Annotated in this window: 40 protein-coding genes and 1 tRNA gene; 31 read left to right on the forward strand and 10 right to left on the reverse strand. The window is 45.9% G+C overall.

Annotation, left to right across the window (positions count from 1 at the left end):
• The first annotated feature begins 193 nt into the window (after positions 1-193).
• Positions 194-448 (forward strand): hypothetical protein, encoded by a 255-nt coding sequence (locus H8S52_RS13055; protein WP_117985621.1) that lies wholly within the window; start codon positions 194-196, stop codon positions 446-448.
• 27 nt (positions 449-475) lie between these two features.
• Here H8S52_RS13055 and H8S52_RS13060 read toward each other — a convergent pair whose 3' ends face one another.
• The gene (locus H8S52_RS13060; RefSeq protein WP_016660955.1) at positions 476-1,336 is read right to left on the reverse strand and encodes a DNA/RNA non-specific endonuclease; all 861 of its coding nucleotides are present in this window, start codon (positions 1,334-1,336) and stop codon (positions 476-478) included.
• A gap of 55 nt (positions 1,337-1,391) precedes the next feature.
• Entirely contained in the window at positions 1,392-3,071 is a 1,680-nt protein-coding gene (locus tag H8S52_RS13065; protein ID WP_117667031.1) for a SulP family inorganic anion transporter, read from the reverse strand.
• 576 nt (positions 3,072-3,647) lie between these two features.
• Between H8S52_RS13065 and rbr the strand changes: the two genes are divergently transcribed.
• The gene (gene rbr, locus H8S52_RS13070; protein WP_016660952.1) at positions 3,648-4,226 is read left to right on the forward strand and encodes a rubrerythrin; all 579 of its coding nucleotides are present in this window, start codon (positions 3,648-3,650) and stop codon (positions 4,224-4,226) included.
• A 163-nt stretch (positions 4,227-4,389) separates the two neighbouring features.
• Here rbr and H8S52_RS13075 read toward each other — a convergent pair whose 3' ends face one another.
• From H8S52_RS13075 to nadB, 4 genes are all read right to left on the reverse strand, one after another.
• On the reverse strand, positions 4,390-6,591 hold the full coding sequence (locus tag H8S52_RS13075) for a DUF3857 domain-containing protein (protein ID WP_118939742.1): 2,202 nt from the start codon (positions 6,589-6,591) through the stop codon (positions 4,390-4,392).
• Between the two features lie 2 nt (positions 6,592-6,593).
• Positions 6,594-8,303 (reverse strand): transglutaminase family protein, encoded by a 1,710-nt coding sequence (locus H8S52_RS13080; protein WP_117907106.1) that lies wholly within the window; start codon positions 8,301-8,303, stop codon positions 6,594-6,596.
• Positions 8,304-8,539: 236 nt separating this feature from the next.
• On the reverse strand, positions 8,540-9,109 hold the full coding sequence (locus H8S52_RS13085) for a Crp/Fnr family transcriptional regulator (protein ID WP_186909958.1): 570 nt from the start codon (positions 9,107-9,109) through the stop codon (positions 8,540-8,542).
• Between the two features lie 5 nt (positions 9,110-9,114).
• On the reverse strand, positions 9,115-10,686 hold the full coding sequence (gene nadB, locus H8S52_RS13090) for an L-aspartate oxidase (RefSeq protein ID WP_117907096.1): 1,572 nt from the start codon (positions 10,684-10,686) through the stop codon (positions 9,115-9,117).
• A 108-nt stretch (positions 10,687-10,794) separates the two neighbouring features.
• Here nadB and H8S52_RS13095 point away from each other — a divergent pair, with 108 nt between their 5' ends.
• The 3 genes from H8S52_RS13095 (at position 10,795) to dacB (ending at position 14,199) form a co-directional block, all read left to right on the forward strand.
• A complete protein-coding gene (locus tag H8S52_RS13095; protein ID WP_117985231.1) occupies positions 10,795-11,190 on the forward strand; it encodes a PH domain-containing protein in 396 nt (131 codons plus the stop codon).
• Between the two features lie 84 nt (positions 11,191-11,274).
• Positions 11,275-12,636, forward strand: a complete 1,362-nt coding sequence (lpdA, locus tag H8S52_RS13100) for a dihydrolipoyl dehydrogenase (RefSeq protein ID WP_117985229.1) — start codon at positions 11,275-11,277, stop codon at positions 12,634-12,636.
• 114 nt (positions 12,637-12,750) lie between these two features.
• Positions 12,751-14,199, forward strand: coding sequence for a D-alanyl-D-alanine carboxypeptidase/D-alanyl-D-alanine-endopeptidase (dacB, locus tag H8S52_RS13105; RefSeq protein WP_117985227.1), 1,449 nt, complete (start codon positions 12,751-12,753; stop codon positions 14,197-14,199).
• A gap of 146 nt (positions 14,200-14,345) precedes the next feature.
• Here the strand turns inward: dacB and H8S52_RS13110 are convergent, their stop codons facing one another.
• Together H8S52_RS13110 and H8S52_RS13115 are read right to left on the reverse strand one after the other, a co-directional pair.
• Positions 14,346-15,842 carry an acetyl-CoA hydrolase/transferase family protein gene (locus tag H8S52_RS13110; protein WP_022103387.1) on the reverse strand — a complete coding sequence of 499 codons (1,497 nt, stop codon included), beginning with the start codon at positions 15,840-15,842 and terminating at the stop codon, positions 14,346-14,348.
• A gap of 51 nt (positions 15,843-15,893) precedes the next feature.
• Positions 15,894-16,274 carry a hypothetical protein gene (locus H8S52_RS13115; protein ID WP_117985226.1) on the reverse strand — a complete coding sequence of 127 codons (381 nt, stop codon included), beginning with the start codon at positions 16,272-16,274 and terminating at the stop codon, positions 15,894-15,896.
• Between the two features lie 331 nt (positions 16,275-16,605).
• Between H8S52_RS13115 and miaB the strand changes: the two genes are divergently transcribed.
• From miaB to H8S52_RS13145, 6 genes are all read left to right on the forward strand, one after another.
• On the forward strand, positions 16,606-17,973 hold the full coding sequence (gene miaB / locus H8S52_RS13120; protein WP_186909959.1) for a tRNA (N6-isopentenyl adenosine(37)-C2)-methylthiotransferase MiaB: 1,368 nt from the start codon (positions 16,606-16,608) through the stop codon (positions 17,971-17,973).
• 677 nt (positions 17,974-18,650) lie between these two features.
• Positions 18,651-20,288 carry a fimbrillin family protein gene (locus tag H8S52_RS13125; protein ID WP_186909960.1) on the forward strand — a complete coding sequence of 546 codons (1,638 nt, stop codon included), beginning with the start codon at positions 18,651-18,653 and terminating at the stop codon, positions 20,286-20,288.
• 67 nt (positions 20,289-20,355) lie between these two features.
• Positions 20,356-22,284 (forward strand): fimbrillin family protein, encoded by a 1,929-nt coding sequence (locus H8S52_RS13130; protein ID WP_186909961.1) that lies wholly within the window; start codon positions 20,356-20,358, stop codon positions 22,282-22,284.
• A 293-nt stretch (positions 22,285-22,577) separates the two neighbouring features.
• On the forward strand, positions 22,578-25,298 hold the full coding sequence (locus tag H8S52_RS13135; RefSeq protein WP_186909962.1) for a TonB-dependent receptor: 2,721 nt from the start codon (positions 22,578-22,580) through the stop codon (positions 25,296-25,298).
• A gap of 33 nt (positions 25,299-25,331) precedes the next feature.
• Positions 25,332-26,717 carry a DUF5689 domain-containing protein gene (locus H8S52_RS13140; RefSeq protein WP_186909963.1) on the forward strand — a complete coding sequence of 462 codons (1,386 nt, stop codon included), beginning with the start codon at positions 25,332-25,334 and terminating at the stop codon, positions 26,715-26,717.
• 13 nt (positions 26,718-26,730) lie between these two features.
• On the forward strand, positions 26,731-27,765 hold the full coding sequence (locus H8S52_RS13145) for an endonuclease/exonuclease/phosphatase family protein (protein WP_117907094.1): 1,035 nt from the start codon (positions 26,731-26,733) through the stop codon (positions 27,763-27,765).
• A gap of 78 nt (positions 27,766-27,843) precedes the next feature.
• Here the strand turns inward: H8S52_RS13145 and H8S52_RS13150 are convergent, their stop codons facing one another.
• Positions 27,844-28,299: a DUF3836 domain-containing protein gene (locus tag H8S52_RS13150; protein ID WP_186909964.1), complete on the reverse strand. Its 456-nt coding sequence runs from the start codon at positions 28,297-28,299 to the stop codon at positions 27,844-27,846.
• Positions 28,300-28,728: 429 nt separating this feature from the next.
• Here H8S52_RS13150 and H8S52_RS13155 point away from each other — a divergent pair, with 429 nt between their 5' ends.
• The 20 genes from H8S52_RS13155 to H8S52_RS13250 all read left to right on the forward strand — a co-directional run bounded on the left by H8S52_RS13155 (position 28,729) and on the right by H8S52_RS13250 (position 48,849).
• Positions 28,729-29,646 (forward strand): class I SAM-dependent methyltransferase, encoded by a 918-nt coding sequence (locus H8S52_RS13155; protein WP_016660943.1) that lies wholly within the window; start codon positions 28,729-28,731, stop codon positions 29,644-29,646.
• A 23-nt stretch (positions 29,647-29,669) separates the two neighbouring features.
• Entirely contained in the window at positions 29,670-30,551 is an 882-nt protein-coding gene (locus H8S52_RS13160) for an ABC transporter permease (protein ID WP_186909965.1), read from the forward strand.
• Positions 30,552-30,616: 65 nt separating this feature from the next.
• Complete coding sequence (locus H8S52_RS13165) at positions 30,617-30,859, forward strand: DUF3098 domain-containing protein (protein ID WP_005655705.1); 243 nt, start codon at positions 30,617-30,619, stop codon at positions 30,857-30,859.
• Between the two features lie 2 nt (positions 30,860-30,861).
• Positions 30,862-31,716: an undecaprenyl-diphosphate phosphatase gene (locus H8S52_RS13170; RefSeq protein ID WP_022104240.1), complete on the forward strand. Its 855-nt coding sequence runs from the start codon at positions 30,862-30,864 to the stop codon at positions 31,714-31,716.
• Positions 31,716-32,426 carry a tRNA pseudouridine(55) synthase TruB gene (gene truB / locus H8S52_RS13175; protein ID WP_005655702.1) on the forward strand — a complete coding sequence of 237 codons (711 nt, stop codon included), beginning with the start codon at positions 31,716-31,718 and terminating at the stop codon, positions 32,424-32,426. The genes H8S52_RS13170 and truB overlap by 1 nt, the downstream gene beginning before the upstream one ends.
• A 102-nt stretch (positions 32,427-32,528) precedes the next feature.
• Complete coding sequence (gene queA / locus H8S52_RS13180; protein WP_005655700.1) at positions 32,529-33,587, forward strand: tRNA preQ1(34) S-adenosylmethionine ribosyltransferase-isomerase QueA; 1,059 nt, start codon at positions 32,529-32,531, stop codon at positions 33,585-33,587.
• Positions 33,588-33,706: 119 nt separating this feature from the next.
• A complete protein-coding gene (gene folK, locus H8S52_RS13185) occupies positions 33,707-34,156 on the forward strand; it encodes a 2-amino-4-hydroxy-6-hydroxymethyldihydropteridine diphosphokinase (protein ID WP_060386045.1) in 450 nt (149 codons plus the stop codon).
• A gap of 40 nt (positions 34,157-34,196) precedes the next feature.
• Positions 34,197-35,813, forward strand: a complete 1,617-nt coding sequence (locus tag H8S52_RS13190; RefSeq protein WP_005655697.1) for a DUF6377 domain-containing protein — start codon at positions 34,197-34,199, stop codon at positions 35,811-35,813.
• A 209-nt stretch (positions 35,814-36,022) separates the two neighbouring features.
• A complete protein-coding gene (locus H8S52_RS13195) occupies positions 36,023-38,998 on the forward strand; it encodes a TonB-dependent receptor (RefSeq protein WP_186909966.1) in 2,976 nt (991 codons plus the stop codon).
• Between the two features lie 19 nt (positions 38,999-39,017).
• Complete coding sequence (locus H8S52_RS13200; RefSeq protein WP_186909967.1) at positions 39,018-40,715, forward strand: RagB/SusD family nutrient uptake outer membrane protein; 1,698 nt, start codon at positions 39,018-39,020, stop codon at positions 40,713-40,715.
• Positions 40,716-40,719: 4 nt separating this feature from the next.
• On the forward strand, positions 40,720-41,994 hold the full coding sequence (locus tag H8S52_RS13205; protein WP_005655692.1) for a histidine-type phosphatase: 1,275 nt from the start codon (positions 40,720-40,722) through the stop codon (positions 41,992-41,994).
• Positions 41,995-42,323: 329 nt separating this feature from the next.
• Entirely contained in the window at positions 42,324-43,616 is a 1,293-nt protein-coding gene (gene metK, locus H8S52_RS13210; protein WP_186909968.1) for a methionine adenosyltransferase, read from the forward strand.
• 177 nt (positions 43,617-43,793) lie between these two features.
• On the forward strand, positions 43,794-44,381 hold the full coding sequence (locus H8S52_RS13215; protein ID WP_117954388.1) for a TIGR00730 family Rossman fold protein: 588 nt from the start codon (positions 43,794-43,796) through the stop codon (positions 44,379-44,381).
• Positions 44,378-45,109 carry a DUF4271 domain-containing protein gene (locus tag H8S52_RS13220; protein ID WP_005655681.1) on the forward strand — a complete coding sequence of 244 codons (732 nt, stop codon included), beginning with the start codon at positions 44,378-44,380 and terminating at the stop codon, positions 45,107-45,109. Before H8S52_RS13215 ends, H8S52_RS13220 begins: the two co-directional genes overlap by 4 nt.
• Positions 45,110-45,113: 4 nt before the next feature.
• Entirely contained in the window at positions 45,114-45,866 is a 753-nt protein-coding gene (locus H8S52_RS13225; protein WP_005655679.1) for a uroporphyrinogen-III synthase, read from the forward strand.
• A gap of 164 nt (positions 45,867-46,030) precedes the next feature.
• Positions 46,031-46,453 (forward strand): ribonuclease P protein component, encoded by a 423-nt coding sequence (rnpA, locus tag H8S52_RS13230; protein ID WP_117907089.1) that lies wholly within the window; start codon positions 46,031-46,033, stop codon positions 46,451-46,453.
• Positions 46,450-46,671 (forward strand): membrane protein insertion efficiency factor YidD, encoded by a 222-nt coding sequence (gene yidD, locus H8S52_RS13235; protein ID WP_005655675.1) that lies wholly within the window; start codon positions 46,450-46,452, stop codon positions 46,669-46,671. The genes rnpA and yidD overlap by 4 nt, the downstream gene beginning before the upstream one ends.
• On the forward strand, positions 46,668-47,315 hold the full coding sequence (locus H8S52_RS13240) for a TatD family hydrolase (protein ID WP_117907088.1): 648 nt from the start codon (positions 46,668-46,670) through the stop codon (positions 47,313-47,315). Before yidD ends, H8S52_RS13240 begins: the two co-directional genes overlap by 4 nt.
• 78 nt (positions 47,316-47,393) lie before the next feature.
• The gene (gene tyrS, locus H8S52_RS13245; protein WP_005655672.1) at positions 47,394-48,686 is read left to right on the forward strand and encodes a tyrosine--tRNA ligase; all 1,293 of its coding nucleotides are present in this window, start codon (positions 47,394-47,396) and stop codon (positions 48,684-48,686) included.
• Between the two features lie 92 nt (positions 48,687-48,778).
• Positions 48,779-48,849: transfer RNA gene (locus H8S52_RS13250), tRNA-Gln, on the forward strand.
• A gap of 118 nt (positions 48,850-48,967) precedes the next feature.
• Here H8S52_RS13250 and H8S52_RS13255 read toward each other — a convergent pair.
• On the reverse strand, positions 48,968-49,193 hold a 226-nt coding region (locus tag H8S52_RS13255), incomplete at its 5' end, for a transposase (RefSeq protein ID WP_186909969.1).

Consider the following 49,193-nt stretch of genomic DNA (forward strand, 5'->3'; position numbering starts at 1 on the left):
TTTGGCCGTCAAACCTTGTTTTCGGGGGAATACCTAAAGATACAAAAAAGCCAACTAATTCGCAATAATTTGTGTATGAATTAGTTGGCTAATTTTGTAATATTTAATGAATGTCCCTATTTTAAGAGAAGAACTGTTAAAGTTTAACAATGTTTAGAGGGCATGTCTGTGAAGGCATAGCCCTTTTTTAGTAATGGAAGGAACTAATTGGAACACTGAAGAAAGATTTATCACGCATCCGGCACAGTTCCCGGTGCGCCTTTTCCTTATAGGTTTGCAGGTTTCTGATTTAGTTATGCAATCGGTTATTTTCTTCTTGTATACGTTGGAGTTCCTTTTTCTGTTCTTCTGGCTGGCTTTCTACCTTGCCTTCCGTTGGCGTAAGGTACTATATGCCGTCATTATGTATGAAAGTGAATCGTGCATTACGACACACCTTCATGTTTAAATCCGTAGGGTTAAAAAAGGTTAACAGTTAGCGAAAGCTCCATAAATTTAAATCTTGCATGGCTTCAACCTTTTTCTCAACATCATCCGGCAGAGCAGGAAAAAAGTCGATGCCAGTGATGCGTTCCACTTCATCCACGCTGTTGACATAGTTTTTTAACGGATGATTTCCTGATAAATTTTTAAAGATAAAGCCAATGGCCTTAGGATGCCCGTTGCGGGTACTGAGTATGACTTTGAAGAAAGCTTCAGGCACGGTAACTTTGTGTTTCCTGCCTATGGTACGGTGTTTTTGCCGGTAAAGGACAGGACCGCATACGATGTATAGCTTTCCTTCTTTTTTTGTCCACAGGCGGCAGGCATCTTCCAGTTCTTTCCAGTCGCCCCGGTTCAGATTGTGGTTTTGAGGGCAGATGTTGGTCATGTAGAAACTTTCCTGCATGGCTTTCCAGTGCCAGCGGTTGTCGCCGGCGGGGCACATGTGTCCGCGGTCCATGCCGGAGCGTTTATAGTCGTCGGTAGTCACAGCCTGGTTTTCGGGCAGGTCGGGGTCGGGCAGGAATTTGTCGGTACGGCTTTCCCGCTCTATCAGTTTTTCGGGTGTCAGTTCCCATGCCACCCAGTTGGGTATCTTGTGTTCGCGGTTGTACGAAGTGATATAGCCCTTGCGGTGCAATATCTGTTCGGGCACGTTTTTCAGGGGGGCGGGAAGCAGAGGGCTTCCGGTGATGGCGGGTGTTGCTTTTTGCGTTATCCTCTCTTTAATTACAGGAAGCTTGTCTTGCAGCGCATGGGCTATCGGTTCACGGCAGATGAGTGCCAGACATGCCAGCACTATCAGGTAAATCACTCCTTGAGATTGCTTCTTGCTGTTTTTTCTTTTTGCCATGACGATACGATTGTCTTTTCCTGTAATTAAAGAGAGGCGGTTTGCAATTGCCGGGTCATTCAACCAATTTGTGTGCCCGTTCCAGTGCCACGTTGATGTTGGGGCAGATATTCTCTTTGCCTAAAAGCGTGTAGAAATCCGCCTTTTCCAATACCTGATGCACCTTTGTGTTTACGCCGGAGAGCACGACGGTTATCTTTTCTTTCTGCGACATTTTACAAAGGCTTTCCAGGTTATGGATACCTGTGGAGTCGATGAAAGGAACCTTGCGCATACGGATGATGCGTACTTTGGGGCGGTCGCCGAGCTGTGCCATCACTTCCTCGAACTTCGTTGCAATGCCGAAGAAGTAAGGGCCGTTGATTTCGTACACCTCTACGCCTTTCGGGATGATAAGATGCTCTTCATTCGTTGTGATGTCCGTTTCGGCGTTCGGGTCTATTTCATCCTTGATAACCGAAATTTCGGTCGTCTCCATCACACGGCGCATGAAGAGCACGCAGGCGATGACCAGACCCACTTCGATGGCAACTGTCAGGTCGAAGATAACTGTCAGGAAGAAGGTTATCAGTAACACGGTAACGTCCGATTTCGGATTCTTCAACAATGCCTTGAACACGCGCCAGCCGCTCATATTATAGGACACAACCACCAGTACGCCTGCCAGGCAGCCCATCGGAATGTATTGCGCCAGCGGCATCAGCAGCAGAAGAATCAGGAGCAGCACCACCGCATGTACTATACCGGCCACGGGCGATTTGCCGCCGTTGTTGATATTCGCCATTGTGCGGGCAATGGCGCCCGTAGCGGGGATACCGCCGAAAAGGGGAGTAGCCATATTGGCAACGCCCTGAGCTATCAGTTCGGTATTGGAGTCGTGTTTGTCACCGATAACACCGTCGGCTACGGTGGCGGACAGCAAGGACTCTATCGCTCCCAGTACGGCAATCGTGATGGCAACGGGAAACAGGTTTTTAATCGCTTCCCAGTCCAGCGCGGGCATTACGGCATCGGGCAGTTCGGCTTTGATGCTGAAACGGTCGCCGATAGTGTCGATGCAGTCGATGCCGCCATACATCTTCATCAGGTACACGGCTACGGTCACTACGATAATGGCGATGAGCGAGCCTGGAATTTTCTTCGAAAATTTCGGAGTGATGGCAATGATAACGATGCTGGCGATGCTGACAACCGTATTCCACCAGTTGACGGTATCGAAATGACGGAAATAAACCAGCCATTTCCCGATGAAGTCTCCCGGAACTTTCTCTCCGCCGAAATTCAATCCGAATACATCCGCAATCTGGGTGGTGAAGATAGTAACGGCGATACCGCTTGTAAAGCCTACGATAATAGGATAGGGGATAAACTTAATGACTGCCCCCAGTTTGAATACTCCCAGAAGAATGAGGATGACACCCGCCATCAGTGTGGCGACAATCAGCCCGGCCTCTCCGTATTGCTGGATAATGCCGTAGATAATGACGATGAACGCACCGGTAGGGCCGCCGATCTGAACTTTACTTCCTCCTAACAGGGAGATGATAAAACCGGCGATGATTGCCGTGATAATACCTTTCTCGGGCGATACGCCTGATGCAATACCGAACGCAATGGCAAGCGGCAAGGCAACGATACCCACAATGATACCGGCCATCAGGTCTGCCATGAAGAGTTCTTTCGAGTAATTTTTTAAAGCCGTGTATAGCTTTGGCTTGAATTCGAACGCTTTCATTGTATTTTAGAAACTTTGTTTTTACCTGTGAGGGTGTGTCCATCCGATTTGTCGGTGCACCCTCTTTTTGAAAAGAGATTGCAAAATTAGGTAAAATAATGCAAATGACTATAAGAGCCTGTTTAAATTTTCTCCAAAAAGTATTTTTTCAGCTTCTTTTGAGTTCCTTTCCGGTCTGTTCTTCTCTTTTTATCCGCTACGTAGCCTGCTATATTCCTTATAAACCGGAAAACGGTCTGAGAAAGAGCCTTCGGAAGAATGATATTTAAGCAGGTGCCGCGTATTCCGCTCTTTTTGCCGATAACCTGTTTCGGGTATGGCAGATGATTGTTTTACGGATGCCCGAACATAAATATGCCGTTTTTTGTTATTACTATCGGATTACTTGTTATGGGTTGGACATTAAAAAACAGCCTCGTCGGATTTATGAAACGAAATAGACGCTGTCTGTTGAGTGATAGATAAATCCGATGAGGCAAAATGGGGATTATTAAAACTAAATTTGTATTTTTGTACTGTAAATAAAGCAAATACGAACAATCTATACGTAATTATATTAACTAATAAAAAAGAATTATGAGCAAGAGTATCAAAGGAACTCAGACAGAAAAGAACCTGCTGACTTCATTCGCCGGCGAGTCACAAGCAAGAATGCGCTACACTTATTTTGCAAGTGTGGCAAAGAAAGAGGGTTACGAGCAAATCTCCGCTATCTTTACCGAAACGGCCGATCAGGAGAAAGAACATGCAAAACGTATGTTTAAGTTTTTAGAAGGCGGTATGGTAGAAATCACCGCATCTTATCCCGCAGGAGTTATCGGCACTACATTGGAGAATTTGCAGGCTGCCGCTGCAGGCGAGCATGAAGAGTGGTCGTTGGACTATCCTCACTTTGCCGATGTGGCCGAGCAGGAAGGCTTCCCCGAAATAGCCGCCATGTACCGTAATATTTCCATTGCTGAAAAAGGACACGAAGAACGCTACCGTGCTTTTATCCAAAACATCGAAACCGCTTCTGTTTTCGCCAAGGAAGGCGAAGTGGTATGGCAGTGCCGTAACTGCGGTTTCATCTACACAGGCAAGGAAGCTCCTCAGGTGTGTCCGGCTTGTTTGCATCCGCAGGCTTACTTCGAGGTGAAGAAGGAAAACTATTGATAACCGGTACATCTGCCCGAATACCGGATTCAGGCGCGGATTATACGAAAGCATACGGCATATTTTGTCCGTTTCGTATAATCCGCGCCTTTTTCATATCTTCTCTGCAACTTGTATTCTGGTTCATTCGGCGACCGGTTTTCGGCCGCTTTTATTTATAATGTTATTTCTTTAGTACTACGGAAAGTGCTTCATAAGCTTTGGAAGCATCTTGAATCTGAAGCAGTTTTTCCCAATTGGCAGCCGGTTCTGTCTTATGATTATATCGTTTGAGGATATTCAATACAAGTTTGCCATTTTCTGTAACGGCTTTTGCAATGAAAGCACCACATTCGTTTTCTACTTTTACATTTAACTTCTCTACCCCTTCGGGAGCCGCTTTGTATCCTTCCGGAAGATTTACAGTGATATTCCATTGGAAAGTGCGAGGAGCGGACATATAAATGTCGGTGGAGCGTTTACGTTCCTTACCTTCAATCTGCGTCTGTTCACCTATGAGTCTGCCTGCGGAAAGCACGTAATTAGGTCCTGCTTTTCGGATATAGCCATCCATTGTATAACGAACGTTATAAATAAAGGCTGCGCTGTCCGGACGATTACCCAAACATTGCATCTGATAGCCGAGCAACTCTTTGGCATTTTCGCCGTGGTAGAAGTCTATTTCCCATTTATAATCTTCCTTTTCCTGTTCGCGGCCCTTTCGGAATGCTTCTCGAAGATCATCCGCGTATTTCTTGCCTACTTCTTCGGCAAACTCCTTATCAATGCTAAGCAGGCGCCGATAGGCTGCATCCACATCTTCCAGCTTAACCAATGCAGACTGCATGTATTCTTTTTGTGTTCCGGTGCGGTATTCGTTCCGGCTGACGGTGAGCAGCGTATTGTCGATGTCGGCCTGTATGGTAGTGATGTTTTGGTTATCATCGGCTGTACCTGCTGGCAGATTGAAATGTTCCCGCTCGGCCTTTGTCTTCAGCTTCTTGGCTTTCTTCTTATCCGGTTCCAGGATGGCTTGTCTGCCTTGATAACGGGCAGGAATTTCATGGGGAATAAGGTAGGCTGTAGGCGGGAGGTAGTATTTCTGACTTTCCGGAAGTGCAAGAAGCCAGGTGGTGTTGCGGTAATTCGTCAATTTGTCAAGCGGTTCTTTGTCTTCGTTGGTAACCATTCCAAACAGATTGGGAACATCCACCCAATCCAGCAATCCCTGAAAATAGATGATGAACAGCTCGTTGTTGCAATCACTTTTAATGTCCGATAACAATGCAAAACGATAGTAATTGTAGATGAAATCTGCTTTTTTTTCGTCTGTCCAGTCTTTTTTCTTTATTTGCTTTACGTTGCGGAGAAGCCGGATACCTTTCTTGGGGCTACTTAAACCGCCATATCCGCTATATTTTTGAGCTTGCTTTATAAATTCCCAGTCGTCTTCCTGTATGGCAGCCGCATCAGGATTGGGTTGTAGTCCTTTTTCTGTGGTGCTTTTTGGAATATAGGTGTATTTTTTCATCTTGCTATTGGTAATGTACATCAATGTCATTGGAGTTTGCTGCATAGGGTTATACCATAAGTCGGGTTCGGTTTGTTCTATATCCTTTACAGCCACATCAAGCAGGATGTTTCCGTTTTCGTCTTTGCTTTGTTTAAAGTCCGGTGCACCGTTCAGAGTACGGTACTGGGTAGTAAGTTTGTCATCTATCTCGCAATGTACTGTATAGGAAAGCATCGGGTGGCTTTGGCGAAACCGGAAGACGAATGGGTCGAGATTGTGGTTTTCCAATGAAGTGTAGTTGAAGAAGAAAATATCTATCTTATCACCGATTTCCAGTCCGGGTACGGCAAGTTTCTGAAGTTGTTCCTGGTCTTTCTTACCTTCGGTGGCTGTCATGTATTCGTCGGTGCTTACTTCGTTTACGGTACCGTCTGGTTTGATGATGCGTACGCCCAGTACTTGCTGGTAGTTTTCGTCGTACCGCCAGTCTTTTTTACGTATTTCCGCTTTATAATCAAATTCGGAGTACTCTTTCAAAGCGGCTTTATCGTTAATTTGCACAAGCATACGATATAAGTCGCGACAATTTACTTCACGGTCGATATAATGAAATCCTCCGAGGAAGGCGCCGACGTTGAAGCGGGTCTTTTTGGTGATTTCCAACCGGCTGTGTGCTGCCAGAATGACGGCTGACTCATCTTTATATTTATCGGGAACAGCCGTGTTGGTAAATTCGGGCAGTTTCAATGCCCAGACTTCTTTTCTCGTTTCCTCTGCAAAGAGTTTGTATTTCTCTTTGTCATCGGCATTGGCATTAGGGGTGGTTAATAAAAGTGCCAACACCCCCATCAGGAATAACATGTTCTGTTTCATTATTATTGTTTTTTGAGGATGATTTGTTCGTGGGATGCATCAGCCCATTTCCGCAAGTGTGTATTCCAGATTGTAATTTCGTTGCGGGGAATACGTTTTTCGGTTATCTCCATTATTTTCCGGAAAATGATTTTGTTTCTTTCTGTTTTGTAAGAGCAACAGAGTATACCTTGCGGCGTATGGATTGAGATGCCTTTGGGGCAATAAGAAAGTACGTAGCCTGCGGGTATTTCCAGTTCTGTGTGGCGTACGATGCGGCAACGGAGCGGGAGCTCGTAATCATGGATGCGTTTGGCGGTGTCTATCGGTTGGTCAAACAGGTCATTGTGAAGGTCCAGCTCTATGTAAAACTCATTATCGGCTATTTGTACAGCACTGCTGTTTATTACTTCTCCGGTCAGAGCAGCCCATTCCTGTTGAGGTTCCTGCTGTATCCAACTGACCGAATTAATCTGATAATTGTGATTATCTCCGGTCAGGATACGGGGAAGATACTCTTTCCGACCGCTTTTATCGTTTTCATGGTAGGCTGTGAGGAAAAATTCTTTCATGTCTCCACTCCAGCTACGGGTTACATTGCCCTGCAATACTTTGTTCGTTTGCTTGTCGGATAGGCTACAGATATAGGACAAACTGTCTGTAGATGCACTGCTGTTCAGCATGGGCAATGTGTGCACGATACAGTTTTCTCCATTTTCTATTACAGCTTCCCTTCCTTGTATGCTTTCGGGTATGAATTCCGCGTTTATATATTCGTTGGTGGCATCCAGATAATAGGTCTTTCCCTGGTAGATAAGGCTGCATATCATGTGATTGACGGATGCAAGTGTAGCTATTTCGCTCATCCGGTAGGGGATGTCTACAGTGCCTATATCGGTAAGGCGAGCATCAAAACCTTGTGCTTTCAGCAATGTACGGAGCAAGATTGCCATTCCTTTGCAGTCGCCGTACCGTTTACGCAACACTTCTGCGGGAGTATCGGGTTTGTGTCCCAATATACCTGCTTCAAAAGCGATATAACGGATATTTTGTTGTACCCAGGCATATGTGTTACGTATTTTTTCCATGTCCGTGCGGCAGCCTTCGGTGATTTCTGCTAATAGACTGTCGAGTTCGGGTATGTTACAGTCTACTTGTGCCAGTCCGTTAGACCACCGGTACATGTCGTGAACATCTTTAAATGAGCCGGTTATCAGTATGTGGGGGTATATTTTACCTGATGTCGGCATATGTTTTTCGTCTTTCATAGCCGGCATGTCCGTCACGGTATAAGTGAATAAGGAGTCTCCGGCACTGTTGATGCCGCGTTCACAGTGAATAGAAGGAGTAAAATTCCTTTCTGTCAACCGGAAATGGGAGAGGGATTGCGGAATGATGAATGTTATTTGCTTTGTTTTTATAAAATAGTCCTCACCCAAATAGATTCGTGTAAAATAATGCAGGTCATGAAAAGTACGCTTAAACGTAACTTCTGTCTTTTTTCCTTTACGGTCGAGATTGATGTTGAAGAAGCAAATCTTGCTGTCGTCGAAGAAGACATTTTCCGGCGTGATGCTTTTATATTCTGCCTTTCCTCCGCCTTTGGCGGAAGCTCCGTCCAATGAAATGAATTCTCCGTAGTAGGTGTAGGGTTGCAATGCAGTTCCCATTCTTGTGGCTTCATAGGATGTTTCTTTTCTGTTGCGTACGGTAGGAATACCGTCTTCTTCCATAAAGATATAGGAGTCGCTGCATTGTGTAATGACAATGTTGTCATCAAGTGTTTGTCCGTGTGAGTTGCAAACGTACAAGCACAAAAGTATACATGTATAGATACAACTGCTTTTCATGTCAGTCTGCTATAAGGTTAGATAATAGTTGTTTACAAAGATAGCAGTCTGTGACGTTTTAACAAAATAAATATTATTAAAATTACAATTTCTTGCCTTGAAGCAAGAAATTAATCTTTTTATCCGAAAGTTATTTCCCGTCGGATGCGGCTTAAGGTATATGGAGAGATATTCAGGAAAGAAGCGATTTCCTTTAGACTTATCTGGTGAACGATGTCGGGACATCTTCTCAATAATTCTTGATAGCGTACTCTAGGAGAATTCGGATACAGATTCAATAGCCGTTGATAAGTCATACAGAACAGGTTTTCTGCAATCTTACGGCCTAATAACTGGTTTTGCTGGCTTGCTGCCCAAAATGCTTCCAATTGGTTATAAGATAATTGATAGACGGTACTCTCCTTGATTGCTTCCGTATAAACAATGGCGGGTGTCTGTTTTGTGAATGACTCATAGTCTACCACAAAATCTTTTTCAAAACTATAACCGATGATATGTTTGTCTTCTTCCGTATCAAGGTAGACGTAACGGAAACCTCCTTGGGAGATATAGGCAATGTTATGGCACACTTCACTTGCCTGACAAAAGAACTCTCCTTTCTTGTAAAGACATTTTTTCCCGTTTTGCAGAAAATGTTTAATCAAAGGAGAAAGTTCCAAAAAGTCCAGATACTCGTTGAAGTGTGCCATAACCGTTATTTCTGCGGATGCGGATAGTCTATCGTATAGTGCAGTCCGCGACTTTCCTTGCGCTCCATGGCCTGGCGGGTAATCAGGTATCCTACGTTAATCATGTTGCGCAGTTCGCAAAGCTCGCGGGTGGCCTTGCTGCTCTTGAACAGTTTTTCCGTCTCCTCGTAAAGAATATCCAGGCGGTTCCATGCACGGGTCAGGCGGGTGTTGCTGCGGACGATGCCTACATAGGATTCCATAATCTGGTTCACTTCCTTCATGCTTTGCGTAATGAGCACGCGCTCTTCGTTGGAGATGGTTCCCTCGTCGTTCCATTCGGGGATGTCTTCGTTGAAGTCATAACGTTCCAATACGCTCAACGCATGCTTGGCGGCTGCATCGGCATAAACTACCGCTTCAATCAATGAGTTGGAAGCCAGGCGGTTGCCGCCGTGAAGACCGGTGCAAGAGCATTCGCCGATGGCATACAGGCGGCGGATACTGGACTGTCCGTCCAGGTCTACCTTGATACCGCCGCAGAGATAGTGTGCCGCAGGGGCTACCGGAATGTAGTCTTTCGTAATGTCGATGCCTATGCTGAGGCATTTCTTATAGATATTCGGGAAGTGTTTTTTGGTTTCTTCGGGGTCTTTGTGGGTGACATCCAGGTACACATGCTCGTCGCCGCGCTGCTTCATCTCGTTGTCGATGGCACGTGCCACGATGTCGCGCGGGGCGAGTGAAAGACGCGGGTCGTACTTCTGCATGAATTCCTTGCCGTCCATGGTACGGAGCACACCGCCGTAACCGCGCATGGCTTCCGTTATCAGGAAGCAGGGGCGGTCGCCCGGATGATAGAGGGCGGTGGGGTGGAACTGGATAAACTCCATGTCCTTTACGGCGCCTTTGGCACGGTAGACCATGGCGATACCGTCGCCTGTGGCCACCAGCGGGTTGGTGGTGTTGCGGTATACAGCTTCGCAACCGCCTGTAGCCATGATGGTTACTTTGGAGAGGAACGTATCCACCTCTCCGGTATTTTCGTTCAGCACATAGGCACCATAGCATTTGATACCCGGAGTATAGCGGGTGACGATAATGCCCAAGTGGTGCTGCGTAATGATTTCCACCGCAAAGAAATTGGTAAATACGGTGATGTTGGGGTGCTGCTTCACGGCTTCAATCAGGCTTTCCTGTATCTCCGCACCCGTATTGTCCTTGTGGTGCAGGATGCGGAATTCCGAGTGTCCGCCTTCTTTGTGCAGGTCGAATTCTCCGTTATCTTTTTTGTCGAAATTCACTCCCCATTTAATGAGTTCACTGATTTGTTCGGGAGCATTGCGCACTACCTTTTCTACGGCTGCACGGTCGCTTATCCAGTCTCCGGCAATCATGGTGTCTTCGATATGCTTGTCGAAATTGTCTACCGCCAGGTTGGTGACGGAGGCTATCCCGCCTTGTGCGAAATAAGTGTTTGCCTCTTCCAGGCCGGCCTTGCAGATGAGGGCTACTGTTCCTTTATGCGCTACTTTCAGCGCAAAACTCATACCGGCAATTCCGGAGCCGATAACGAGGAAATCGAACTTTCTTACCATAGTTTCGTGTATTTAACACCGCAAAACTACAAAATAAGTACGTTCCTTGTCTCCCTTATGGGCATTAATTCGTAAAAATACCTACCTTAGCGGCAAAAACCGGATAAAATGAATCGAATTTTTCATGCGCGTATCGCTGCCGGACAGTATTTGTTTGTTGCTTTGGCAGGTGCAATAGCCGTTTACGGCCTTTGGGAAAAGCGAATTCTCATCGCTGTCCTTTTTATGCTTCTGCTGGTTGTCAGTATCGAGAAGTTGATTCATACTACCTATACCATTACTGCCGATAATAGACTGTTGCTGTTTTTCGGCCGGTTTTCACGGGGGAAGGAAATCCTGCTGAAGGATATTACGTCGGTAGAGCGCGCTTCCTCCATGCAGATAGGCGGATTTGCCGTTATGCGCTATGTCCTGGTGAGGTATGGCGAGGGTAAATGTGCAGCGCTTCTTCCCGTCAAAGAGGAAGAGTTTATCCGCCTGCTTGAGCAGCGTATGTCGCAATAAGATGATAATTATGTAAGGCATTACGCTTTTTTTTCTGAATTTCTTGTCGTATCTTGCATGCAGAAATCCATAAATGTAAGAACTATGAAATATCAAGTTGCCATTATCGGCGGCGGTCCTGCGGGATATACGGCTGCGGAAACAGCCGGAAAGGCCGGTCTGAGCGTTGTGCTTTTTGAAAAGCGGAATCTTGGCGGGGTGTGTCTGAACGAAGGGTGTATTCCTACAAAGACTTTATTGTACTCTGCAAAAACGTATGACGGTGCACGCCACGCATCCAGATACGCGGTCAGCGTGTCGGAAGTTTCGTTTGATTTGTCCAAGATTATAGCACGCAAGCAGAAGGTGGTGCGGAAACTGGTGTTGGGTGTCAAAGGAAAACTGACTGCTGGCAATGTAACTATTGTGACCGGCGAGGCTTCCGTCATAGATAAGAATCATGTTCTGTGCGGTGACGAAACTTATGAGTGCGATAATCTATTGCTCTGCACAGGTTCGGAAACATTTATTCCGCCCATTCCCGGAGTGGATACGGTGCCTTACTGGACGCATCGCGACGCGTTGGACAATAAGGAGCTTCCAAAGTCGCTGGCCATTATCGGCGGTGGGGTAATCGGTATGGAGTTTGCCTCATTCTTCAACAGCCTGGGGGTAGAGGTCACTGTCATCGAGATGCTGGACGAGATATTGGGCGGAATGGATAAGGAGCTGTCCGCCATGCTTCGTGCGGAGTATGCCAAGCGCGGCATTAAATTCATGCTGGACACAAAGGTGGTAGCACTGTCCGAAGTTGCGTCCGGAAATGGAGACACGCAGCAGGTACAGGTAAATTATGAAAATGCCGAAGGTGCAGGTTTTGTAATTGCGGAAAGATTATTGATGAGCGTCGGCCGCCGTCCTGTAACGAAAGGCTTCGGATTGGAGAACTTGAATTTAGATAAAACAGCGCGCGGAAATATACAGGTGGACGGACAGATGCAGACTTCCGTTCCGGGTATATATGCCTGCGGGGATTTAACCGGATTTTCTTTGCTGGCCCATACCGCTGTGCGCGAGGCGGAAGTGGCGGTACATGCCGTGCTGGGGAAGAAAGACTGTATGAGTTACAGGGCTATTCCAGGTGTAGTATATACCAATCCTGAGATTGCGGGTGTGGGAGATACGGAAGAGACCTTGCAAAGAAAGGGTATTCCTTATCGTGCCGTCAAGCTTCCTATGGCTTATTCCGGTCGGTTTGTTGCAGAAAATGAGGGAGTTAACGGTATGTGCAAGTTGTTGCTGGCGGAAGATGATACCGTTTTGGGAGCACATGTGCTGGGCAATCCGGCTTCGGAGATTATCACGCTGGCCGGTATGGCTGTCGAACTCAAACTGACGGCCTCGGAATGGAAAAAGATGGTATTCCCGCATCCTACGGTAGGTGAAATCTTTAAGGAAGCGCTTTGATAGACAAAATACGGGTGTTATGAAAATCGTGAAGCTGATGACTTGCGATTCTGCGGCGGTTATTGTTTCTTTGTTGTCCGGTTGCCGGAAACAGCCGGACAACAGAGAAACTGAATGATAGCTTGTAAGAAGATGAGAAAATATTGCTTATTCCCGATTGTATTGATTTTGACGTTGATTCCCTGTGTATTGCCTGCACAGGGAATATCACCCGAAACAAACTCTTTGTCTTCGCAACTGGATACATTGATAAAGTATCAATTGCCCGCAGGCTCCAATGTATCTATTTCAGCATATGACCTGACCGCCAATAAGGTTCTTTATGATTATCAGGCGGATAAACTTTCCCGTCCGGCCTCTACGATGAAGCTGCTGACTACGATTACGGCACTTGCGCGTCCTGAGGCGGACGAGCCTTTCCGTACGGAAGTCTGGTATAAGGGAGTGATTGAGCGTGATACGCTGAAAGGGGATATATACGTTGTCGGCGGCTTCGACCCTGAGTTTGACGACGAGGCGCTGGCTTCTTTGGTCGGCAGGGTGGCACGGCTGCCTTTCTCTGTGGTTCAAGGCAGGATATATGGCGATGTTTCCATGAAAGACTCCCTGTATTGGGGAAGCGGCTGGCTGTGGGACGATACGCCCCATTCTTTTCAGCCGTACCTGTCGCCGCTGATGCTTGATAAAGGAGTGGTTACGGTGACTGCCTTTCCCGGTGCACAAGGTGATACGGCACGTTTGGAGTGTACTCCCGCTTCGTCTTATTATACGCTGGTCAATACAACGAAAACCCGTACCCCCTCTGCCGGACGTTTCCGCGTATCCCGCAATTGGCTGGAGAACGGCAATGAACTGGCGGTATCGGGTAATGTGGACGGGAGGCGTACCGGTACGGTGAATATCTACTCTTCGCAGGATTTCTTTATGCACACCTTTCTGGAGCGTTTACGGGCAAAAGGCATTCATTGCCTGCTGGGTTATTCTTTCCGCGAGTTTCAAAAAGACAGTGTTTCAGTGCGAATGGCATCTTATAACACTTCTGTACAGGCAGTAGTGAATCAAATAATGAAAGAGAGCGATAATTTGAATGCAGAAGCTATGTTATGCCGTTTGGGTGCACAGTTTACAGGCGGCAGGCATGTTTCGGCTGCGGACGGGCTTTCGGCTGTCCGTCAGTTAATCAGAAAGCTGGGTTATCTCCCGGACCGTTATAAGCTGGCAGACGGTTGCGGGCTTTCCAACTATAACTACATCTCCTCTGAACTTTTAGTCGCCTTCTTGAAATTCGCTTATTCACGCACGGATGTGTTTCAGAAATTGTATAAGGCGTTGCCTATCGGAGGAGTGGACGGGACATTGAAGAACCGGATGAAGAAAGGGACGCTTTCTTATGGGAAAGTGCATGCCAAGACAGGCTCTTTTACTGCTATAAACTGTCTGGCAGGTTATTTGAAAGCGAATAACGGACACCACATTGCTTTTGCCATTATGAATCAGAATGTGCTTTCCGGCAGGGAAGCACGTAAATTCCAGGATGCAGTCTGTGATATGCTTATCCGGTGAATGGCCGGTTGGTGTGAATTTTATTTTTTTTCAGGCACAGATTATGCGGATTGCACGGATTTTCAATTTAATCCATGTTGTGCTTTAAATCCGTGCAATCCGCGTAATCCGTACCTGAAAGGTCTTTTTAACGGAAGGAACCGTCTTTATTTGTACTGTGCCCAGTCAACATTCTTCATATCCCCGCTTTTTGCCAGTTCGGCGTGCATAGCCAGAGCGGCACGCATGGAGTGGGGAGTCTGCGCCTTGCCGTCGGTCAGTTTCAGATAATCCCACAGGATATTCTTGTAGTCCGGATGAACACAGTTCTCGATGATTGCCTGTGCACGTTCTTTCGGGCTCTTGCCGCGCAGGTCGGCAACACCTTGTTCGGTAACGATGATGTTGACATCATGCTCGCTGTGGTCCACATGGGATACCATCGGTACGATGGCGCTGATTTTGCCTTCTTTGGCTACGGACGGGCAGGTGAAGATGGAGATGTAGGCGTTGCGCGTAAAGTCGCCCGAACCGCCGATACCGTTCATCATCTTCGTACCGCCGATATGGGTGGAGTTTACGTTTCCGTAGAGGTCGGCTTCGATGGCCGTGTTGATGGAGATAATACCTAAACGGCGCACCACTTCGGGACTGTTGGATATTTCCGACGGGCGGAGAACCAGCTTGTCGCGGAAGAAGTCCATATCCTCGTATATACCGTTCAGACAGTCGTTGGTTACGGTCAGTGAGCAGGCGCTGCCAAACTTCACGCGGCCTTCGCGAATCAGTCCGATAACGGAGTTCTGGATAACCTCTGTGTACATCTCGAATGCCGGAATCGTCTTGTCACGTCCCAAAGCACCTAATACTGCGTTGGCGATGTTGCCTACGCCCGACTGTAACGGGAGGAAGGTGGAAGGGATGATACCGCGTTTCATATCTGCGGCAAGGAAGTCGGCTACGTTCTGTCCGATTTTGTCGGTCAGCGGGTCGGCAGCGGCGAAAGAGCGGGCTTCGTCCGGCCAGTTGGTTTCCACGATGCCCACAATCTTTTTCGGGTCTACCTGGATGTAAGGCTGTCCGATACGGTCGCTCGGCTTGAAGATAGGTATTTCGCGGCGGTAAGGCGGGTCGAGCGGTTCGTAGACGTCGTGCAGGCCCATGGCGTTTTTGCTGTGTGCTGCGTTCAGCTCTATGATAATCTGGTCGGCAAGGCGGCAGATAGTGGGAGCGATACCTCCGGCAGCGGTCAGGTAGATTTTACCGTCGGGAGTCACCTCGCAGGCTTCGATGATGGCGACATTTACTTTTCCCATGAAGCCGTAGCGTACTTCTTGCGCCATTTGCGACAAATGGATGTCGTTGTAGGCAATCTCGCCGTTGTTCACCGCTTTACGGAAATCGGGGTTGGTTGTGTAAGGAGCACGGTAGCGGATGGCTTTGACGCGTGAGAGGACACCGTCGCAGGAGTCTCCGGTTGAAGCTCCTGTAAAAATGCCTACCTGGAAAGGGTTTCCTTTGGCATGTTCCGCTTCTGCTATTTTTGCCAGTTCAGCCGTAACGGCTTTGGCTGTGCCTGCGGGAGTAAATCCGCTCAGGCCGATATTGTAGCCATGTTTAATCAGGCTTGCAGCTTCTGCTGCTGAAATGTAATTAAATGCCATAATGTTATAGTTATTTTTTCGTGTAAGGAATCAACTTTATTTTCAATCGCATTAATACTTTCGTTGTAATATCTCTCCCCAGATGATGGCTTTGCGTGCCTCTTCTGCCGAGTGTATTTTAAATTGGGATGAGGTTTCGGTGGGTTCGGGAGACATATTGTCGGTGTTTGGACAGACGGGAGGTTGTTTGGGAGCGGACTTATGCTTCTTTGCGGCTTTCTTTCGCGGCACGCTTACTTCCGGTTCTGGATTTTCGGGGCTATATCCGTCATAGGGTACACCGTTCCAATTTTCCGGAAAAGGACTTTCTGCATCGGGCATAGGCATGGCGGGACCGTTGCCGGTACTGGTTTTCGCTTCTTTCCTGGCCTGTCTTACAAAGCCGATAGCAATGATGCCTATCACGAACAGAAATTTGAAGATGTCTTCCATAAGTCTTTCTTTGTTTTTTACATCGCCAAAGGTAATTATTTAATCTGATTGTAACCAATAAATTGGCATTAAAAAAGGGCAGCTTCACAGCTCCCCTTATTTTTTTTAACCTAAACCTTAACTATGAAAAAATCTAATGTTTCTTTCATTTCACAAAAATGGAAATTTATTCTAATAATGCCAAATTAACACTCGGAAAATGTTTAGTCGCTTAACATTAATTAGTAGAAATCTGTCAATTAGAGGAAGTTAAGTGTTATTTTTCCACAGTTTCACTGCTTTATTGAACGTGAAGATGTATCTTTGCGGTGAAACTAAAAAATAAGAAACAATGGAAAATATGACGGGAGCAGACTTTAAATCTGCAACTGCTGATGACAACAGAAAGTTGTTCATCGAGACGTACGGCTGCCAGATGAATGTGGCAGACAGTGAAGTGATAGCCTCTGTGATGCAGATGGCGGGGTATTCGGTGGCCGAGACACTGGAAGAGGCGGATGCGGTATTCATGAATACCTGTTCTATCCGCGACAATGCCGAACAGAAAATTTTAAACCGGCTGGAGTTTTTTCATTCGCTCAAGAAGAAAAAGAAGAATCTGATTGTCGGTGTGTTGGGATGTATGGCGGAACGTGTCAAGGACGACCTGATTACGAACCACCATGTCGACCTGGTGGTGGGGCCGGATGCTTATCTCAGCCTGCCCGATTTGATTGCGGCTGTGGAAGCCGGTGAGAAAGCCATTAACGTGGAGCTGTCCACAACGGAGACCTACCGCGATGTGATACCTTCGCGTATCTGCGGCAACCACATCTCCGGCTTTGTCTCTATCATGCGCGGTTGCAATAACTTCTGTACATACTGCATCGTTCCCTATACACGCGGACGGGAACGCAGCCGTGATGTGGAAAGTATCTTGAATGAAGTGGCGGATTTGGTGGCTAAAGGCTATAAGGAAGTGACCCTGTTGGGGCAGAATGTCAATTCGTACCGTTTTGAGAAGGCGGACGGGGAGGTTGTCACTTTCCCTATGCTGTTGCGCACCGTAGCAGAGTCTGCACCGGGTGTACGCATCCGTTTCACTACTTCGCACCCCAAGGATATGAGCGATGAAACCCTGCAGGTTATTGCGGAAGTGCCCAATGTGTGCAAGCATATCCACCTGCCTGTGCAGAGCGGAAGCAGCCGTATCCTGAAACTGATGAACCGTAAGTATACCCGTGAATGGTATCTGGAGCGTGTAGATGCTATCCGCCGTATCATTCCCGACTGCGGTTTGTCTACGGATATATTTTCCGGTTTCCATTCCGAGACGGAAGAAGACCACCGGCTTTCCCTTTCCCTGATGGAAGAATGCGGTTATGATGCCGCCTTTATGTTCAAGTATTCCGAGCGTCCGGGTACGTATGCCAGCAAGCATTTGCCGGATGATGTGCCGGAAGAGGTGAAGATCCGCCGTCTGAATGAAATCATCGCTTTGCAGAACCGCCTTTCTGCCGAAGCCAACGCCCGCTGCGTGGGTAAAACCTACGAAGTATTGGTGGAGGGAGTGTCCAAGCGTTCGCGCGACCAGCTCTTCGGACGTACCGAGCAGAACCGGGTAGTGGTTTTCGATAGGGGTATGCATCGCGTGGGTGATTTTGTGAACGTGAAAATCACGGAAAGCAGTTCGGCAACGCTGAAAGGAAAAGAAGTGTGATTTTGCGGTAATATTGCCGGTAATTTTACCGGTAATATTACCGCAAGTGATATATAATATATATATAAATATAATAATACCAGTCAGTATAAATACTGATCGGTTTGAAGCGTAAAAAACGCAATTTTACTATCCTGCAAGGTCCGTTTCCGGAATGCCGCGGGTTTGCTTCCGAAATACCGTGAGTTTACTCCCGAAATGCCGTGTGTTTGTCATGAAAACGCCCGGCATTTGTGTTTGAAATGCCTGGCATTTCAGGAGCAAACTCACGGCATTTTCTTTTTAAATAATTCACTTTTCAAAAACAAACTACAGGTTATTCATTTTTAGATATTTCGCTTGACGCTATCTTTATTGTTAAATGGATTTTTTATTATTGATGCTCTGTTTTTTTACTTGATATTTCTAACCTGTATAGTTGTTGATTTTATCCTATTCTTTTTATTTTCTTGTTTATTTCCCGTTGGGTTTATAATGGGAAGGTTTTATATTTGACATTATATTTTCATATTATTGTCATATTTTTGGTAAAAAAGGACTTTTTTACTGTATGCTATGCAGATTTTGTTCCGGGTCTTTATTTATGTGTATTTTATTTTATAATTTTATGCACTTATTTTAAAAAAACAGAAAACAGTTCAATAAAAACAATTGTAAGATATTTAATATTTTTCAGTATGACAATTAAAAGTGCAATCGGATTTCTATCCTTGTTTATCGTTCTTCAGGCTTGTGAAAGTAAATTTGCTGAATTGCCGCAGGGTAATCAGGCTGCGGAAGCCACATTTACATCTGTCATAGATGACAGGGTGATGTCGAGAGCGGTCAATGCTTCGTGGGAAGCGAATGATGTGATCGGTCTTTTTATGCTCGACAATGCCAATAAAAAGGTCCTTAAAGCCAATGCAGCGTATGTCACCGCACGGGGTGACGGCAATTTCGTGGGAAAAGCGGGCAATGCCGTTTATTATCCGGAAGACGGAACGGCGGTGGATTTCATTGCTTATTATCCGTATGATGAGCAAGTGACGAAGCATACCCAGTATGTCCTTGACGTGACAGACCAGAGCCGTCAGCAGGATATAGACCTGATGACAGCTGTTAACCTGACAGGCAGGAGTGCGACCTCCCCTACCGGCAATCTTCAATTCCGCCATTTGCTGGCAAAACTGGTGCTGAATCTGAGCAGTGCCGACGGCAGTTCGCTAACGGGAATCAAAGCAACGGTGCAGCCACTGATAAGCAAGGCTACCATAGACCTTTCGAAAGAGAGTGATAACATTGAATTGGGAAATGAAAAAAAAGCTGTTTCCATGTGCGTCAATAAAGAGTGTACGCAGGCGGATGCTGTGCTGATACCGCAATCCTTTGAAGGAAAACTGAAAATTACATTATCTGTCAACGGGAAAGATAAGGAGATTGAAACAAATATAGCGGGAAATATTGAGGCAGGAGTAAGGTATACGCTTAATTTGAAAATCAGTAATACAGGGGGAGATACAACGGTAGACCCTGAAGCGCCTAAGTATGCCAAGTGGTTTGAGACGCCGGTTATAACGAAGGCACAGATGGAAAATCATGATTTGATGTATGTTACTCATAATACGAAGCAAAAATATAAGGGTACTGCCCGACCGGATATGGAGGGACAGATGATACGTAATTATAGTATGCTGTATGATAAAAAGATGAAGATGGCACATTGGGTGGCTTATCCTTTGCATCGGTACTATACCGAGAAAAATGTAACGCGAAAGGATAACTGGGTTTCTGATCCTCTTGTGAGGGAGAATGAATTTCAAGCTGTGGTTTCAAAATCCTATGAGGGGGAGATTTATAGAAGAGGACATCAAATACCGAGTAATGACCGTGTAGCTACCATGGAGATGAATAATCAGACATTTTATTTTACCAATCAGACTCCGCAAAGGCAAAACAAATTTAACGGAGCTATTTGGATGAATTTGGAACATAGAATTAATAGTTGGTCTACAGCTTCGGATACAGTTTATGTTGTGACCGGTGCAGTACCGCCTTCAGATGATGCTACTTGGATAAAAGAAAAATCTATAAAGGATAATGATGGCAAGGATATTCCCATTCCGTCCTATTATTTTAAGGCTGTGGCGCGTAAGATAGGCGGCAAGTATCATACGATTGCTTTCTGGATGCAACATAGGGACTATACAGATTCTCAATCCTATATGAAATATGCGGTTTCCGTCAGTGACTTGGAAAAGAATACCGGGTTTGAGTTCTTCCCGGGACTTGATGAGAGCACAAAGAGCCAATTGGATTTATCCAAATGGCAGTAATCCTACTGTACAAAGGTACTCAATTAAGACAACATAAAAACAAAACCAATCTCAAAAACAAATCATTATGAGAGTCAGTAATTTATTGATTATGGGCGCATTGTCAGCCCTTGTTTTTACGGGATGTACTAACAATGATGACAATAGTGAATGGTTGGACAGTAACAGCGTTACTTTCAATTCCCGCATTGACGGCCTGCAGACCAAAGCTTCCAAAGACGTTTGGAGCAATGGTGATGAAGTAGGTATCTTTATGACGACGCAAACTGCTGAATTTGCCAACAAGAAATATGTTGCATCGGACGGCGGTACGCTTACGGCTGCTCCGGGACAGACATTGAGGTATCCGGAAGAAGGAACGGCAAGTTTCATTGCTTATTATCCTTATTCCGCATCTTTAAACGGTAAGACTTTAGCCGTGTCTGTAGATAATCAGGCAGACCCTGCCAAAGTAGACTTGCTTTATTCTGATAATGCCAAGGCAATTGCTGCCGGAGAGGCTGTAGACCTGGCTTTCAAACATAAACTGAGTCAGATTGTGATTGCTGTCGGTAGCGATGAGACTCTTCCCGATATAAGCGGATTGAAAATCTCTCTTTCCGGAATGAATACACAAGCCGATTTTAATCTGGCTGACGGTACACTGGCAGCTAAAGAGAGTAAAGCCAATATCGACATGAATGTCAGTGCCGATGGCAGTACTGCTGAGGCGATTATCCTGCCTGCCACTACACTGGATGGCGTCAAGATGACATTCGTGCTGGACGGTAAGACTTTCGAATGGCCTGTTTCCGTAAATGGCGGTGCCGGTTTTGAGGCCGGATATAAGTACACGTACACTGCTACTTTGTCCACGGAAAACGGTAAACCTGCCGTTACTATGGGCGGAGCAAGCATTGAATCGTGGACAGACCAGCCTGGTGGCGATATTAATGTGGACTTTGGTGAAGGTGGCGGTGAGCAGCCGGAAGGAGAAAAGGTGTTGTTGGATGAGAAGTTCGATAGCGGCATAGGAGCATTTACCATTGAGGATAAAACAAAACCGTCTGAATTGGATTATATATGGAAATTTGATAAAGGGACAACTAATAGCGGTAGTGAATACGCTTATATGAAAGCCAGTGCTTTTAAGGATAAGACAAAATATGAATCAGAAAGTTGGTTAGTTTCTCCGGAAGTGGATTTGGCTGGTGCAACAACTATTACGTTTACTTTTGAACATGCTATTAATAAAGCAGCTGGTGATGTTAAGGCTAACCATAAAGTTTATGCAAAAGAAATAGGTGGAGAATGGCAAGAACTTACAGGCTTTATTTATCCGGCAGGAACTGACTGGAACTTTATTGGTTCTGGAGATATTGATTTGTCTTCTTATAAAGGCAAAAAGATACAGATTGGTTTCCAATATACAAGTACGGCAAGCTCTGCTGCTACATGGGAATTAAAGAATGTGAAGATAGTAGCTGATGGAGAAGGTGGAGGCACTGTTGAACCGGAGCCGGAACCGGAACCTGGTGAGAGTGATTTGTTTATTTCTGAATATGTGGAAGCTAAAGGAAATAATAAATATATAGAGGTTTATAATCCTACAAATGTAACAGTAGACCTTTCTGCATATTCTTTAAAACAAAACAATAATGGTAAGCCGGATTGGACTTATACATTAGCATTAAGTGGAACTTTAGAGCCTAAGACGGTAATTATATATAAACATCCTGAGGCTGATTTGTATGGAGGAGGAATTGCAGAAGATAATAAATTTGGAGTTACTAGTTTTAATGGAAATGATGCAGTAGGGCTTTTTAAAGAAGATGTTCTTATAGACTTAATTGGATATTTTCAAAAAGGCGATGATTACGCTAAAGATATTATTCTTCGTAGAAAAGCAACTATAACAGCTCCTTCTGCTACTTATAATTCGGAAGAATGGGAGTCCATTAAGATTACTGGTACTGCTGAAGATGTCAGTGGTTTAGGCTCTCATACTATGAACTGAATATACTCAGAATCTTATATAGTAACTGATGCTACTGATATAATCCGATTTTGATTATTGTTATTTTGTGGGTGTATCGAAACTCTGATTAATATGTTATAAGCTTCGCTTAGACTATTTCAGTAAGAATAGTCAGTCATTCAGAAAAGCGTAGCGACGAAGAATTTCTTATCTTAATACAAGAAGATAGAATCTTCACTCTATTCAGAATGATAGGATATAAGGTTTATCAGACTTTCGGCACACCCACAAATTATGATTTAAATCACTCATTATTATACCCCAATTAACGTATGAAACTAAAATTACTGTTCTTCATTACATTCTTCTTCCCCTGTCTCGCCTTTGCTCAAAGTGCAGGTACGGTGAAAGGCAGTGTAGTCGGAGCAGTGAGCAATGAGCCTGTACCCGGAGTCATCGTCACTCTGACCGGGCAGGACAGACAGGTTACTACCGATGCAAACGGTAATTTCATTCTCCGTAATTTGCAGCTGGGAAGCCATGTCATACAGCTCAACTCCGTATTGATTACTCCGAAGAGTGTAACCATTGAAGTGGAAAAACTGGGCGTTACAGAACTCGAGCCCATTAAGGTGACCGAGCTGAATGCCACCGAAGACATCTCCATGATTGGCGTGATAGACGCAGGCATGGTGGATGACGATGTGGAGAACGCTTCGCAGGATGTGAGCTCCACCGTAATCCTCTCTAACGATGTCTTTCTGAACCGCGCCGCTTACCAGTTGTCGCCCGCCCGTTTCTCGCCGCGCGGCTATACCGGTTCGCAGGAACTGAAATACATCAACGGCGTGGAGTTTAATGACCAGAACCGCGGAGTGTTTAATTATGCCTCTGTTGGAGCATTGAATGACATGACCCGCAACGGTGACGTAACCAACTTCACCGCACCCTCTACCTTTACTTTCGGAGCACTGGGCGGTGCCGAAAATATAAATATGCGTGCATCGTCCTATACTCCCGGCGGCAAGGCTACCGTGAGCTATACCAACCGTAACTACTACCTGCGGGGCATGTTTACCTATTCCACCGGACTCAACGAAAAAGGATGGGCGTTTACCGCATCGGCAGGTGGCCGCTATTCGCACGAGGGAAACATAGATGGTACGTTTTACAACAATCTGGCTCTTGCTTTCTCTGCCGAGAAGCAGTGGCAGGGCGGCAAGCACAGCCTTTCGATGACCGCTTTCGTATCGCCCGTACAGCGCGGACAGCAAGGTAACTCATACCGTGAGGTCTACGAGCTGACCGACAACTACCTTTACAATCCTAATTGGGGATACCAGAACGGCAAGAAACGCAATGCGAAAGTAGTGACCGCATTCGACCCGACCGCCGTTATCTCGCATATCTGGAAGATAGACGATACTACAACGCTCACCACCGGTGTGGGTGCGCATTATGCACGCTATGGCAATACGGCGCTGAACTGGTATAACGCTCCCGACCCGCGTCCCGACTACTATCGCTACCTGCCCTCTTATTTTGAAGACGAGGATATGCAGATGCAGTACCGTGACTTATGGCGTAGCGGACGTCCCGATTTTACCCAGATAAACTGGGACAACCTTTATCTGGCCAATGCCAATAACCTGCGTGCCGGTAACGGTGCTGCCGTATATATGGTGGAAGAGCGCCGCAGCGACCTGTTGGAGACCTCGTTCAACTCCACACTGAACAAGCAGTTTAACCGTCATCTGGGTTTGACGGCGGGAGTAGGGGCGCGCTTTACGCAGTCGCGCCAGTTCAAGACGGTAGACGACCTGCTGGGCAGCAACTATGTGCTGGATATCGACAAGTTTGCCGAACGCGATTTTTCAGGCGACCACGACAAGTTGCAGAACGACTTGAACCGTCCGGACCGTAAAGTGTATAAGGACGGCATCTTCGGTTACAATTTCAATCTGAACATCTACTCGGCAAATGCCTGGGCGGTGAACCGCTATACTTCGCGGCACTGGGACTACTACTATGGAGCCAAGCTGACTTATACCAATTTCCGCCGCGACGGAAAGATGCGCAACGGACGCTATCCGGACAGTTCCTACGGCAAGGGTATCCGTCATCAGTTTACCGATATTACCGTAAAGGGCGGTCTCACTTATAAGTTTAACGGACGCCATATGCTGACCGCCAACATCAGTTACGGCAGCGAAGCGCCGCTGCCCAATGAGGCGTATATCTCACCCCGTATCACCGACCGCACAATCGACAACATGAAGAGCGGACGCATCTTCAGCGCCGACCTCAACTATGTATTCTCCATGCCCCAACTGGCTGGACGTATCGGTGTTTTCCAAACCAATTTCTACGACCAGATGGAGCGTAACAGTTACTACGACGGCATAGAGGGCACATTCATCAATCACGTGTTGTACGGTGTAAACCGCATTCACCGCGGACTGGAACTGGGGGCTACCTACAAGTTGGACGACCATTGGAGTTTCGACCTTGCAGGAACCATTTCCGAATATTATTACAGCAATAACCCCGACGGTGTGAAGCACTCCGAAAACGGTAAGATAACGGATCAGGAAAAGGTGTACATGAAAGATGTTTATGTGGGTGGAATGCCGCAGTTTGCCGGCACTTTCGGTGTGCGTTACTTTGTGAACTACTGGTTCCTGGGAGCTAATGTCAACGGTTTTGCCCGCAATTATATCGAGGTTGCACCGTTGCGCCGTCTGTCGTCCAACTATGCTTCCGTCAATCCCTACAATCCGGAGCAGATGGAGGCTTACCGTACACTGACTACACAGGAACGTTTTCCGGCAGCTTATACGGTGGATATTTCGGTGGGTAAGATATTCTATCTGCCCGGACGCCAGTCTGTCAACTTCAACCTTTCGGTAAACAACCTGCTGAACAAGAAGGATATATGTACGGGCGGCTATGAACAGGGCCGTTCCGACCTGAGTTATCCTACGCGTTTTGGCGGCAAGTATTACTATATGCAGGGACTGAATTGTTTCCTCAACGTAAGTTATCGTTTTTAACCAATCCTATATAATCAGAAAAATTATAAGAATATGAAACTTTTCAATAGAATCAGCTTATTGCTTATCTCTTCTCTTGTGTTCGCAGCCTGCGAGCGCGATTATGATGCGCCGCCTTTGAACGAGCCCAAGTATGATGGTCCGGCAGCCAATACCACGATAGAGGAACTGCGTGCTATGGGGGCAACAGTAGGGGAGGATGCTCCCTATACCATTGGCGAGGAAAAAGTGATGAAAGCCGTTATCACTGCCAATGACGAGTCGGGAAATATCTTCAAGAAGATTTATTTGCAGGACGAAACCGGCGCCATCGAAATGGAAGTGGACCAGAACAGCGTGTATAATTACTATCCTGTAGGGCAGACGGTTTATATCGACCTGAAAGGATTGAGCCTTTCCATGTATGGCGATGAGTTGCAACTGGGACACCCCGACGGGTATCTTTACCGTACACCGTGGGAAGAGTTTCAGGCACACGTGAAGAAAGACAGTTGGGCAAATCCGGAGAATGTGACTCCGCTTGTAATAGATGATATCAGCAAGGTGAATGCCGATGTGAACGGCTATAAGTTCAAATTGGTGAAATTTACCGGCGTAACATTCCAAAATGGCGGAAAAGGCACTTTTGCTCCGGAGGATGACTATGGGGAAGAGAACATAGAGGATAGCCACGGGAATGTCATTATGATACGCACCAGCTCGTATGCCAACTTTGCAGCCAATCAGCTGCCGAAAGGAAAAGGAAGCGTAACCGGTATCCTGGGACGTTTCAAAGGAGGCTGGCAACTTACGGTAAGAAGTGCGGATGATGTGGCGGACTTTACGGAAACTCCGGGGGGAGATGAGACGCCGGAACAGCCGGAGGAGATGGTGACAATTCTTGAAGAGTCTTTTGGTAAGGAGAGCGGGCAAGGTGCATTTACCATAGAGGATGTCCAGCTTCCGCAGGGAAGTGATTATGTGTGGAAAGCGTCTAACTATAATGAAACTTATTATATGATGGCAAGCGCCTATGTTAATGGCGCTAATCAAGCCTCTGAAAGCCGTCTTGTTTCTCCTGTACTTGATTTGACAGGTAAAAATAGTGTAATCTTGACTTTCGACCACACCTTTAAAACATTTGCTGCCGATACGCATTTGGAAGATTTGAAACTGGAAGTAAGAGAAGAAGGGGGAGACGTATGGACAGAAGTCGGCATTCCTACCTATTCTACAGGGACAGATAATAAGTTCGTTGCTTCCGGTGATATTAAATTGGATACTTATACAGGTAAGAAAATTCAATTTGCGTTCCATTATAAGAGTTCGACGGCTAATGCTTTGAGGTGGCAGATACAAAATGTAAAAGTAACAGCGGTTACCGGTGGCAATACCGGTAACGGCGGAACAGTTATCGAACCTACTCTTACCGGTAATTAAAAAATTGCGCTTTATGAACAGACGACTCATATTGTCAGCTTTTTTGGTATTATGCCTGTCCACCGGCTTGCTCGCACAGGGCAAGCTGCGTGTATATGCTGCCGCCTTTTATAATCTGGAGAATCTGTGGGATACGGAAGACAATCCGGATAATCCGGGCGATGATGACTTTACTCCGGGCGGTAAGTACGAATGGACACAGGTCAAATACGAACAGAAATTGCAGAATGTTGCCAAGGTGATTTCACAATTGGCGCGTGACTATTGTCCTGCCGGACCCGCCATTATCGGCATCTCCGAAGTAGAAAACAAAAAAGTCCTGGAGGACCTGGTAAAGACAGAGCCTATCGCCTCATTGGGCTACCGGATAGTGCATTTTGAGAGTCCCGACCACCGTGGCATCGATGTGGCTGCCATTTACAATCCGCGACTGTTTACTTTTGTGTCTGCGCGTACTTATCCGTTTGCCAAACCCGACATGCCGGGCTATAAAACACGCGACCAGCTTTTGGTGAGCGGTATACTGGCAGGAGAGCCTTTTCACATGATTGTAAACCATTGGCCGTCACGCTATGGCGGTTCCAAATCATCACCTTTGCGCGAGTTTGCAGCCGGTATCACCCGCCATATAGCCGACTCGCTGCATGCCGATAATCCGCAGGCAAAGGTGATAATTGTGGGCGACATGAATGACGACCCCGATAACAAGAGTTGCAGTCAAGTGCTGGGAGCTGTGAAGAACATCAGGGAAGTGAAGCCCGGCGGTTATTATAATGCTACCTGGAAGCTCTTTGAGCAAGGTATCGGTTCGCTCTGTTACCAGAATCGTTGGAACTTGTTCGACCAGCAGATTGTTTCGGGTAATCTGATAGGAAAGGACCGCAGTACATTGAAGTTTTGGAAATCGGAAGTCTTTAACCGTCCGTTCCTTATCCAGCAGGAAGGAAAGTATAAAGGCTATCCGTTGCGCACTTTCTCCGGAACTACTTTCCAGAACGGATACAGTGACCATTTGCCTACTTTGACTTATTTTGTAAAAGAACTCTGAGTACGGTACAAAGACAGGGAGTACGAGCCTCACGGACCGTACTCCCCTTATTAATGTATTGTTAACTTTAATTTTTCACTATTCTGCCATTGTCAATAGGTTTACCATGTGGTATATACTGTTGCTTTTGTAGGCTACCGGCATATTCTCCGCATTCATTTCGTACACGCTCTTTCTCACATCTTTATCATAAGACTGATGCTTTTCGTTCCAGCGGGCGTAGGATAAGGTGATTTCATTGTCGGCATACTGATAGGACATCCTGAAATAAGGCATCCATTTTTCTTTGACGCTGTCCCATTTGGAGGCGGTTTTATTTGCCAGGCGGTTTTCGTCATCGTATGTAAATTCATAACGCATGTGGTTGTAGAGGTAAGTTCCGCTTTGTCTGAAGATGGTTTTTGCCACTATCAGGTCATTCTGTACTTCCTCATTGGTAATGAATCTGTCCTGAGCTTTGACTTCTGAGTTCATGATACTTACGATAACCATTGCTACGAATGCGACTGCTTTGAATAAATTTGTAGTTTTCATAATCTTTATTTTTTTATTGTTACTATTCCTGTTTTACCGTTAGACGCGACTGCCGATATAAAAAGTTGCTTTTTCCGTCTTTTTTTCTCGAACGTCTTCGCATTATAAAAGTCAATAACCGTGCCAATAGATTAACTGTTTGATTAACAGTGTATTTCTTGTTTTCATCTCTGTTCATTATCGGACAGTTGTCCGCCTAAGAACGGACACAAAGGTGATAACCGGTCCGTTTTGTGAAGAAAACCTGAGTTGGGATTTCTCTGTCTTTTCAATATCGGGTTGCAGTAGGGCGGACTTTTATTTCATGTTAATATTAAATCTCCTTAATGAAAGCCTTGTAAATCACTTTTTATTTGTTATTTTGCACCAAATTTAGGATTAGTGCGGTCTGTCCGTTTCAGGCTGCATTTCCTTATCGGTAAACGTTCGATGAATAAACTCACTATAAAAGCTTGTCCGGTATGTGGAGGAACGCATTTGGAGCGTACCTTGACCTGCATAGACCATTATGCTTCGGGCGAGGCATTCCATTTGTGCCGTTGCCGGGATTGCGGTTTTATCTTTACTCAGGATTTTCCTGTGGAAGCGGAAATCGGACGCTATTACGAAACTCCCGATTATATTTCCCACTCGGATACGAAAAAAGGAGCGATGAACTCCGTATACCACCGTGTACGCAGTTATATGCTGAAGCGGAAAGCGCGTCTGGTAGCGCATGAAGCGCATCGCAAGACGGGGCGTCTGCTGGATATAGGTACGGGTACCGGTTACTTTGCCGATACGATGAACCGTGCCGGCTGGCAGGTGGAAGCCGTTGAAAAGAATGCCGGAGCGCGTGTGTTTGCCAAAGAACATTTCGGATTGGAAGTGAAGCCGGATACTGCGTTGAAGGATTTTGAGCCGGGGAGCTTCGATGTCATCACGTTGTGGCATGTAATGGAGCATCTTGAAGCATTGAACGGGACTTGGGAAACCTTGAATTCGTTGCTGACGGACAAAGGTGTGCTGATAGTGGCCGTACCCAACTGTTCTTCATATGATGCCAGAAAGTACGGTGCATATTGGGCTGCCTACGATGTTCCCCGTCATTTGTGGCATTTCACTCCCGCCACTATCCAGAAATTAGGCTCCAGACACGGCTTTATTCTGGCAGAGCGGCATCCCATGCCGTTTGACGCGTTTTACGTGTCTATGTTGACGGAGAAGAACATGCGCCGTTCGTGCCCGTTTCTGCGAGGCATGGTTGTCGGTACGCTGGCATGGTTCCATGCGTTGGTAAGGAAAGAACGCAGCAGCTCCATGATTTACGTATTCCGTAAGAAAAAGAGCGAAAAAACGGTAGAGTGATAAATGTGAGAAGGGATTGAAAAATGAATAAGAAAGCTAAAAACAAGTCTGTGCCCTGTTTTGATATGCAGTTCATCACATCCAGCATAAGCACTACGTTGGTGTTGCTGCTGCTGGGGTTGGTGGTGTTCTTTGTATTGGGCGCTCACAACCTTTCCGTATACGTAAAGGAGAATATCAACTTCTCCATTCTCATCAGCGACGACATGAAGGAGAGCGATATACTGAAGTTGCAGAAAAAACTGGATAAAGAACCGTTTGTGAAGGAAACGGAGTATATCTCCAAAAAGCAGGCGCTCCGCGAGCAGACCGAAGCAATGGGAACAGACCCGCAGGAGTTTCTCGGCTATAATCCTTTTACGGCGTCCATTGAAATTAAACTGCATTCCGGTTACGCCAATTCGGACAGCATCGCCAAGATAGAGAAGAAAATCAGGAAGAATACGGATATACAGGAGGTGCTTTATCAGAAAGACCTGATTGATGCGGTGAATGAGAACATCCGCAATATCAGTCTGATGTTGCTGGGGCTGGCAGTCATTCTGACTTTCATCTCTTTTGCCTTGATAAACAATACAATCCGCCTGACCATTTACTCCAAAAGGTTCCTTATCCATACGATGAAGCTGGTGGGGGCAAGCTGGGGCTTCATCAGGCGTCCGTTCCTGCGGCGCAACTTCCGGATAGGCGTATTGTCGGCTGTCATTGCCGATGCCATTTTGTGGGGAGCCGCCTATTGGCTGGTTTCTTACGAACCGGAACTGATCAGGGTTATCACTCCGGAGGTGATGCTGCTGGTGTCTGTTTCCGTACTGGTGTTCGGAGTGCTTATTGCCTGGTTGTGTGCATTGCTTTCCATCAACAAATATCTGAAAATGAAGGCAAGCACCCTGTATTACATATAATATTGCTTTCCGAAAGGTAAAGTTTCAGATAGTAAATAGTAAATCGTTAAATAGTAAATAAACAGATGAGTAAACAGAAGTTCGCTTTCGACAAGACCAATTTTATTTTGCTTGCTGTCGGCATGGCGGTAGTGATACTTGGTTTTATTTTAATGACCGGTCCCGTATCCACACCGACACACTTTGAGCCGGATATCTTTAGTGTAAGACGCATTAAAGTGGCGCCGCTGGTATGCCTGCTGGGGTTTGTCTTTATGATATATGCAGTATTACGTAAACCGAAAACAGAAGATAAAACAGAAGAATAACTATGGGAGATTTGAGTACGCTTGAAGTGATTATTATCGCTATTGTAGAGGGACTGACGGAATTTTTGCCGGTTTCTTCTACGGGACACATGATTATTACACAAAATCTGTTGGGCATAGAGAGCACGGAATTTGTGAAAGCCTTTACGGTAATCATACAGTTCGGTGCAATCCTTTCGGTGGTCTGGCTGTATTGGAAACGTTTCTTCCGTCTGAATCATACTCCGGTTCCGGCAGGTACTTCCGCGCTGAAACGCTTCCTGCATAAGTTTGATTTTTACTGGAAACTGCTGGTGGCGTTCGTTCCGGCGGCTGTGCTGGGATTTCTGTTCAGCGACAAGGTCGACGAAATGCTGGAGAGCGTGACCGTAGTGGCCGTGATGCTCGTGATTGGCGGTGTGTTCATGCTGTTCTGTGACAAGATATTCTCGAAAAACAGTGAGGATACCGTTCTGACGGAGAAGAAAGCCTTTAATATCGGTCTGTTCCAGTGTATTGCAATGATACCGGGCGTGTCCCGTTCCATGGCAACGATTGTCGGCGGTATGGCACAGAAGATGACGCGTAAGGCTGCGGCCGAGTTCTCTTTCTTCCTGGCTGTTCCCACGATGTTTGCAGCTACGGTATATAAGATGCTGAAACTCTTTCTGGACGGAGGAACGGAGATTATCATGAATAATCTGCCGGCGCTGATAATAGGAAATGTGGTGGCATTTGTGGTGGCTTTGCTTGCTATCAAGTTCTTCATCAGCTTTGTAACGAAATATGGTTTCAAGGCATTCGGATGGTATCGTATCATCGTCGGAGGAATCATCCTTCTGCTGTTGCTTACGGGACACAATTTAGAGGTGGTGTGATGATGGATTTTAAAGAGGGAGAAGTTCTGTATTTCAATAAACCGCTGGGGTGGACATCGTTCAAGGTCGTAGGGCATGCGCGTTACCACATTTGCCGGCGGATGAAGGTAAAGAAGTTGAAAGTAGGCCATGCCGGTACACTCGACCCGCTTGCCACGGGCGTGATGATAGTATGTACGGGCAAGGCGACAAAGCGGATTGAGGAGTTCCAGTATCATACCAAGGAGTATATCGCTACCATTCGGTTGGGCGCTACCACCCCTTCCTATGATTTGGAGCACGAGATAGACGCTACCTATCCTACGGAGCATATCACGCGGGAGCTGGTGGAGGAGACATTGAAGAAGTTCACAGGCGAGATACAGCAGGTGCCGCCTGCTTTTTCGGCTTGTATGGTGAACGGCAAGCGCGCCTACGACCTTGCCCGCAAAGGTGAGGAGGTAGAGCTGAAGCCCAAGTTGCTGGTGATTGACGAGATTGAACTGCTGGAATGCAACCTGCCGGAAATAAAAGTCCGGGTAGTGTGCAGCAAAGGCACTTACATCCGCGCCCTGGCACGCGACATCGGTGAAGCGCTGCATAGCGGCGCTCATCTCACGGCCCTGGAACGTACCCGTGTGGGGGATGTCCGCATAGAAGACTGTCTGAATCCGCTTGATTTCAAAGAGTGGATAGACGGGCAGGATTTAGTTATGAGTGATGGGTTATAAGTTATTTGCTACGAAGGAGCATACTGCTGGATAACTCATGCCATTTATGACTAAAAAATATACTGAAATAAACAATAAATAACTTATAACTCATAACTGATTATGAAACTGTCGCAATTTAAGTTTAAACTTCCTGAAGAGAAGATTGCCTTACATCCTACAAGGTATAGAGATGAGTCGCGCCTGATGGTACTGCACAGAAAGACGGGCGAAATCGAACACCGTATGTTCAAGGATATTTTGGATTATTTCGATGATAAGGATGTATTTATCTTTAATGATACGAAGGTGTTTCCTGCCCGGCTGTACGGCAACAAGGAAAAGACCGGTGCACGTATCGAGGTATTTCTGTTGCGTGAGTTGAATGAGGAGTTGCGCTTGTGGGACGTGCTGGTAGACCCTGCCCGCAAAATCCGTATCGGCAACAAACTCTATTTCGGTGAAGATGACTCTATGGTAGCCGAGGTGATTGACAATACCACTTCGCGCGGACGTACCCTTCGTTTTCTGTATGACGGGCCGCACGACGAGTTCAAGAAGGCATTGTACGCTTTGGGCGAGACGCCGCTGCCGCACAGCATCATCAACCGTCCCGTGGAACCGGAGGATTCGGAACGTTTCCAGTCTATCTTTGCCCGCAACGAAGGTGCTGTAACGGCTCCTACGGCAAGCCTGCATTTCAGCCGCGAGCTGATGAAGCGCATGGAGATTAAGGGAATTGACTTTGCCTATATTACATTGCATGCCGGTTTGGGCAACTTCCGCGACATCGATGTAGAGGACCTTACCAAGCATAAGACGGATTCCGAGCAGATGATTGTTACGGAAGAAGCCGTAAAGGTTGTAAACCGTGCCAAGGATTTGAACAGGCAGGTGTGTGCCGTAGGTACTACGGTGATGCGTGCAATAGAGAGTACCGTCAGCACAGATGGCCATTTGAAGGAATATGAAGGCTGGACGAATAAGTTCATCTTCCCGCCGTATGACTTTACGGTGGCCAATGCGATGGTATCCAATTTCCACATGCCGCTTTCCACGCTGCTGATGATTGTTGCCGCTTTCGGCGGTTACGAGCAGGTGATGGAAGCCTATAACGTGGCATTGAAAGAGGATTACCGTTTCGGTACTTATGGAGATGCGATGTTGATAACAGACAGGTAAAATAGCGGTTAGGGATTAGCGGTTAGTGTTTAGTGATTAGCACTATGCGGGCATGTTGCGTTATTACGCCGTAGGGCACTAATCGCTAATCACTGAACACTAATCACTAAACTTAAATGATGTACGTTTACTTTGGCTTAGGAACTAATCTCGGCGACAAGGAGCACAATCTCCGTCTCGCTGTCCGGAAAATAGAAGAGCGGGTAGGGAAAGTCGTTTCCCTGTCCGCTTTTTATGCTACTGCTCCGTGGGGCTTTTCTTCGGAACATACGTTTCTGAATGCGGCGGCCTGCGTGGAAACGCTTCTTCCGCCTTTGTCCGTGCTTCATCTCACCCAGGAAATAGAACGCGAGATAGGGCGTACGCATAAGTCTGTAGGCGGGGTCTATAGCGATCGGGTGATTGATATCGACCTGCTTTTATACGGTGACCTGGTGCTGGATACTCCCGAATTGAAGCTGCCTCACCCGCTGATGCACGAACGCCGCTTTGTGATGGGGCCGTTGGCGGAGATTGCACCGGACCTGGTGCATCCGATATTAAAGAAAAAGATGCGGGAGTTGTTGTGAAAAATAGTATCTTTGTTTCCGTGCATAAATAAGTTTGTTCATGTTCAGATATTCGGCTTTCATACTGTTCCTTTTTTGTTTTTATTCCGGTTTGGCGGCCGCGGATAAGACTGATGACGATGCCTTGCTGTTGCAGCTGGATAAGATGATTGAGCAACGGGAGGTCTATCAGGAGAAGGTGGAAAAGGAGATTACAGAGCTCCGCAAGATGCTGGATTATGTGGGAGACGATAAAGCTAAGTTTGATATTCTGGGCGATTTGTTTGTCATGTACCGCTCCTTTAAAGTCGATACGGCGCTGATTGTAGCGGAGCAAAGGCTGCAATTGGCAGACAGGTTGGGTGAAGAGTATGTTAATCAAGGATTAATGAACCTGGCCGACGCTTTGAATAAGATAGGAAAACATGAAAATGCGTTGAATGTTCTTGACAGGGTGAAAAGAACCGGGGCGGTACGGAAGGATACTTACTTTTATTATCTGTATCATACTACCTATCTGTCCTGCTATAATGATGAAACGGAGGCTTCCAGGAAGCGGCTGTTTATGCGGCAGATAAAGGCTTATAAAGATACTTTGATAGCTATCAGCGATCCTAATACGGCCAGTTATGTGACCAATCAGTGCGGTCGCCTGGGTTTGCAGGGAAAATGGGATGAGGCTATCCGGATACTGACCGGATATTATGAACACTGTACGGATACGAACCCCGACAAGGCGAGGGTGGAATATCTGTTGGCGGAATTATATTTGGGCAAACGTGACATACAGCAGGCAAAGCACTTCCTTATCCGGGCTTCCATTACCGACATAGCGAATGCCAAGAAAGTATATATGTCTTTGCAGCAATTGGCAATCCTGCTTTTTCAGGAAGGAGACATTGCAAGAGCATATAATTATATCTCCTGTTCACTGGAAGATGTGAGCTTCGGGAAAGCCCGTTACCGCATAATAGATATTGCCGAATATCTTCCTATTATCAAAGCGGCCAATGACAGCCGCATCAAGGCTGATAGAGACAGGGTCTTGTTTTTTCTTTTGGCTTTATCCGTACTTGTTATTGCATTGGTAATCGTTTTCTTTTTCCTTCGTAAGAAAAATCATAATCTGCTGAAGGTAAAGAAGTCGTTGGCCGAACAGAACCAACGCTTACAGGAAGTGACCGGAAATCTGACCCGGATGAATGAAGAGATTAAAGAATCCAACCATATTAAAGAAGAGTATATCGGTTTGTTATTCAATATCTGTTCCGAATATATTTATAAGCAGGAGAATAACCGCAAGAGTTTACTGAAAATCGTCAATACCGGTTCTATGGCGGATATTTCCAAAATGCTTCATAATCAGTCTTCGACAACGGAAGATTTCAAACTGTTCATCAGTAAGTTCGATACTATCTTCCTATCTATATTTCCGGATTTTGTGGAATCGTTCAATGCTCTTTTGAAAGAGGATGAACGTATACAGGTGAAAGAAGGCGAGTTGCTGACTCCCGAATTACGTATCTATGCACTTATCCGTTTAGGTATCAACGATAATTCCAAAATTGCCAACTTCCTTCACTATTCGCTTCAAACCGTATATAACTATCGTTTGAAAATGCGGAATAAAGCGATTGTTCCCGGAAAAGACCTGGCTGTTCAGGTACAAAAGCTTTAAAAAACACTTCCTCCGGACTTACTTTTACAACATATAGTGTGTTTGGTATGTCGTTGTAAATAAATGTATTATCCTATATAATACTTTCCTTTCACTTACTTTTTCATTCAGTGTCTTTGTTCGGCGAATTTGTAATATCTACTTTCGCTCACAATCTAATTCATACCGGATTTTCGGTATACTTTGTTACACTTTAATTTAAAAACATTATGAAAGGCAAGAAAAATCCAGAGACTTTTGGAGGAAAGTGGCGGTATCTGTTTATGATACTCGCTTTGGTTTTCAGTGTAGGGGTTTCTGCACAAAAGACAGTTGTGAAAGGCAATATCCTTGACAGGGACAATCTACCCGTTATCGGAGCCAATATTTTGGAAAAAGGGACGACAAATGGAACAATCAGTGATGTAGATGGTAACTTCACAATCACTGTAAGCAGCCCCAAAGCTGTTTTACTCATTAAATACATCGGCTATAAAGATGTGGAAAAGGCGGTTTCTCCAATGATGAAAATTGTGATGGAGGAAGATAGTGAGATGCTCGAAGACGTAGTCGTTATAGGTTATGGAAGTGTGAAGAAGTCTGATGCGACAGGGTCGGTAACCGCTATCAAGCCGGATGATTTCAATAAGGGACTGCGAACTACCGCCCAGGATGCATTGGTAGGTAAAGTGCCGGGCGTAAATGTTGTTGCAAGCTCCGGCGCTCCGGGAGCGGGTGCTACTATCCGCATCAGAAGCGGTGCATCGCTTTCCGCATCCAATGATCCGCTAATCGTTGTTGACGGTGTACCGGTGGATAACTTCACTATCGAAGGTGGTGGAAACGTAATCGGCGGTATCAACCCGAACGATATCGAGACATTTACCGTATTGAAAGATGCTTCGGCAACTGCTATCTACGGTTCCCGGGCATCTAATGGCGTGATTGTGATTACTACTAAGAAAGGGTCCGATTCCAATCTGCGTTTCAACTATTCCACTAACCTTTCTGTAAGTACCATTACGGAAAAATTGGATGTGCTTTCTGCCGATGAATTCCGTGAATTTGTTCCTACGGTATCGGGTGTCCCGGGTTCTGTAACTTTAGGGACGGCTTCCACGGATTGGCAGGATGAGATTTACCGTACGGCATTCGGACAAGAGCACAACTTTTCCGTTTCCGGCAAGGTGAAGAAAAATGCACCTTATCGTCTGTCGGTAGGCTATAATAACCAGAACGGTGTGGTGAAAACAAACAACTACGAACGCTTTACTTTTAATGGCGGTATATCACCCAAATTCTTTGATAACCATCTTACCGTTGATTTGAATGTTAAGGTTTCGTATGAAGACAATCAGAAAGTAGATGAGAGTGTCGTTAATAATGCATTGCGATATGACCCTACCCGTCCTGTTATGACCGGAAGTGCAACGGGTGCTGATGAACCGGGACTGGGTTATTTCATCTGGATGAATGGAAACTCCCCCATGGCTATCCAAACCGATAATCCTGTGGCACAGCTTGAATTGCAGGATTTGCATAATAAAGTGACCCGCTCCATCGGTAATGCTGCTATCAATTATAAGGTACATCGTTTGGAGGATTTGCAGTTGAATGCGAATTTGGGTTATGATGTGCTGAAAAGCAAATATACCAAGAATGTGCCCGATATGGCCGGTATGATGTATACATCTAACATGAAAGACGGTACAGGGCTTGTGTATGATTCTAAACAGAACAAGCGTAACTACTTGCTGGACTTATATGCCAACTATGCTCATGTATTCAATGAAAAACATAATTTCAGCGCAATGGCGGGATACGGTTGGCAGCATTTCTGGAAGAAATTCGATGCAACCACTCTTTCTCCGAAAGGAAAAGAACTGTTTTCGCCCAATCATTATGAGTCTGAATATTACCTGCTCTCTTTTTACGGACGTCTGAATTACTCGTATGACAACCGCTATATGATTACCGCCACTTTACGTTCGGATGCGTCTTCGCGTTTTGCCAAAGATAACCGCTGGGGATTATTCCCTTCCGTAGCGTTGGGATGGAAAATCAGTCAGGAAGCATTCTTGCGCGACTCGGAAGTGTTGTCAGACTTGAAACTGCGTTTGAGCTACGGTCAGACCGGACAGCAGGATATTCTGAATGACTATCCGTATATGACTACCTTTACGGTATCTTATCCGGAATCTTGTTATCAATTCGGAGACAAATGGTATTATACCTATCGTCCGAACGGTTATGACTCGGATATTAAATGGGAGACTACCGAAACCTACAATATCGGTTTGGATTACGGTTTTCTGAACAACCGCATTTACGGTTCTGTCGATTATTACCAACGCCATACGAAAGACTTGCTGAATACTATCAATGTAATTTCAGGAACCAACTATTCTTCCGTCATCACAACAAATATCGGCGAGATGGATAATAAAGGTGTGGAATTTGCCATCAATGCAGTGCCGGTACATACAAAAAACTGGAAATGGACAGTAGGCATGAATTATACGTGGAATGATTCTGAAATCACGAAGCTGAATGTTATCGATTCGGATGCCAATTTTGTGCAGACAGGAGCCATTTCCGGTACGGGCAAGACAGTTCAGGTGTTTATGGTAGGTCAGCGTCCTTATACTTTCTACCTGGCAAAGCAGGCCTATGACGATGATGGCAAACCTATGGAAGGGCAGTATGTGCAGCCGGATGGTTCCATCTCTGCCACGGAAACCAAATATGCTACGGACAAAAGCGCATTGCCTACTTCCTATCTGGGATTCAATACCCAGCTTACTTATAAGAATTGGGATTTTGCCATCAGCGGACACGGGGCATTCGGCAACTATGTATACAACTATGTGGCTGCCGACCAGTATGTACAATCCGTGTACAGCGATCAGGGCAACTTCTCCAACATATTGCGCAGAACCAAAGATTCCGGTTTCCAGAACCAGCAGCTTTATTCGGATTATTTCCTGGAAAAGGGCAACTTCTTCCGTATTGACAATATTTCTTTGGGATATACGTTCCAGAAGTTATGGAATAACTCCAGCTCTTTACGCCTGACGTTCGGTGTACAGAATGTTGCTACCTTTACAAGCTATTCCGGTATCGACCCGGAGATTTACAGCGGTATCGATAAAGAGGTATATCCCCGTCCGCGCGTATTCTCATTAAGTGCTAATTTAAATTTCTAACGGCTTAAAACTATACAATATGAAAAATATAATTGCTTATTCGTTTATTTTGTTCTTCGCGGGCATAAGTCTGGTTTCTTGCTTGGGCGACCTGGACACGATGCCTTTGGATGATAACCAGCTGGTAAGTGAAAAGGTATACCAGACAAAAGACGGCTACACCGGTGTTTTGGCAAAGTGTTATGCATCACTGGTTCTGACAGGGCAGAAAGGTGGTGACGGAGGTGACGGCGACCTCGAAGGTGCTAATGAGGGCTATTCCGGTTATGTGCGCCTGTTGTTTTATTTGCAGGAGTTGAGTACGGATAATTTTTTGATGCCTTCCTCTTCCAACGGTTTGCGTAAATGTTTGAATTTGCAGTGGGATGCTTCCAATGCTTCGGTCATTACATGGACTTACCAGAGACTTTATATGAGTATTGCCTATTGTAACGAGCTTTTGCGTGAATGTACGGAAGGCAAGTTGCAGAGCAGAGGACTTTGGGAAGAGATGAAAGATGATTATGTGAGCTATCGCGCAGAAGCCCGCTTCATACGTGCTTATTGCTATTCGATGCTTTGCGATTTGTTTGGTGCGGTTCCTTATGTGGATGAAAATACGGGTGTGAAAGAAATTCCGGTTCAATATACGCGTAAGCAGATTTTTGAGTTTGCAGAAAGTGAATTGCTGGCTATCGAAAACGAACTGAAAGCTCCGGGAAGCAATGAGTACGGACGTGTTGACCGGGTAGCCGGCTGGTTCCTGCTGGCCCGAATGTATCTGAATGCACAGACTTGGATTAATGAGAATAAATACCAGGAAGCATATGCTTATGCGGTAAAAGTCATTGCCGACGGGCATTATCCATTGGCTTCCGATTATCGTGAAATCTTTTTAACGGATAATAATACCTGTAAGGAGATTATCTGGCCGCTGGTACAGGACGGCTTGCGTGCACAGAGTTCTGCCGGAACGAATTTCTATGTGAAAGCTTTTGTAAACGGTCCTATGGATGAACTTTATAAGACCGGTGTCGGCTCCAGAGGCTGGGGTAATGTCCGCGCTAAAGTATCGTTGGTGGATGCGTTCGATGCGGATGATGTCATGTTCGACGGCAATGATACTTGGGGAAATAATAAAAAAGATAAGAGAGCACAGTTCATGACCGCCCTTCCCAATCAGGTGAAAGACACATGGGATGTAAATATGGATATGACCAGTACGTTTACATGCGGATACGGTTATATCAAGTGGAGAAACGTTACGAAAGAGGATGAACTTTGTCCTTCGGGAGATGCCTATACTTCCATTGATTTTCCGCTGTTCCGCACAGCAGATGCCTATTTGATGGCTGCTGAGGCCATTTTGCGCGGAGCGAACGGTACGCAAAGTGAAGCGTTGGGGTATGTCAATGAGGTCAGAACAAGGGCTTATATGTCCGGTAAATATGCGAAAAACGGCGTGCGTTCCGATGTGTCCGGTGAAATTACGGCCAATGAACTTAATCTGGACTTTCTGTTGGTTGAACGTCAGAAAGAACTGGCTTCTGAATTGACAAGGCGCACCGATTTGATTCGGTTCGGCAAATATACGAAAGGGAATAACTGGGATTGGAAAAACGGTGTGCGTTTAGGGGCGGATGTGGACGATAAATACAATTTGTTCCCGATTCCGGAAAGTGAACTGACGAACAATCCTACTCTGGTGCAAAACGATGGCTATAAAGTAATAAAGTAAAAATATGATGAAACTGAAACAAATTCTGTTATGTGGTTTGATGGTGCTGTGCTGTGCTCCGCTTGGGGCACAGACATCCAAAGAAGAGATGTTTGCTACTCCTGAGAAGACGGGAGGAGTCTATTGGGCATATCCGTTGGATTTCGCGCCACAGACTAAAGCGCCTAAGGGATATAAGCCTTTTTATATCAGTCATTACGGACGGCATGGTTCCCGTTACCTGATTGGCGACCGTGATTATAAATGGCTGGTAGACCTGTTTGAAGAGGCGCATCGTGCACATGCGCTTACCGGTTTGGGTGAAGATACCTACCGGCGTTTGCTCAAGGTATGGGAAGAGGCGGAAGGACATGGCGGGGATTTGACTCCATTGGGAGTCAGGCAGCATCGCGGCATTGCTGAAAGAATGTATGCTTCGTTTCCGGAGGTATTCAAAGGCAATCCCTTTATATCTGCCCGTTCTACCGTTGTATTGCGTTGTGCTATGAGTATGGTGGCTTTTGGTGACCGTTTGAAAGAGCTGAATCCGGATTTGCGGATTTCTTATGAGGCAAGTGAGAAATATATGGATTATCTGAATTATCACACCGACGAATCCAACCGTTTTACTTCTTCCCAGGACGGTCCTTGGGCCGAGGAATACAGGAAATTTGAGGAAGCCCATACCAATCCGGAGCGTTTGGTCGTATCCTTGTTCAAGGATAAACATTTTGTCGTAAAGAAAGTAAATCCTAAGGAATTGATGTGGGGAATGTACTGGGTAGCCAGTGACATGCAGAATGCTGAAACAAAAGTTTCTTTCTATGATTTGTTCGAAGCACAGGAATTATTTGATTTGTGGCAGTGTGTCAATTACCGTTTTTATGTGGGGAATGCCAATCATGCCGATGGAAAAGGTATTGTAGTGGCCAATGCCAAATCTCTGTTAAGAAATATTCTGGACAGTGCTGACGAGGCTATCCGGAAAGGGGGAATTGCCGCTACTCTCCGCTTCGGGCACGATGGTAATGTGATTCCTTTGGTTGCGTTGATGCAGATAGAGAATTGTAATGTTGTAGTTAGCGATCCGTATGAAGTTTATAAGGTATGGAGTGATTTCAAGGTGGTTCCTATGGCTGCTAATGTACAGATTATCTTTTTCCGGAACGAGAAGTCCGGGGATATTCTGGTAAAGGTTATGCACAATGAGAATGAAGTGCATATTCCGGTAGAGACTGATATGTTTCCTTATTATAAATGGGAGGATGTCGAGAGGTTTTATCGAAATTTGTTGAATTGAGTTTTTTGAAGTTAACAATATAGAAACGATTATGGGAGTGCGGCGATGGGATATCGGCGCACTTTTTTTGCAAAAATAGATATTTTGCAGTAATAAGCGTGTTTTTTAGTTAATACTTTGCCCGTTGTGTACCATATTCCCATAAAACCTTTATCTTTGCAGCCGAAAACGATATGTGGAAAGATTTGGGTAGCTTGCAACCACGGAAAAAAATGCTAAAACACATCCTTTTCTGACGGTACTCCGGTGTACCGGGATTTGCATACCTACTCATTAATGACGCTTTCCTCATCTCCTTTTTAATTATTCATTTTTAATTTCTAATTGAAATGGGATACTTATTCACATCCGAATCGGTGTCGGAAGGACACCCCGACAAAGTGGCCGATCAAATATCGGACGCTGTGCTTGACAAACTGTTGGCGTATGACCCCAGTTCGAAAGTAGCTTGCGAAACTCTGGTTACTACCGGACAGGTAGTGCTGGCTGGAGAAGTGAAAACCAAAGCGTATGTTGACCTTCAACTTATCGCGCGTGAAGTAATCAAGAAAATCGGCTATACCAAAGGCGAGTATATGTTCGAGAGCAATTCGTGTGGCGTGCTTTCCGCCATTCACGAGCAGAGCCCCGACATCAACCGTGGTGTGGAGCGCCAGGATCCTATGGAACAAGGTGCGGGCGACCAGGGCATGATGTTCGGTTATGCCACTAACGAAACGGAAAACTATATGCCGCTCTCCCTGGATCTTGCCCACCGTATCCTGCAAGTGCTGGCGGATATCCGTCGCGAAGGAGAGGTGATGACGTATCTGCGTCCGGACTCCAAGAGCCAGGTAACCATTGAATATGATGATAACGGCAATCCTGTCCGTATCGATACGATTGTAGTTTCCACCCAACACGATGATTTCATTCAGCCTGCCGACGACAGCGAAACTGCACAGTTGAAGGCGGACGAGGAGATGTTGGGCATTATCCGTAACGACGTCGTTAATATCCTGATGCCCCGTGTCATTGCGTCTATCCATCACGAGAAAGTATTGTCGCTGTTTAACGATAATATCAAGTATCATGTGAATCCTACCGGCAAATTCGTAATCGGCGGTCCTCATGGGGATACCGGTTTGACCGGACGTAAGATTATTGTGGATACTTACGGCGGTAAAGGTGCACACGGCGGTGGTGCTTTCTCCGGTAAGGACCCTAGCAAGGTAGACCGCAGTGCCGCATACGCTGCACGTCACATTGCCAAGAATCTGGTAGCTGCCGGTGTGGCAGATGAAATGCTGGTGCAGGTATCTTACGCCATCGGTGTGGCGCGTCCCATCAATATATATGTAAATACCTACGGGCGCAGCCATGTAAATATGAGCGACGGCGAGATAGCCAGAAAGATCGATGAGCTTTTCGACCTTCGTCCGAAAGCCATTGAAGACCGTTTGAAGCTGCGTAACCCTATCTATCAGGAAACAGCCGCTTACGGTCATATGGGACGTGAGCCGCAGGTTGTCACCAAACACTTCAAGTCTCGCTATGAAGGCGATAAAGACGTGACTGTAGAACTGTTCACCTGGGAGAAACTGGATTACGTTGATAAGGTGAAAGCGGCTTTCGGCCTCTAATTCTCCGTTCTTCGTTAAAGAAAACAGTAATCAGCATAGCTTTACAGCTATTTATTATAGAAAGCTGCCTTTCTGCCTTCGGAATATTCCGGGGCAGAATGAGCAGCTTCTTTTTTCAAATCTCCTTAAAATCATATACCTTTGCAACAAGGTAATAATTGATATAGCTGAAAGATGATGAATAAGATAACTTCCGTATGCGTATATAGTGCTTCGAGCACTAAAATAGACCCCGTTTATTTTGATGCCGCCCGTGAACTGGGAACGTTGCTGGGGCAGCGGCATATCCGTTTGGTGAACGGCGCCGGTAATATGGGACTTATGGCTGCGGTGGCGGATGCCGCACTTGCGGCAGGCGGTGAGGTGACCGGAGTGATACCCCGTTTTATGATTGAGCAGGGCTGGCATCATACAGGGCTGACCAAGCTTGTAGAGGTGGAAAATATGCATGAACGCAAGCAACTGATGGCGGATTTGAGCGATGCTGTGATTGCATTGCCCGGCGGTTGCGGTACTTTGGAAGAATTGCTCGAAGTCATTACCTGGAAACAATTGGGACTGTATCTGAATCCGATAGTCATATTGAATATCAAGGGGTATTTCGACCCGTTGCTGGCTATGTTGCAGAAGGCTGTAGACGAAAACTTCATGCGTGCGCAGCACAGTGCCATCTGGCATGTAGCCGCGACAGCCGGGGAAGCGGTTGAACTGGTACATACCGTACCTTTGTGGGATGCCTCTATCCGTAAGTTTGCAGCGATATGATAAGTTGGTTGGCGGCATGGATACCCGGTGGAGCGGAAGGTGTGCCTATTCCCTATTCTCCGAGAATGGACGACGGCATCACCATTGTGCTGCTGTGTTGTTTTTTTCTGTCGGCCTATGTGCTTTCCCGTAGCCGTAGGTTTCTGTTGCAGCTGGTAAAGGATTTCCTGTTGCATCGTGAGCGTACCAGCATATTTGCAACCTCAACGGCAGGTGATATGCGCTACCTGCTATTGTTGATTTTGCAGACTTGCATACTTTCCGGGGTCTGCATTTTTAATTACTGCAATGATATTCAGCCTGAATTGGTGCATCATGTTCCGCCTTTTGCGCTATTGGGGCTTTATATCGGGATAAGTCTTTTGTATTTATTTCTGAAATGGATTTTATACTCTGTGTTAGGCTGGATTTTTTTTGACGAAAGTACTACGACTCTCTGGCTTGAGTCATATTCCACCCTGCTTTATTATCTTGGTTTCACTCTTTTTCCGTTTGTGCTGTTTATTGTTTATTTCGATTTAAGTCTGCAACTTACAGTAATAATTGGATTGATTTTAGCCTTTTTTACTAAAATATTGATGTTCTATAAGTGGTTCAAGCTTTTTTGTAGCAATTTACATGGCAGTTTCCTTTTAATTTTGTACTTTTGTGCCCTTGAAATCATGCCTTGTTTTATGCTATACCAAGGAGTGATACAACTAAACGATTATTTGATAATAAAATTTTAGGACGTTGAAAATTAAGAAAGTACTTGTGTCGCAGCCGAAACCGGCATCAGAGAAATCTCCTTACTACGACATTGCCGAGAAGTACGGTGTGAAAATCGATTTTCGCCCGTTTATCAAAGTAGAGAGCCTTTCAGCAAAAGAGTTCAGACAGCAGAAGGTCTCTATATTGGATCATACCGCCGTTATTTTCACTTCGCGTCATGCAATCGATCACTTTTTTCATCTTTGTACGGAATTGCGCGTAACAATCCCTGAGACCATGAAATATTTCTGTGTGACGGAGGCGATTGCTTTGTATATTCAGAAATATGTACAATACCGCAAGCGTAAGATTTTCTTTGGAAATACCGGAAAGTTTGATGACCTGTTGTCTTCCATTATAAAGCATAAGACTGAAAAGTATTTGGTGCCGATGTCGGATGTACATACAGACGATATTAAGAACCTGTTGGACAAGAGTAAAATCCAGCATACGGAAGTAGTCATGTATCGTACGGTAAGTAATGATTTTACTCCGGATGAAAAGTTTGACTATGACATGCTGGTATTCTTCAGCCCTGCCGGTGTGTCTTCTTTGAAGAAGAATTTCCCGGATTTCGAGCAGAAAGAGATTAAAATCGGAACATTCGGCTCTACAACAGCACAGGCTGTCCGTGATGCCGGACTCCGTTTGGATTTGGAAGCTCCCAGTGTGCAGGCGCCCTCTATGACGGCAGCGCTTGATATGTTCATAAAGGAGAACAACAAGGGAAAGTGAAAAGAAGTATGAGTTATGAATTATAAGTTATAAGCCTGTCGGATACATTTATAATCGTAACGAAGCAATAACGGGCGGCGGGCAGACTGCGGAATCTTAGCAGCACTACCTGTAGCCCGTTTTTTCATATCCCCCTCTATATTTTACATTATACCTTATACTTCATGGCAAATACCTTACATAAAGTCGAAAGACTGGATAAAAAAAAGATAATAGAGAAGATGTTTGCGGGCGGTTCGCGTTCGTTCTCGGTCTTCCCGTTGCGTGTGGTGTATTTGCCGGTAGAGGAGCTGGAGGCGGATGCTTCCATTCTTATCAGTGTTTCGAAGCGTCGCTTCAAACGTGCGGTGAAGCGCAACCGCGTAAAGCGTCAGATACGCGAGGCTTACCGTGTAAACAAACATGAACTGTTGAACGCTTTGGCAGAAAAGAAGTGCCGGTTGGCCATTGCCTTTATTTACCTTTCCGACCAGCTGACGGAATCGTCCGTAATAGAAGAGAGGGTGAAGACTGCTTTGGCGCGTATTGTGGAGAAGGTAACCGTATCGGATGCGAATGTGGTAGCCGTAGCGCCTTTGAAACCATGAAACGCCTGCTTTCATATCTGCTGTTGCTTCCTATTTATTTTTACCGGAAGTGTATTTCGCCCATGACTTCCCCTTCGTGCAGATTTACTCCTACCTGTTCTCAATATGCAGTTGAGGCTATTAAGAAACATGGCCCCTTCAAAGGCCTTTATCTGGCGGTAAAACGTATATTGCGTTGCCATCCCTGGGGTGGTTCCGGATATGATCCTGTTCCATGAAATTTCCTGTCGATATACATACGCATCGCTTGCCGCCTGTGCCCGGAACGGCTATTGCGAACCGTTATCCCGATACTTTTGTTCCGGAAGAGGGGGCGTGGTATTCGGTAGGCATACATCCCTGGCATATCCCGGCAACCGTTACTCCGGTTGTTCGGAATGAAATGAATGTTTTGTCTTCTTTAGCCGGGCATCCGCAGGTTCTTGCCATAGGAGAAGCCGGACTGGATAAATTGGCCGATGCTCCGATGGCAGTACAGATGGAGGTTTTTGAATATCAGGCGCGGTTGTCTGTGGAGCTTGACAAGCCTTTGGTCATTCATTTGGTAAAGGCTATGAGTGAGTTGCTGAAGTTGAAACAGCAGATAAAGCCGGCCAATCCCTGGATTATTCATGGTTTTCGCGGGAAACCGGCTCTGGCGGAGGAGTGCCTGAGGCATGGGTTTTATCTCTCTTTTGGGGAGAAATATCAGGAAGAGGCGCTGCGGATAACTCCTGCCGACCGCTTGTTTCTGGAGACTGACGAGAGCTCCGTACCGGTTGCGGATTTATATAGCCGGGCAGCCGAAGTCCGTCGCGTATCTTTGGCGGAACTCACGGAAGCGATACGGGAAAATATCGCCAAAGTCTTTTTTAAACAATAAGAGTTGTTTGTTCGGATAAAGAGTCGTATTTTTGTGGCAGACAAAGTATAAATCAAATAATTAATAGTTAATCATTCGATGAATTTTGTAGAAGAATTAAAATGGCGTGGCATGCTCCACGATATGATGCCGGGTACGGAAGAACTGCTGGCAAAGGAACAGGTGACTGCATATATCGGTTTCGACCCTACGGCAGACTCCCTGCACATCGGACACCTTTGCAGTGTGATGATATTGCGTCACTTCCAGCGTTGCGGCCATAAGCCGTTGGCACTGATAGGCGGTGCTACGGGTATGATTGGCGACCCTTCCGGTAAGTCGGCGGAACGCAATCTGCTCACTGAAGAAACATTGCAGCGCAATATGGCAGGCATGAAGAAGCAGCTGAGCAAGTTTTTGGATTTTGATTCGGATGCCCCTAACCGTGCGGAGTTGGTAAACAACTACGATTGGATGAAGGACTTCAGTTTCCTTGATTTTGCCCGTGAGGTAGGCAAGCATATCACCGTAAACTATATGATGGCTAAGGATTCGGTGAAGAAGCGTCTGAACGGTGAAGCCCGCGACGGTCTTTCTTTCACAGAATTCACTTATCAGTTGCTGCAAGGCTACGACTTCCTGCATCTGTACGAAACCAAAGGTTGCAAGCTGCAAATGGGCGGCTCGGACCAGTGGGGTAACATCACCACGGGAGCCGAACTGATTCGCCGTACCAATGGCGGTGAGGTATTTGCCCTGACAAGCCCTCTGATTACAAAGGCGGACGGCGGTAAATTCGGTAAGACGGAATCCGGCAATATATGGCTCGATCCCCGCTATACATCTCCTTATAAGTTCTACCAGTTCTGGCTGAACGTAAGCGATGCCGATGCAGCCCGCTACATCAAGATATTCACTTCTTTGTCCAGGGAAGAAATCGAGGCTCTGACGGCCGAGCACGAAGCAGCTCCGCACTTGCGTGTCCTGCAGAAGCGTCTGGCTAAGGAAGTCACCATTATGGTACACTCCGAAGAGGACTACAACGCGGCTGTCGATGCGTCCAACATTCTTTTCGGTAATGCCACATCGGAGGCGTTGAAAAAGCTGGACGAAGATACTTTGCTGGCTGTGTTTGAGGGTGTTCCCCAGTTTGAGGTATCCCGTGATGCGCTGGCTGCCGGTGTAAAGGCGGTTGATTTGTTCGTAGACAATGCGGCTGTATTTGCATCGAAAGGCGAAATGCGCAAACTGGTACAGGGCGGCGGCGTCTCTTTGAACAAAGAAAAACTGGCTGCTTTCGATCAGGTTGTTACAACTGCTGATTTATTGGATGACAAGTATCTGCTGGTGCAACGCGGCAAGAAGAACTATTATCTGATTATTGCAAAATAAGATGCTGATATGAAAAAATGTCCCGAAATATTTGCATATTTCGGGACATAGTTCTATCTTTGCACCGCTTTTTAACAGAAAGCACATATGTTTGGACTATGGTGTAATGGTAGCACAACAGGTTTTGGTTCTGTTTGTCCAAGTTCGAATCTTGGTAGTCCAACGAAAAAAGCTCCGACAGTCGATGGTTGTCGGAGCTTTTTTCATTAGTATATGGGTTGTGCCAATATGGTGGCACAACTTTGTCTAGGGTCAACGTAACAATCTGAGGGATTTTATATTTAAGCATATAATTTAGCAAGTCTATATAAGAAAAAAGCTCTATCTTTTACTCCTCTGAACTGTGCTCTAAATGCTTTGATTTTAGCATTGAATGACTCTGCTGCGCCATTGGTTGCCCTCCTTTCAAAAAAATTGATTATATCCAGATAATGTGTTTGTATAGAACGTGCGACCCTTCCAAAGGTGAGGAACCCTGATTTATCTACTTCATCATACCACCTTGCC

This window comes from Bacteroides sp. NSJ-48 (assembly GCF_014287405.1).
Classification (GTDB): Bacteria; Bacteroidota; Bacteroidia; order Bacteroidales; family Bacteroidaceae; genus Bacteroides; species Bacteroides stercoris.

What these genes read in the sequence shown, in the direction of transcription:
- H8S52_RS13055 (WP_117985621.1), top strand. Translation starts at nt 194, where the DNA reads ATGGAAGGAACTAATTGGAACACTGAAGAAAGATTTATCACGCATCCG.
- H8S52_RS13060 (WP_016660955.1), bottom strand. Translation starts at nt 1,336, where the DNA reads ATGGCAAAAAGAAAAAACAGCAAGAAGCAATCTCAAGGAGTGATTTAC.
- H8S52_RS13065 (WP_117667031.1), bottom strand. Translation starts at nt 3,071, where the DNA reads ATGAAAGCGTTCGAATTCAAGCCAAAGCTATACACGGCTTTAAAAAAT.
- rbr (WP_016660952.1), top strand. Translation starts at nt 3,648, where the DNA reads ATGAGCAAGAGTATCAAAGGAACTCAGACAGAAAAGAACCTGCTGACT.
- H8S52_RS13075 (WP_118939742.1), bottom strand. Translation starts at nt 6,591, where the DNA reads ATGAAACAGAACATGTTATTCCTGATGGGGGTGTTGGCACTTTTATTA.
- H8S52_RS13080 (WP_117907106.1), bottom strand. Translation starts at nt 8,303, where the DNA reads ATGGAAGAAGACGGTATTCCTACCGTACGCAACAGAAAAGAAACATCC.
- H8S52_RS13085 (WP_186909958.1), bottom strand. Translation starts at nt 9,109, where the DNA reads ATGGCACACTTCAACGAGTATCTGGACTTTTTGGAACTTTCTCCTTTG.
- nadB (WP_117907096.1), bottom strand. Translation starts at nt 10,686, where the DNA reads ATGGTAAGAAAGTTCGATTTCCTCGTTATCGGCTCCGGAATTGCCGGT.
- H8S52_RS13095 (WP_117985231.1), top strand. Translation starts at nt 10,795, where the DNA reads ATGAATCGAATTTTTCATGCGCGTATCGCTGCCGGACAGTATTTGTTT.
- lpdA (WP_117985229.1), top strand. Translation starts at nt 11,275, where the DNA reads ATGAAATATCAAGTTGCCATTATCGGCGGCGGTCCTGCGGGATATACG.
- dacB (WP_117985227.1), top strand. Translation starts at nt 12,751, where the DNA reads ATGATAGCTTGTAAGAAGATGAGAAAATATTGCTTATTCCCGATTGTA.
- H8S52_RS13110 (WP_022103387.1), bottom strand. Translation starts at nt 15,842, where the DNA reads ATGGCATTTAATTACATTTCAGCAGCAGAAGCTGCAAGCCTGATTAAA.
- H8S52_RS13115 (WP_117985226.1), bottom strand. Translation starts at nt 16,274, where the DNA reads ATGGAAGACATCTTCAAATTTCTGTTCGTGATAGGCATCATTGCTATC.
- miaB (WP_186909959.1), top strand. Translation starts at nt 16,606, where the DNA reads ATGGAAAATATGACGGGAGCAGACTTTAAATCTGCAACTGCTGATGAC.
- H8S52_RS13125 (WP_186909960.1), top strand. Translation starts at nt 18,651, where the DNA reads ATGACAATTAAAAGTGCAATCGGATTTCTATCCTTGTTTATCGTTCTT.
- H8S52_RS13130 (WP_186909961.1), top strand. Translation starts at nt 20,356, where the DNA reads ATGAGAGTCAGTAATTTATTGATTATGGGCGCATTGTCAGCCCTTGTT.
- H8S52_RS13135 (WP_186909962.1), top strand. Translation starts at nt 22,578, where the DNA reads ATGAAACTAAAATTACTGTTCTTCATTACATTCTTCTTCCCCTGTCTC.
- H8S52_RS13140 (WP_186909963.1), top strand. Translation starts at nt 25,332, where the DNA reads ATGAAACTTTTCAATAGAATCAGCTTATTGCTTATCTCTTCTCTTGTG.
- H8S52_RS13145 (WP_117907094.1), top strand. Translation starts at nt 26,731, where the DNA reads ATGAACAGACGACTCATATTGTCAGCTTTTTTGGTATTATGCCTGTCC.
- H8S52_RS13150 (WP_186909964.1), bottom strand. Translation starts at nt 28,299, where the DNA reads ATGAAAACTACAAATTTATTCAAAGCAGTCGCATTCGTAGCAATGGTT.
- H8S52_RS13155 (WP_016660943.1), top strand. Translation starts at nt 28,729, where the DNA reads ATGAATAAACTCACTATAAAAGCTTGTCCGGTATGTGGAGGAACGCAT.
- H8S52_RS13160 (WP_186909965.1), top strand. Translation starts at nt 29,670, where the DNA reads ATGAATAAGAAAGCTAAAAACAAGTCTGTGCCCTGTTTTGATATGCAG.
- H8S52_RS13165 (WP_005655705.1), top strand. Translation starts at nt 30,617, where the DNA reads ATGAGTAAACAGAAGTTCGCTTTCGACAAGACCAATTTTATTTTGCTT.
- H8S52_RS13170 (WP_022104240.1), top strand. Translation starts at nt 30,862, where the DNA reads ATGGGAGATTTGAGTACGCTTGAAGTGATTATTATCGCTATTGTAGAG.
- truB (WP_005655702.1), top strand. Translation starts at nt 31,716, where the DNA reads ATGATGGATTTTAAAGAGGGAGAAGTTCTGTATTTCAATAAACCGCTG.
- queA (WP_005655700.1), top strand. Translation starts at nt 32,529, where the DNA reads ATGAAACTGTCGCAATTTAAGTTTAAACTTCCTGAAGAGAAGATTGCC.
- folK (WP_060386045.1), top strand. Translation starts at nt 33,707, where the DNA reads ATGTACGTTTACTTTGGCTTAGGAACTAATCTCGGCGACAAGGAGCAC.
- H8S52_RS13190 (WP_005655697.1), top strand. Translation starts at nt 34,197, where the DNA reads ATGTTCAGATATTCGGCTTTCATACTGTTCCTTTTTTGTTTTTATTCC.
- H8S52_RS13195 (WP_186909966.1), top strand. Translation starts at nt 36,023, where the DNA reads ATGAAAGGCAAGAAAAATCCAGAGACTTTTGGAGGAAAGTGGCGGTAT.
- H8S52_RS13200 (WP_186909967.1), top strand. Translation starts at nt 39,018, where the DNA reads ATGAAAAATATAATTGCTTATTCGTTTATTTTGTTCTTCGCGGGCATA.
- H8S52_RS13205 (WP_005655692.1), top strand. Translation starts at nt 40,720, where the DNA reads ATGATGAAACTGAAACAAATTCTGTTATGTGGTTTGATGGTGCTGTGC.
- metK (WP_186909968.1), top strand. Translation starts at nt 42,324, where the DNA reads ATGGGATACTTATTCACATCCGAATCGGTGTCGGAAGGACACCCCGAC.
- H8S52_RS13215 (WP_117954388.1), top strand. Translation starts at nt 43,794, where the DNA reads ATGAATAAGATAACTTCCGTATGCGTATATAGTGCTTCGAGCACTAAA.
- H8S52_RS13220 (WP_005655681.1), top strand. Translation starts at nt 44,378, where the DNA reads ATGATAAGTTGGTTGGCGGCATGGATACCCGGTGGAGCGGAAGGTGTG.
- rnpA (WP_117907089.1), top strand. Translation starts at nt 46,031, where the DNA reads ATGGCAAATACCTTACATAAAGTCGAAAGACTGGATAAAAAAAAGATA.
- yidD (WP_005655675.1), top strand. Translation starts at nt 46,450, where the DNA reads ATGAAACGCCTGCTTTCATATCTGCTGTTGCTTCCTATTTATTTTTAC.
- H8S52_RS13240 (WP_117907088.1), top strand. Translation starts at nt 46,668, where the DNA reads ATGAAATTTCCTGTCGATATACATACGCATCGCTTGCCGCCTGTGCCC.
- tyrS (WP_005655672.1), top strand. Translation starts at nt 47,394, where the DNA reads ATGAATTTTGTAGAAGAATTAAAATGGCGTGGCATGCTCCACGATATG.